This window comes from Rhizobium sp. BK049 (genome assembly GCF_014193135.1).
Lineage (GTDB): Bacteria > Pseudomonadota > Alphaproteobacteria > Rhizobiales > Rhizobiaceae > Rhizobium.
In genome coordinates this window covers 228,952-284,021 of the sequence record NZ_JACHYV010000004.1, presented here as the reverse complement: position 1 = coordinate 284,021, position 55,070 = coordinate 228,952, and the positions used below count along the sequence as shown (strand labels likewise).

General features: G+C 61.1%; 58 protein-coding genes (1 of these 58 running past the window's edge). 26 read left to right on the top strand and 32 right to left on the bottom strand.

Translation table 11 applies throughout. The features are described 5' to 3' along the window. Positions 1–22 precede the first annotated feature (22 nt). The 3 genes from FHT70_RS06585 to FHT70_RS06575 are packed head-to-tail and all read left to right on the top strand — an operon-like array spanning position 23 to position 3,974. Complete coding sequence (locus tag FHT70_RS06585; RefSeq protein ID WP_183699664.1) at positions 23–328, top strand: hypothetical protein; 306 nt, start codon at positions 23–25, stop codon at positions 326–328. Positions 329–369: 41 nt separating this feature from the next. Then, on the top strand, positions 370–2,514 hold the full coding sequence (locus FHT70_RS06580) for a peptidase domain-containing ABC transporter (protein WP_183699662.1): 2,145 nt from the start codon (positions 370–372) through the stop codon (positions 2,512–2,514). Beyond that, the gene (locus FHT70_RS06575; RefSeq protein ID WP_183699660.1) at positions 2,511–3,974 is read left to right on the top strand and encodes an HlyD family type I secretion periplasmic adaptor subunit; all 1,464 of its coding nucleotides are present in this window, start codon (positions 2,511–2,513) and stop codon (positions 3,972–3,974) included. Before FHT70_RS06580 ends, FHT70_RS06575 begins: the two co-directional genes overlap by 4 nt. Positions 3,975–4,107: 133 nt before the next feature. On the opposite strand, the gene FHT70_RS06570 is transcribed toward FHT70_RS06575, so the two are convergent. Both FHT70_RS06570 and FHT70_RS06565 read right to left on the bottom strand, forming a co-directional pair. Next, on the bottom strand, positions 4,108–5,001 hold the full coding sequence (locus FHT70_RS06570; RefSeq protein WP_183699658.1) for an alpha/beta hydrolase: 894 nt from the start codon (positions 4,999–5,001) through the stop codon (positions 4,108–4,110). A gap of 128 nt (positions 5,002–5,129) precedes the next feature. After that, complete coding sequence (locus tag FHT70_RS06565) at positions 5,130–7,205, bottom strand: lytic transglycosylase domain-containing protein (protein ID WP_183699656.1); 2,076 nt, start codon at positions 7,203–7,205, stop codon at positions 5,130–5,132. A gap of 214 nt (positions 7,206–7,419) precedes the next feature. On the opposite strand from FHT70_RS06565, the gene dapA reads away from it, so the two are divergent. Together dapA and smpB are read left to right on the top strand one after the other, a co-directional pair. After that, positions 7,420–8,304, top strand: coding sequence for a 4-hydroxy-tetrahydrodipicolinate synthase (gene dapA, locus FHT70_RS06560; protein ID WP_085777587.1), 885 nt, complete (start codon positions 7,420–7,422; stop codon positions 8,302–8,304). Between the two features lie 94 nt (positions 8,305–8,398). Further along, positions 8,399–8,878, top strand: coding sequence for an SsrA-binding protein SmpB (gene smpB, locus FHT70_RS06555; protein ID WP_004675044.1), 480 nt, complete (start codon positions 8,399–8,401; stop codon positions 8,876–8,878). A 38-nt stretch (positions 8,879–8,916) separates the two neighbouring features. On the opposite strand, the gene FHT70_RS06550 is transcribed toward smpB, so the two are convergent. Next, positions 8,917–9,498, bottom strand: coding sequence for an NYN domain-containing protein (locus tag FHT70_RS06550; RefSeq protein ID WP_085777588.1), 582 nt, complete (start codon positions 9,496–9,498; stop codon positions 8,917–8,919). A 298-nt stretch (positions 9,499–9,796) separates the two neighbouring features. Between FHT70_RS06550 and rpoZ the strand changes: the two genes are divergently transcribed. From rpoZ to FHT70_RS06490, 12 genes are all read left to right on the top strand, one after another. After that, the gene (gene rpoZ, locus FHT70_RS06545; RefSeq protein WP_011424719.1) at positions 9,797–10,201 is read left to right on the top strand and encodes a DNA-directed RNA polymerase subunit omega; all 405 of its coding nucleotides are present in this window, start codon (positions 9,797–9,799) and stop codon (positions 10,199–10,201) included. 142 nt (positions 10,202–10,343) lie between these two features. Then, positions 10,344–12,578, top strand: coding sequence for a bifunctional (p)ppGpp synthetase/guanosine-3',5'-bis(diphosphate) 3'-pyrophosphohydrolase (locus tag FHT70_RS06540; RefSeq protein WP_183699655.1), 2,235 nt, complete (start codon positions 10,344–10,346; stop codon positions 12,576–12,578). Positions 12,579–12,774: 196 nt separating this feature from the next. Beyond that, entirely contained in the window at positions 12,775–12,924 is a 150-nt protein-coding gene (locus tag FHT70_RS06535) for a DUF3563 family protein (RefSeq protein ID WP_064706756.1), read from the top strand. A 155-nt stretch (positions 12,925–13,079) separates the two neighbouring features. Next, entirely contained in the window at positions 13,080–13,670 is a 591-nt protein-coding gene (locus tag FHT70_RS06530; RefSeq protein ID WP_183699653.1) for a DUF2062 domain-containing protein, read from the top strand. Between the two features lie 37 nt (positions 13,671–13,707). After that, positions 13,708–14,112, top strand: a complete 405-nt coding sequence (gene acpS, locus FHT70_RS06525) for a holo-ACP synthase (RefSeq protein WP_183699651.1) — start codon at positions 13,708–13,710, stop codon at positions 14,110–14,112. A 181-nt stretch (positions 14,113–14,293) separates the two neighbouring features. After that, on the top strand, positions 14,294–15,037 hold the full coding sequence (gene lepB / locus FHT70_RS06520) for a signal peptidase I (protein ID WP_064801523.1): 744 nt from the start codon (positions 14,294–14,296) through the stop codon (positions 15,035–15,037). Next, positions 15,034–15,753: a ribonuclease III gene (gene rnc, locus FHT70_RS06515; RefSeq protein WP_085777592.1), complete on the top strand. Its 720-nt coding sequence runs from the start codon at positions 15,034–15,036 to the stop codon at positions 15,751–15,753. The genes lepB and rnc overlap by 4 nt, the downstream gene beginning before the upstream one ends. Before the next feature lie 7 nt (positions 15,754–15,760). Then, complete coding sequence (gene era / locus FHT70_RS06510; protein ID WP_085777593.1) at positions 15,761–16,702, top strand: GTPase Era; 942 nt, start codon at positions 15,761–15,763, stop codon at positions 16,700–16,702. A 145-nt stretch (positions 16,703–16,847) separates the two neighbouring features. Next, the gene (locus FHT70_RS06505; RefSeq protein WP_097598520.1) at positions 16,848–17,600 is read left to right on the top strand and encodes a Crp/Fnr family transcriptional regulator; all 753 of its coding nucleotides are present in this window, start codon (positions 16,848–16,850) and stop codon (positions 17,598–17,600) included. 102 nt (positions 17,601–17,702) lie between these two features. Beyond that, entirely contained in the window at positions 17,703–18,188 is a 486-nt protein-coding gene (locus tag FHT70_RS06500) for a hypothetical protein (RefSeq protein ID WP_183699649.1), read from the top strand. A 139-nt stretch (positions 18,189–18,327) separates the two neighbouring features. Continuing rightward, complete coding sequence (gene recO, locus FHT70_RS06495) at positions 18,328–19,098, top strand: DNA repair protein RecO (RefSeq protein ID WP_183699648.1); 771 nt, start codon at positions 18,328–18,330, stop codon at positions 19,096–19,098. A gap of 96 nt (positions 19,099–19,194) precedes the next feature. Continuing rightward, entirely contained in the window at positions 19,195–20,199 is a 1,005-nt protein-coding gene (locus FHT70_RS06490) for an aldo/keto reductase (RefSeq protein ID WP_183699646.1), read from the top strand. Positions 20,200–20,303: 104 nt separating this feature from the next. Here the strand turns inward: FHT70_RS06490 and FHT70_RS06485 are convergent, their stop codons facing one another. From FHT70_RS06485 to FHT70_RS06475, 3 genes are all read right to left on the bottom strand, one after another. After that, positions 20,304–21,161, bottom strand: coding sequence for an MOSC domain-containing protein (locus FHT70_RS06485; RefSeq protein WP_183699644.1), 858 nt, complete (start codon positions 21,159–21,161; stop codon positions 20,304–20,306). A gap of 24 nt (positions 21,162–21,185) precedes the next feature. Continuing rightward, complete coding sequence (locus tag FHT70_RS06480; RefSeq protein WP_183699642.1) at positions 21,186–21,830, bottom strand: HD domain-containing protein; 645 nt, start codon at positions 21,828–21,830, stop codon at positions 21,186–21,188. Between the two features lie 143 nt (positions 21,831–21,973). Then, positions 21,974–23,878 (bottom strand): EAL domain-containing protein, encoded by a 1,905-nt coding sequence (locus tag FHT70_RS06475; protein WP_183699640.1) that lies wholly within the window; start codon positions 23,876–23,878, stop codon positions 21,974–21,976. Positions 23,879–24,301: 423 nt separating this feature from the next. Between FHT70_RS06475 and FHT70_RS06470 the strand changes: the two genes are divergently transcribed. Both FHT70_RS06470 and FHT70_RS06465 read left to right on the top strand, forming a co-directional pair. Continuing rightward, the gene (locus FHT70_RS06470) at positions 24,302–24,643 is read left to right on the top strand and encodes a hypothetical protein (RefSeq protein ID WP_246721760.1); all 342 of its coding nucleotides are present in this window, start codon (positions 24,302–24,304) and stop codon (positions 24,641–24,643) included. 124 nt (positions 24,644–24,767) lie between these two features. Continuing rightward, on the top strand, positions 24,768–25,283 hold the full coding sequence (locus FHT70_RS06465) for a superoxide dismutase family protein (protein WP_183699636.1): 516 nt from the start codon (positions 24,768–24,770) through the stop codon (positions 25,281–25,283). Positions 25,284–25,311: 28 nt separating this feature from the next. On the opposite strand, the gene FHT70_RS06460 is transcribed toward FHT70_RS06465, so the two are convergent. From FHT70_RS06460 to FHT70_RS06425, 8 genes are all read right to left on the bottom strand, one after another. Further along, a complete protein-coding gene (locus FHT70_RS06460) occupies positions 25,312–26,193 on the bottom strand; it encodes a mechanosensitive ion channel domain-containing protein (protein ID WP_183699634.1) in 882 nt (293 codons plus the stop codon). Positions 26,194–26,251: 58 nt separating this feature from the next. After that, positions 26,252–26,782 carry a tyrosine phosphatase family protein gene (locus tag FHT70_RS06455; protein WP_183699632.1) on the bottom strand — a complete coding sequence of 177 codons (531 nt, stop codon included), beginning with the start codon at positions 26,780–26,782 and terminating at the stop codon, positions 26,252–26,254. Then, a complete protein-coding gene (locus tag FHT70_RS06450; RefSeq protein WP_085780026.1) occupies positions 26,779–27,351 on the bottom strand; it encodes an HD family hydrolase in 573 nt (190 codons plus the stop codon). Before FHT70_RS06450 ends, FHT70_RS06455 begins: the two co-directional genes overlap by 4 nt. Before the next feature lie 29 nt (positions 27,352–27,380). After that, positions 27,381–28,226 carry a folate-binding protein YgfZ gene (locus tag FHT70_RS06445; RefSeq protein WP_183699630.1) on the bottom strand — a complete coding sequence of 282 codons (846 nt, stop codon included), beginning with the start codon at positions 28,224–28,226 and terminating at the stop codon, positions 27,381–27,383. Positions 28,227–28,322: 96 nt separating this feature from the next. Further along, positions 28,323–29,078 carry a hypothetical protein gene (locus FHT70_RS06440; RefSeq protein WP_183699628.1) on the bottom strand — a complete coding sequence of 252 codons (756 nt, stop codon included), beginning with the start codon at positions 29,076–29,078 and terminating at the stop codon, positions 28,323–28,325. A 16-nt stretch (positions 29,079–29,094) separates the two neighbouring features. Continuing rightward, a complete protein-coding gene (locus FHT70_RS06435) occupies positions 29,095–29,352 on the bottom strand; it encodes a hypothetical protein (RefSeq protein WP_020920882.1) in 258 nt (85 codons plus the stop codon). Positions 29,353–29,455: 103 nt separating this feature from the next. Then, entirely contained in the window at positions 29,456–29,878 is a 423-nt protein-coding gene (locus tag FHT70_RS06430; protein ID WP_085777606.1) for a TIGR02301 family protein, read from the bottom strand. 58 nt (positions 29,879–29,936) lie between these two features. Further along, positions 29,937–30,353 carry an NUDIX domain-containing protein gene (locus FHT70_RS06425; protein WP_085859061.1) on the bottom strand — a complete coding sequence of 139 codons (417 nt, stop codon included), beginning with the start codon at positions 30,351–30,353 and terminating at the stop codon, positions 29,937–29,939. Positions 30,354–30,536: 183 nt separating this feature from the next. On the opposite strand from FHT70_RS06425, the gene FHT70_RS06420 reads away from it, so the two are divergent. Continuing rightward, the gene (locus FHT70_RS06420) at positions 30,537–30,857 is read left to right on the top strand and encodes a YnfA family protein (RefSeq protein WP_183699626.1); all 321 of its coding nucleotides are present in this window, start codon (positions 30,537–30,539) and stop codon (positions 30,855–30,857) included. A 64-nt stretch (positions 30,858–30,921) separates the two neighbouring features. After that, entirely contained in the window at positions 30,922–31,686 is a 765-nt protein-coding gene (locus FHT70_RS06415; protein WP_183699624.1) for an SOS response-associated peptidase, read from the top strand. A 140-nt stretch (positions 31,687–31,826) separates the two neighbouring features. Here the strand turns inward: FHT70_RS06415 and FHT70_RS06410 are convergent, their stop codons facing one another. From FHT70_RS06410 to FHT70_RS06390, 5 genes are all read right to left on the bottom strand, one after another. Then, positions 31,827–31,973, bottom strand: a complete 147-nt coding sequence (locus FHT70_RS06410) for a hypothetical protein (protein WP_176536258.1) — start codon at positions 31,971–31,973, stop codon at positions 31,827–31,829. 277 nt (positions 31,974–32,250) lie between these two features. Next, positions 32,251–33,096 (bottom strand): CDP-diacylglycerol--serine O-phosphatidyltransferase, encoded by an 846-nt coding sequence (pssA, locus tag FHT70_RS06405; RefSeq protein ID WP_085777610.1) that lies wholly within the window; start codon positions 33,094–33,096, stop codon positions 32,251–32,253. A 51-nt stretch (positions 33,097–33,147) separates the two neighbouring features. Continuing rightward, on the bottom strand, positions 33,148–33,846 hold the full coding sequence (locus tag FHT70_RS06400; protein ID WP_097598505.1) for a phosphatidylserine decarboxylase: 699 nt from the start codon (positions 33,844–33,846) through the stop codon (positions 33,148–33,150). Positions 33,847–33,982: 136 nt separating this feature from the next. Beyond that, positions 33,983–35,860, bottom strand: a complete 1,878-nt coding sequence (locus FHT70_RS06395; RefSeq protein ID WP_097598504.1) for an ABC transporter ATP-binding protein/permease — start codon at positions 35,858–35,860, stop codon at positions 33,983–33,985. 209 nt (positions 35,861–36,069) lie between these two features. Then, complete coding sequence (locus tag FHT70_RS06390) at positions 36,070–38,124, bottom strand: LysM peptidoglycan-binding domain-containing protein (protein WP_183699622.1); 2,055 nt, start codon at positions 38,122–38,124, stop codon at positions 36,070–36,072. A 154-nt stretch (positions 38,125–38,278) separates the two neighbouring features. Here FHT70_RS06390 and FHT70_RS06385 point away from each other — a divergent pair, with 154 nt between their 5' ends. Further along, entirely contained in the window at positions 38,279–38,902 is a 624-nt protein-coding gene (locus tag FHT70_RS06385) for a TIGR00730 family Rossman fold protein (RefSeq protein WP_097598502.1), read from the top strand. 38 nt (positions 38,903–38,940) lie between these two features. On the opposite strand, the gene FHT70_RS06380 is transcribed toward FHT70_RS06385, so the two are convergent. Then, a complete protein-coding gene (locus tag FHT70_RS06380; RefSeq protein WP_097598501.1) occupies positions 38,941–39,876 on the bottom strand; it encodes a LysR family transcriptional regulator in 936 nt (311 codons plus the stop codon). Positions 39,877–39,963: 87 nt separating this feature from the next. Here FHT70_RS06380 and FHT70_RS06375 point away from each other — a divergent pair, with 87 nt between their 5' ends. From FHT70_RS06375 to FHT70_RS06365, 3 genes are all read left to right on the top strand, one after another. Continuing rightward, positions 39,964–40,857 carry an MBL fold metallo-hydrolase gene (locus FHT70_RS06375; RefSeq protein ID WP_097598500.1) on the top strand — a complete coding sequence of 298 codons (894 nt, stop codon included), beginning with the start codon at positions 39,964–39,966 and terminating at the stop codon, positions 40,855–40,857. Then, a complete protein-coding gene (locus tag FHT70_RS06370) occupies positions 40,850–41,857 on the top strand; it encodes an alpha/beta fold hydrolase (protein ID WP_183699620.1) in 1,008 nt (335 codons plus the stop codon). The genes FHT70_RS06375 and FHT70_RS06370 overlap by 8 nt, the downstream gene beginning before the upstream one ends. Before the next feature lie 89 nt (positions 41,858–41,946). After that, on the top strand, positions 41,947–42,879 hold the full coding sequence (locus FHT70_RS06365) for a hypothetical protein (protein WP_183699618.1): 933 nt from the start codon (positions 41,947–41,949) through the stop codon (positions 42,877–42,879). Positions 42,880–42,913: 34 nt separating this feature from the next. On the opposite strand, the gene rarD is transcribed toward FHT70_RS06365, so the two are convergent. From rarD to cysS, 8 genes are all read right to left on the bottom strand, one after another. Then, positions 42,914–43,831, bottom strand: coding sequence for an EamA family transporter RarD (gene rarD / locus FHT70_RS06360; RefSeq protein WP_183699616.1), 918 nt, complete (start codon positions 43,829–43,831; stop codon positions 42,914–42,916). Positions 43,832–43,969: 138 nt separating this feature from the next. Next, positions 43,970–45,583: a citramalate synthase gene (cimA, locus tag FHT70_RS06355; protein ID WP_183699614.1), complete on the bottom strand. Its 1,614-nt coding sequence runs from the start codon at positions 45,581–45,583 to the stop codon at positions 43,970–43,972. 176 nt (positions 45,584–45,759) lie between these two features. Then, the gene (pip, locus tag FHT70_RS06350; RefSeq protein ID WP_183699613.1) at positions 45,760–46,722 is read right to left on the bottom strand and encodes a prolyl aminopeptidase; all 963 of its coding nucleotides are present in this window, start codon (positions 46,720–46,722) and stop codon (positions 45,760–45,762) included. Then, entirely contained in the window at positions 46,719–47,195 is a 477-nt protein-coding gene (locus tag FHT70_RS06345; RefSeq protein WP_097598494.1) for a GFA family protein, read from the bottom strand. The genes pip and FHT70_RS06345 overlap by 4 nt, the downstream gene beginning before the upstream one ends. After that, a complete protein-coding gene (locus FHT70_RS06340; RefSeq protein ID WP_183699611.1) occupies positions 47,192–47,677 on the bottom strand; it encodes a GFA family protein in 486 nt (161 codons plus the stop codon). The genes FHT70_RS06345 and FHT70_RS06340 overlap by 4 nt, the downstream gene beginning before the upstream one ends. Next, positions 47,674–48,150: a GFA family protein gene (locus FHT70_RS06335; protein WP_097598492.1), complete on the bottom strand. Its 477-nt coding sequence runs from the start codon at positions 48,148–48,150 to the stop codon at positions 47,674–47,676. The genes FHT70_RS06340 and FHT70_RS06335 overlap by 4 nt, the downstream gene beginning before the upstream one ends. Then, positions 48,147–48,515, bottom strand: coding sequence for an endonuclease domain-containing protein (locus FHT70_RS06330; RefSeq protein ID WP_097598491.1), 369 nt, complete (start codon positions 48,513–48,515; stop codon positions 48,147–48,149). The genes FHT70_RS06335 and FHT70_RS06330 overlap by 4 nt, the downstream gene beginning before the upstream one ends. A 49-nt stretch (positions 48,516–48,564) precedes the next feature. Then, on the bottom strand, positions 48,565–49,941 hold the full coding sequence (cysS, locus tag FHT70_RS06325) for a cysteine--tRNA ligase (RefSeq protein WP_097598490.1): 1,377 nt from the start codon (positions 49,939–49,941) through the stop codon (positions 48,565–48,567). Between the two features lie 319 nt (positions 49,942–50,260). Here cysS and FHT70_RS06320 point away from each other — a divergent pair, with 319 nt between their 5' ends. Further along, positions 50,261–51,010 carry a GH25 family lysozyme gene (locus FHT70_RS06320; protein WP_097598489.1) on the top strand — a complete coding sequence of 250 codons (750 nt, stop codon included), beginning with the start codon at positions 50,261–50,263 and terminating at the stop codon, positions 51,008–51,010. A gap of 9 nt (positions 51,011–51,019) precedes the next feature. On the opposite strand, the gene FHT70_RS06315 is transcribed toward FHT70_RS06320, so the two are convergent. The 4 genes from FHT70_RS06315 to radA all read right to left on the bottom strand — a co-directional run. Continuing rightward, positions 51,020–51,760 carry an SDR family NAD(P)-dependent oxidoreductase gene (locus FHT70_RS06315; RefSeq protein ID WP_097598488.1) on the bottom strand — a complete coding sequence of 247 codons (741 nt, stop codon included), beginning with the start codon at positions 51,758–51,760 and terminating at the stop codon, positions 51,020–51,022. Positions 51,761–51,838: 78 nt separating this feature from the next. Beyond that, positions 51,839–53,329, bottom strand: coding sequence for an amidophosphoribosyltransferase (gene purF, locus FHT70_RS06310; RefSeq protein ID WP_097598487.1), 1,491 nt, complete (start codon positions 53,327–53,329; stop codon positions 51,839–51,841). Positions 53,330–53,561: 232 nt separating this feature from the next. Continuing rightward, a complete protein-coding gene (locus tag FHT70_RS06305; RefSeq protein WP_085777628.1) occupies positions 53,562–54,176 on the bottom strand; it encodes a CvpA family protein in 615 nt (204 codons plus the stop codon). Between the two features lie 89 nt (positions 54,177–54,265). Further along, positions 54,266–55,070, bottom strand: the 3' portion of a protein-coding gene (gene radA, locus FHT70_RS06300) for a DNA repair protein RadA (protein ID WP_097598486.1). It continues 596 nt past the right edge of the window; the window shows 805 of its 1,401 coding nt (coding positions 597–1,401); the start codon falls outside the window, past its right edge — the gene reads right to left on this strand; the stop codon is at positions 54,266–54,268.

The window sequence follows — 55,070 nt, the reverse complement described above, 5'->3', positions numbered from 1 at the left end:
TTATCAACCAGAGGAGAGAACAATGAGCAGCGAACTTTATGCAGACGGTATCGGCGAAATCACCGTCACAGGAACGATCGTGCGCATCGACCTGATGTCGCTCTCGGCCACCGATCGTGACGCCAACAACAATCCGAAGCCGGTTTTCCGCCAGCGCATCATCATGCCTGTCGACGCCTTCGCAAATGCGGTTGATCTCATGCAGAAGGCGCTTGGCGGCTTGGTCGAGGCGGGCGCGGTCCGTCGCATCGGTGACATGTCGGCTGCAGCCGCCACCGATATCCAGTCGGTGCAGGGCGCTTCAAACGCCTCGCCGAATTTCAACTGACAACAGGGACAGCCTCGGTCTCGTAGTGTTTCGGGTGGGCCATGAGTGGTTTTCTGCATACCAACCTGCATTGTCTTGCGCTCGTCGCGCGTCACCACGGCGTCGACCTTTCTCCTGAGCGATTGCAGCACGATTATTGCGTCGGCAACGATCCGGTGGCGGTGCGGCAAATGCTCAGAATGGCCAAGGATGCCGGTCTGAGGGCCAGGCATCTGGCCCTCGACTGGCGAAGCCTGTTCCAACTCGGCGACGCTTTCCCGGTGCTTGCCGAACTTTCGAACGGCAACTGGGTGGTCATCGCTGGCGCTCTCGGGGAGGGCGAGGATGAGCGGATCCGCGTTCTCGACCCGCTCGCCAAGCGCCCCGAAGTCATGCTGCTGAGCGAGGAGCAATTCGCCAAGGCCTGGCTCGGATCGGTGGTTCTGCTGAAGCGCAACTACCGCATGTCGGATGAGGACCGGCCCTTCGGCTTCCGCTGGTTTGTCCCGGAAATCATCCGGCAGCGCAGCTTCTTCCGCGATGTGGCGCTCGCAGCCTTCGTGCTCTATGGGCTGGGTCTGACGACGCCGATGTTCTTCCAGCTCGTCATCGACAAGGTGCTCGTGCACCAGAGCTATGCGACGCTGACGGTTCTGACGGTCGGCATCGCGGTGGCGCTCGTCTTCGACGCGACCTTCAGCTTCCTGCGCCGCTATCTGCTGCTCTACGCCACCAACAGGATCGACATCCGGGTGGCGACGCGCACCTTCGGCCATCTGCTTAACCTGCCGATCGCGCTCTTCGAACAGGCCTCGGCCGGTGTTCTCGTCAAGCATATGCAGCAGACGGGGCGCATCCGCGAATTCCTGACCGGCCGGCTGTTCTTGACGCTGCTCGACGGCGTATCGCTCTTCGTCTTCGTGCCTATCCTGCTTCTCTACAGCGTCAAGCTGACCCTCGTGGTGCTGGGTTTTGCGGCGCTCGTCGGGCTTGTGGTGATGATGCTCGTCGGGCCGTTCCAGCGTCGCCTGCAGGCCCTCTATCAGGCCGAAGGCGACCGGCAGGCCCTGCTTGTCGAAACCGTGCATGGCATGCGCACCGTCAAGTCACTTGCGCTGGAGCCGCGCCAGCGCAAGGTGTGGGACGATTATTCGGCGCAGTCGATCTCGGTGCGCTTCCGGGTCGAAAAAATCTCCACCATCGCCCAATCGCTGACCGGGCTTCTGGAAAAGCTGATGAGCGTGGCGATCATCGGGCTCGGCGCGCTCGATGTCTTCAGCGGTTCCATGACGATTGGCGCGCTGGTCGCCTTCAACATGCTGGCCGGCCGCGTCTCGGGGCCGCTGGTGCAAATCGTCACCATGGTCCATGAATATCAGGAAGTGGCGCTTTCCGTGCGCATGCTCGGCGAGATCATGAACCAGCGGCCGGAACAGGCCGGACGCGGCCGAGGTGTGCGGCCGCATCTGCATGGCCGCATCGAATTCGACAGGGTCACCTTCCGCTATGCTCCCGATGCGGCGCCTGCGCTCGACAATGTGTCCTTCGCCATTCCGGCGGGCTGCGTCTTCGGCGTCGTCGGCAAGAGCGGCTCGGGCAAGACGACGATCACCCGACTCATCCAGGGCCTCTATCAGAGCCAGGAGGGGCTGGTGCGCATGGATGGCTACGACAGCCGCGAAATCGATCTCGTGCATCTGAGAACCAGCATCGGCGTCGTGCTGCAGGATAATTTCCTCTTCCGCGGCACGGTGCGCGACAATATCGCTGCCGCCAAACCCGATGCCAGCATCGAGGAAATCATGGAGGTCGCCCGCATCGCCGGCGCGGAAGAATTCATCGAACGCCTGCCGCGCGGCTTCGACACGATGCTGGAAGAAAACGCCGCCAACCTCTCCGGCGGCCAAAGGCAGCGGCTTGCAATTGCACGCGCGCTGATCACCGATCCGAAGCTCCTGATCTTCGACGAGGCGACGAGCGCGCTCGACCCCGACAGCGAGGCGATCATCCGCGAGAATCTGAGCCGGATCGCCGCCGGGCGCACCGTCGTCATCGTGTCGCACCGGCTTTCGACGCTTGTGGATGCCGATGCCATTCTCGTCATCGATCGGGGCAAGGTCGCCGATATCGGCCGGCACGACCAACTGGTGTCGCGCTGCATGACTTATCGCCACCTGTGGGCGCAGCAAATGAGGCAGGTCGCATGAACGCGCGTGTCAGAAAATCCAGCGAGAACCTGCCAATTTCATCAGACAAGGGCGCCTCGGACCATGGCCTCTCGAATAAGGGGCCAGACGGAAGGACCGGGTTACTCGTCGCCCGCCCGCCGCTGCCGCCTGTTATCGCGGAATTTCAGTCCGATGCCGTCGAGCTCGAGGAACGTGCTCCGCCGCGCGTTGCGCGCATGACGCTCTATTGCGTGACGGCGCTGATCGCTGCGACCATCATCTGGGCCTCCGTCTCTGAGATCGACGAGGTGGTGATCGCGCCCGGCAAACTCGTCACCACGCAACCGACCATCGTCGTCCAGCCGCTGGAAACCTCGATCATTCGCACGATCGATGTGAAGGCCGGCGAGGTGGTGCGTGCCGGACAAACGCTCGCAACGCTCGACGCCACTTTCAGCCAGGCCGATGTCGACCAGCAGCAGGCGAAGTTCTCCGCACTCGACGCCCAAGTGAAGCGTATCGAGGCGGAACTTGCCGGCGATGACTACACAATGATGGCCGGATCGACGCCCGACGAGATGCTGCAGTTGCAGCTCTTCGGCCAGCGGCGGGCCTTCTACACGGCGCAGCTGCAGAATTTCGAGCAGCAGATCGCCGGCCAGTCGGCAGCGCTTGCCGCGGCCAAGAACCAGGAAGCCGTGCTCATCGACCGACGCGACACGCTCTCGCAGATCGAAGGCGCGCGCGAGCGGCTCTTCAACACGCAGAGCGGCTCTCTGATCACCATGCTCGGCTCGCGCGACGCCCGCCTCGACGTCGAGTCCGATCTGACGGCCGTGCGCGGCAAGGCCGACGAAGCCGCGCATACCTTTGCCAAGCTGAAAGCCGACCGGCAGGCCTTTATCGAGGATTTCCGCCGCGCCGCGATGGAACAGCTGGTCGAGCTGCGCGGCCAGCGCGACATGGCGGATGAAGAGCTGAAGAAGATGGAGCTGCGCCGCAACATGGTGTCGCTGACCGCACCTGCCGACGCCGTCGTGCTCGACCTCGCCCAGCGCTCCATCGGCTCCGTGGTACGCGAAGCCGAACCGATCGTCACACTGGTGCCGATCAACGTGCCGCTCGAAGCCGAAGTCTCGATCAACACCCGCGACATCGGCCGCATCGCCGTGGGTAAGGAGGCCCGCATCAAGCTGGACGCCTATCCCTTCCAGAAATACGGCACCGCGTCGGGCGAGGTTCGCACGATCAGTCAGGACACGTTCATGACCGGCCAGCAGCAGGAACAGACCGCCACCCCGGGCCAGCCGGCGGCGCCCTTCTTCAAGGCTCGCATCCTGCTTGCCGATACGAGGCTGAACGTCTCGGACGTGCCGGTCAGGCTGCTGCCGGGCATGACCGTCTCCACAGAGATCAAGGTGGGCAACAGAACGGTGATCTCCTATTTCCTCTATCCGCTGCTGCGCGGCCTGGATGATGCCATCCGGGAACCGAACTGAGGGGGCCGCAGACGAGGTGTGGGCGAGGGGCGTCCTACACACGCCGGGGATGGAGGTGGCGCCAGGCCTCCAGGCGGCCGCCCCCAAAAGCGTCTGTGTATCAGCGGAAGCCGCATCCGTTTGCAGATACAGCCTACCGGCAAGTGGCCAGAAAAGCGCGAATTGCTGCAGAGATATTGCCGAGATGGAGGAGGGGCGCATGTCCTTGCCCTCCGGCGGTATGAAGGACCAATCCGGGATGCAGTCGGGCCATTTCGTTCACTGTTTCCTGCGACAGCAGCGGTGAATTTTCACCGCGGATCAACATCAGCGGAAAGCGGCTCAGGCTTTCGAATTGTGCCCACAGATCGGGCAGCGGCTGGCTGAAATCGATCGATCTCAGTGCCTCGGCGATAGCCGGATCGAAGTCGGCGACCGGCCTTCCGCCGACGTCGCGATATAGCGCAAGCGCCATTTCGCGCCAGTCCTCGCCCGTAAGCGCAGTAAACGAGGCGCCATGATTCACCTGCAATATATCGGCCGCCTCTTTCCAGTCGGCCGGCTTCCTGCCGTTGAGGTAGTCGCGAATGAGCGCCAGCCCTCCTGCCTCGATCGCCGGTCCGATATCGTTCAGGACCACGGCTTCGAGAAGATCCGGCCGTGCCGCCGCGATCAAGTGCAGGATCAGGCCGCCGCGCGACGTGCCGATGAAAACCGCCCGCTCGATGCCGAATGCCGTGCAGGCGGCGATGATGTCGCCGGTCTCGACAGCGAGATTGTAATTGGCCTTGTTCTCATCCCATGCGGAATTTCCGCGCCCGCGCGAATCGAGGGCGATCACTCTACGCGGGCCAGTTCTGTCGCGGCTGAGAAGCAGCGCAAGCGGATGAAAGTCCCGGGCATTGCGGCTCAGGCCGGGCAGGCAGATCACCGGCAGCCTTTCGGCGGCTGCGGCCCCGGGGGGCTGGTAGTCGCGGGCATAAAGCGTCAGCCCATCGCAAGAATGGTAAAATCGTTCCTGGAAACCGCCTGCATCCACGTCCGGCATCGCATTCCTCGAGACCTGTCTGATCTGGAAGGTGTAGAGCATGTGTCGCAAAAGTGTGCAGCGGTTTTGCGATAAAGACATGCGGAAAAACAAAGACCAGCCTGCTTTTCAAGCCGCGCCAAACGACTTCAGGAGGCGCCGCGTCCGCCGATCAGGTCGCGCTCGATATCCGTCGGCTGGCCGAGGCGGGCCTTGTAGACTTCATAATTCTCCATCACCCGCTGTACGTAATTGCGCGTCTCGGGGAAGGGGATGCGTTCGATCCAGTCGATGATTTCGTCGATCGGCCTGCCGCGTGGGTCGCCGTAGCGTCCGATCCATTCCGGCACGCGCTTCGGCCCGGCATTATAGGCGATGAAGGTGAGGATATAGGAGCCACCGAAGGCTTCGATCTGCTCGCCGAGATAATGCGCACCGAGGGTCGCATTGTAGCCCGCATCGGCCGTCAGCTTGTCCTTCGAAAAGGTGATGTTGTGGCGTTTGGCCACCGCCTGAGCTGTGCCGGGCAGAAGCTGCAGCAGGCCGCGTGCATTCGCTGCCGAAACGGCAGCCGGATTGAAGGCGCTTTCCTGCCGGGCAATGGCATAGGCGAGCGCCTTGCCGGAGCCGGAGATATTGGCATTCGGCGGGATTACGCCGACGGGAAAGGCGAGCGCGGCGACATCGATGCCTCGGCCATAGGCGATTTTGCCGACCTGCAGTGACAGATGATGATTGCCTGATTGCTCGGCCTGCGCCGCAAGGATCGCCAGTTCACCGGGACTTTGCAGCTGATCGGCGAGTGCGAGATAGAGGATGTCGGCCCGCCAACCGTGGCCGGCTGCCTCAAGCCGGGCGATTGCCTGCACGGCCTCGCGCGCCTGGAAACGCTGGCGGTCGGCTGCGCTCGGCGTGGGATAGCTGACGTTGAGCGTCTTGCGTCCAAGCCTTTCGGCAGCGAGCTGTCCATAGAAGGTGCCGGGAAAATTCGCGGCCTTGCCGTAGAATTCGCCGGAACTGCCGGGGCCGCCGGCCTCGGCTGCTCGCCCGAGCCAGTACCAGGCGCGCGACACCGAGATGGGACCGTTGGAAGTCGCCAGAATCTTGCGGAAATGCTTTTCCGCCGTTGTCGGGTCCTGCAGCCCGCGCAGCGCATACCATCCGGCATGGAATTCGGCCTCGACGATATCAGTCGGGCTGGTTGCCGCAGAGCTTGCGACGATGCGATAGGCCAGTCTGAATTGTCCCTGGTCGACGAGGCCGCGGCTGACGATCCGCTGCTCGTTCCACCATTCTCCGGAATTGACGAGTTCGCCCGGCTCGCGCGGCATCTTTTCCAGAAGCGCCGCCGCTTCGGCATATTTGTCCTGCCTGCGCAGATATTCGATGCGCGCGAACAGCAGGCCGGCATCGCCACGCCATTTCGCCTCGACGCTATTGAGCAGCGCGTCGGCATTGGCAGCTTTGGCGTCGACGGCGGCCCAGGCTTTGTAGAGGGACTGCGCCTCGCCCATGTCGCCGAAGCGCTTGGCCTGCGCCACCCGGCCACGATACATCAGATAGTCCATCCGCGCCTTGTGGTCGGCTGGCGTCAGCAGGGCGGAAAACTCGAGGAGGATCTTGTCTTCGCTCGCCTTGTCGAGCGCCTCGGTGCGCCAGACCGTGCGGATATATTTTGCTGCCTGCGCCTGCTTGCCTGTCGCAATCAGCGCCCGCCCGAGAATGATGGCGCCCTGCATCGTCTCCGGCGCGGTGTCGCCGAAGGCGGCGAGCACGGCTGACGGGTCGGGGTTTTCGTCGTAGAGCGCGCGTTCGGAATAGGCGCGCAGCCTGGAAAGGCCAGGCCATCCCTTGAGCTCCTGCGCAGCACTGGCGATTTGATAGGAGGGAACGCCCTTCAAGCCGGAGACGGCGATCGCCCAGGTGAGGATATGGCGATCGAGCGTATCCTCGCGCATGCTGTCGCGGATTGACAGAGCCAGTTGCGGGTTCTTGGCAGAAAGCGCGTCGAGTCCGGTTTTCAGATCATTGGCGACCGGCGCGACGGCCTGATTGCGCGGGATGGCGCCGGTTGTCAGCGCTTCCGGTATGGAGGTCTCTGGGACGAAGCCGATCGGCTTGACTTCAGGCGTCGGAATGCTTTCGCCGGGAAGCGGGGACGCAACGCTGCCCCACGCGGCGGCAACGAAGCCGAAGGCGGTCAGAATCAGGACAGCTTTCTTCATCCGGGATCTCGCAACGGAAAACACGCCCTGTTCATTTGGCTAGAGGCTTCTTAACGAAACCTTACCGTACCAGGTAAAATTCATTCACATCTGCTATCGGAATTTGCCCTAAACCGAACTCTCCGCGCTTGTCGCGATGATTTCAGCGCTTTATGGTGCGCAAAATATTCATGGAATGCGGCCGAAGCAAGGATTTGGTCGTGAGGAGCTTTGCATGTTCAATGGGTCCATTCCCGCCCTCGTCACCCCCTTCACCGATGCCGGACTGATCGACGAAGCGAGCTTCGCTGCCCATGTCGACTGGCAGATCAAGGAAGGCAGCAGCGGTCTCGTTCCGGTGGGAACGACCGGCGAATCGCCGACGCTGTCGCATGCCGAGCACAAGCAGGTCGTGGAACTCTGCATCGAAGTGGCGGCAAAACGCGTTCCGGTCATGGCCGGCGCCGGTTCGAACAATACGCGTGAGGCGGTCGAACTCGCCCAGCACGCCGAAAAGGTCGGCGCCGACGCCGTGCTCGTCGTCACGCCCTATTACAACAAGCCGACGCAGAAGGGGCTGATTGCGCATTTTTCTGCGATTGCCGAGGCCGTTGCCCTGCCGATCTATATCTACAATATTCCGGGCCGTTCGGTGATCGATATGACGCCCGAAACGATGGGTGCTCTCGTCAAGGCACATAGCAATATCGTCGGCGTCAAGGACGCGACGGGCAAGATCGAGCGTGTTTCCGAGCAGCGCATCACCTGCGGCAAGGATTTCAGGCAATTGTCCGGCGAGGACGCGACAGCCCTCGGTTTCAACGCCCATGGCGGCGTCGGCTGCATCTCGGTGACGGCCAATGTCGCCCCGCGCCTCTGCGCCGATTTTCAGGCCGCGACGTTGGCCGGTGAATACGCCCGCGCGCTCGAATATCAGGACCGCCTGATGCCGCTGCACAAGGCGATTTTCCTTGAGCCGGGTCTCTGCGGCGCCAAATACGGTCTCTCCAAGCTCGGCCGCATGAGCCGTAACGTCCGCTCGCCGCTGCTTTCGACGCTGGAGCCGGCAACCGAAGCAGCGATCGATGCCGCCATGCGTCATGCAGGATTGCTGAACTGAGGAGACCGGCCGCCTTCACAAGGCCGGCTCGTTCCCTTACATAAGGGGTAAGCAATGAGGGCGCGGCTTTTCGCGCCCCGAAGGGAATATCGTCATGGCCCCCAAAGGCAGCCAGCGCGTGGTGAACAAGGTCGTGGCCGAAAACCGCAAGGCCCGCTTCAACTACGAGATCATCGATACTTATGAGGCAGGTCTGGTGCTGAAGGGCACGGAGGTCAAGTCGTTGCGCGAAGGCAAGGCCAATATCGCCGAATCCTACGCGTCGGATGAGGACGGCGAGATCTGGCTGATCAATTCCTACCTGCCGGAATACCTGCAGGCGAACCGTTTCAATCACGAGCCGCGCCGGCGCCGCAAGCTGCTGCTGTCGGGCCGTGAAATCCATCGCCTGCGCTCCGCCGTCAACCGCGAAGGCATGACGCTGGTCCCGCTGAAGATCTATTTCAACGATCGGGGTCGGGCGAAGATGGAGCTGGCGCTCGCCAAGGGCAAAAAATTGCACGATAAGCGCGAATCCGAGAAGGAGCGCGACTGGAACCGGCAGAAGAGCCGCTTATTGAAGGATAACGGCTAACCCATCACGCCGCAGCCGATCGGCTCGCGACGCTTCGATTAGTCCCCGAAATCGCTGGCTGGGGCGACTTCGACCGGGCGCGGCGCCCGTTCCGCGGGATCGCGACCGATCTCAGCCTTCAGCGACAAGAGATCAATGAAATGGTCGGCCTGTCGGCGCAGATCGTCGGCGATCATCGGCGGCTGCGTCGCCATGGTCGAGATCACCGAGACTTTGCGACCTCTGCGTTGCAGCGCTTCGACGAGGTTCGTGAAGTCGCCGTCGCCGGAGAAGATGACGAGATGGTCGACGGTTTCCGACTGCTCCATGGCGTCGATCGCCAGCTCGATGTCCATGTTGCCCTTGATCTTCCGCCGGCCCATGGAGTCGGTGAATTCCTTGGCGGGCTTGGTGACGACTTTGTAGCCGTTATAGTCGAGCCAGTCGATCAGAGGACGGATCGATGAATATTCCTGGTCCTCGATCAACGCCGTATAATAGTAGGCGCGCAGGAGGTAGCCGCGTTTCTGGAATGCCTTCAAGAGCTTGCGGTAATCTATGTCGAAACCGAGGCTCTTGGATGCAGCGTAGAGGTTGGCGCCGTCAATGAAGAGTGCAATTTTTTCGCGTGGGTCAAACATCGCTTATCAATTCCAATGAGAGAAATCGAAATTCGCAGGGCATCAAATTGCAATAAATACAATGGCTTATTGTGATCCTTGATCTGATGCTTACTTTACCATCTATTCATATAAGAGAGATTTAGGGCACGATTCCGCATATTCCAAGCAACCTTTGGTGGAATTGTCACATTCTCCATGGAAATTTAGCTCGGCACCGGATAAAGACGAGGGGAGCCGGAACGAAAAACTTGTATTTGCCCGGTTTTAATTGTATCGGGCGTGCTAATCCCGAAATGACGACCATAAAGGACAGGCAATGGCCCGTGTCACAGTTGAAGATTGCATCGACAAGGTGGAGAACCGCTTCGAGCTGGTTCTGCTCGCCAGCCACCGCGCCCGGCTGATTTCCCAGGGTGCCTCGATCACCATCGATCGCGACAACGACAAGAATCCTGTCGTGGCGCTGCGCGAAATCGCCGACGAGACGCTTTCCCCCGATGATCTCAAGGAAGATCTGATCCATTCGCTGCAGAAGCATGTCGAAGTCGACGAGCCCGAGCCCGATCCGGCCAGCATGATCGCCGCCGGCGGCGCTGCTGCCGCCGATAGCGAGGAGCAGGATGACCTGCCGGAGACGATCACTTTCGACCAGATGTCGGAAGAAGAGCTGCTTGCCGGTATCGAGGGCCTCGTGCCGCCGGAAAAGAGCGACGATTATTAAGCGTCTCGACCGGATCTGAACCGGAAAAGAGCGACGATTACCAATCGTCAATCTTGCGCCTTTATTGCTTAGGCATATTATTGCCCATGTGTGCGCCAATCGTTGATTGGCGCGCTTTTATTTTTGTCGGAGTGGCTTTGGAATGATGCGGCAGTACGAGCTCGTGGAACGGGTTCAGCAATACAAGCCCGATGCCAATGAAGCACTGCTGAACAAGGCCTATGTTTACGCCATGCAGAAACATGGCCAACAGAAACGCGCGAGCGGCGACCCGTATATTTCCCATCCGCTCGAGGTCGCTGCCATCCTGACCGATATGCATCTCGATGAATCGACGATCGCGGTCGCCCTTCTGCACGACACGATCGAGGATACGACGGCGACGCGCGCCGAAATCGACGAACTCTTCGGTGAGGACATCGGCCGCCTGGTCGAGGGGCTGACGAAGATCAAGAAGCTCGATCTCGTCACCAAGAAGGCCAAGCAGGCGGAGAACCTGCGCAAGCTGCTGCTCGCCATATCAGATGACGTGCGGGTGCTGCTCGTCAAGCTCGCCGACCGCCTGCACAATATGCGTACCCTCGATCACATGTCGGCCGACAAGCGTGCCCGCATCTCCGAGGAGACGATGGAAATCTATGCGCCGCTCGCCGGCCGCATGGGCATGCAGGATATGCGCGAGGAACTCGAGGAGCTTTCCTTCCGGCACATGAACCCGGAGGCCTACGAGACCGTCACGAAAAGGCTGGAAGAGCTCTCCAAGCGCAACGAAGGCATCGTCAAGAAGATCGAGGCCGAATTGCGCGACCTGCTGGTCGCAAGCGGCCTGACGAGTGCCTATGTCAAGGGCCGGCAGAAGAAGCCCTATTCGGTCTTTCGCAAAATGCAGTCGAAGTCGCTCTCCTTCGAACAGCTTTCCGATGTCTACGGCTTCCGTCTGATCGTCGAGGACATTCCATCCTGTTACCGGGCGCTCGGCATCGTCCATACGCGCTGGCGCGTCGTGCCCGGCCGGTTCAAGGATTATATCTCGACGCCGAAGCAGAACGATTACCGTTCGCTCCACACCACCATCGTCGGCCCCTCCAGCCAGCGCATCGAGTTGCAGATCCGCACGAAGCGCATGCACGAAATCGCCGAGTTCGGCATCGCCGCCCACACGCTCTACAAGGATGGCGCCGCCAATGCCGATGGCGACATTCTTTCGCGCGAATCCAATGCCTATTCCTGGCTGCGCCATACGATCGAGGCGCTCGCCGAAGGTGACAGCCCGGAGGAATTCCTTGAGCACACCAAACTCGAACTCTTTCAGGATCAGGTCTTCTGCTTCACGCCGAAGGGCAAGCTGATTGCCCTGCCGCGTGGTGCCACCCCGATCGATTTCGCCTATGCGGTGCACACCAATATCGGTGACACGACGGTGGGCGCCAAGATCAACGGCCGCATCATGCCGCTGGTGACGCGGCTGGCGAATGGCGACGAGGTCGAGATTATCCGCTCCGGCGTGCAGGTTCCGCCGGCGGCGTGGGAAGAAATCGTCGTCACCGGCAAGGCGCGGGCTGCCATCCGCCGCGCCACCCGCATGGCGATCCGCAAGCAATATGCAGGCCTTGGCCACCGCATTCTCGAGCGCACCTTCAACCGGGCCGGCAAGATTTTCTCGCGCGAGGCGATGAAGCCGGCGCTGCACCGTCTGGGCCAGAAGGATGTCGAGGATGCAATCGCCGCCGTCGGTCGCGGCGAGATGTCCTCGCTCGACGTGCTGCGCGCCGTCTATCCTGATCACCAGGACGAGCGCGTCACCGTCAAGCCTTCCGGCGATGACGGCTGGTTCAACGTCCGCAGCGCCGCGGGCATGATCTTCAAGATTCCCGGAAAGGCTAAAACAGGGGCCGAAGGCGGCCATTCGGAACTTGATGCCGATGTCGATGTCGGCCCGATCCGCGGCCTGTCCGGCAATGTCGACGTCAAGTTCGCCTCGACCGGCGCCGTGCCCGGCGACCGCATCGTCGGCATCATGGATCAGAGCAAGGGCATTACCATCTATCCGATCCAGTCGCCGAGCCTGCAGCGTTTCGACGATCAACCCGATCGCTGGATCGACGTGCGCTGGGATCTCGACGAGGCCAACAAGTCGCGTTTCATGGCGCGTATCATGGTGAATGCATTGAATGAGCCCGGCACGCTTGCCAAGGTCGCCCAGACCGTGGCCGGGCTCGACGTCAATATTCGCATGCTGAACACGGTGCGCGTGGCAGCCGATTTCACCGAGATGATGCTCGAAGTCGAGGTGTGGGACCTGCGGCAGCTCAACCAGTTGCTCGCCCAGATGAAGGACCTGGATTGCATCGCCACGGTCCGGCGGCTCTATGAGTAGGCTTTTGTTAGGCCTGCCATGGAGCTGATCGACCAAAATGCACATTTTATGATCGGTCTGTACTCGCGACGGCGCAGCAATAAGGCAAGGAATGCATTGAGCGCATAGCTGTGTCCATGTTGCGGCGGTGGTAATTAACCTTTGCCGGGACTATCTTCTGGTCATCGGAAACGTAAACAGAAGATGAGACAAGGTAATGTTTGATCCTATCAGGAAAATCGCTCGCGCCTTTCGCGCGCCGACCACGCAGGAACGTGAAATGGCCTATCTGAACGGCTCGCTGGATCGTATCGATCTCGAGTTTCGTCAGCGTCAGGTCGATCGCGGTCTGTTCCGCAATCGCTGACACCGCCCTTATACTTTGTCGAGTGAGGGACGTTACGTATAATGAGCGCCCCTCGGCATGAAGATGCTCCTTTGCAAGAAAGATAAGGGGGCTGTTTCGGGCGGTACCATTTGCCGCTCTTGTCATGGTCCGGTGCACTGCACTAAATAGCGGCCATGTTGTTTCGCCGTCGCAAGCCTGCGGGTTTCAAGGAAAAGATGCGGGAGCTTCTATGGCCCCGAAAAGGTTTCCTTCGCCCGATCCGTTACCTGACAATGCGCATTCTGCGCCTGAGCGCTTCGCCGCATGCGGTTGCGGCCGGTGTTGCCGCCGGCGTCTTTGTCTCGTGGACGCCGTTCATTGGCGTGCATTTCGTCATGGCTTTCGTCATCACCTATTTCCTCTCCGGCAATATGGTGGCCGCGGCTCTCGGCTGCGCGGCCTTCGGCAATCCGCTGACCTATCCTTTCATCTGGGGTATCACCTGGGAAATCGGCCATCTGCTGCTCAGCCGTGAGGATCATCTGGCCGGTCAGGCGGTGGATCTCGCCGCGCTCTTTCACAAGCTGAACTTCACCGAATTGTGGAAGCCCGTGCTGGAGCCGATGTTGATCGGCGCCATCCCACCGGGAATCGTAACCGCCGTTGCGCTCTATGCGCTGACGTTCTACACCGTCAAAGGTTTTCAGGCCCGCCGCCGCACGCGACTGCTGGAGCGGGCACGTCTGCGCCTGGCGGGTACGGCCAGCGACATGCCGAGCGTATGAACCGGTACAGAATTCTTGAGCGACGGAAGGTTCCGGCATGATCATCGGCATTGGCAGCGATCTGATCGACATTCGTCGTGTCGAGAGATCGATCGAGCGCTTCGGCGAGCGCTTCACTCATCGCTGCTTCACCGAGATCGAGCGCGCCCGTTCCGACCGCCGGGCAAACCGCGCCGCATCCTATGCCAAGCGTTTCGCCGCCAAGGAGGCCTGCTCGAAGGCGCTCGGCACCGGCATAGCCCAGGGCGTCTTCTGGAAGGACATGGGCGTCGTCAACCTGCCGAGCGGCAAGCCGACCATGCAACTGACCGGTACCGCCGCCGCGCTCCTGGAAGCGATGCTGCCCGCGGGCCATAGACCCGCCATTCATTTGACAATAACCGATGATTATCCCTTGGCGCAGGCCTTCGTTATCATCGAGGCGTTGCCCGAAAGGCCATGATGGCGACCCCGGGGAGCGTTTCAACGGGACCCCGGGAGGGTTTGGTAGCGACCGCAGAAGCGTTTCAACGCGACCTCTCGTCGCTTTTCATGTTGTCGCCATTGCCGCAACCGGCCGAAGCCGCTAGAGAGAACGGCAGAAAGAATTGCGCCTTTACGGCGTCTTGAAGGAATAAGACTGCGTGTCCGAAAAAGTCGATACCAAGCCGAACGCCCTCTGGGAAAACATCAAGGTCATCATTCAGGCGCTGATTTTGGCGATGGTGATCAGAACCGTGCTGTTCCAGCCCTTTACCATTCCGTCCGGTTCAATGATGCCGACGCTGCTCGTCGGCGATTATATCTTCGTCAATAAGTTCGCTTACGGCTATTCGAAGTATTCGCTGCCCTTCTCGCCTGATCTCTTCAGCGGCCGCATCTTCGGCTCCGATCCGAAGCGCGGCGATATCGTCGTCTTCCGCTTCCCGCCGAATCCCGATGTCGATTATATCAAGCGCTGCATCGGCCTGCCCGGCGACCATATCCAGGTCACCGACGGTGTCCTCTACGTCAACGGCAAGCCGGTTCCGAAGGTGGCGGATGGCAGTTTCACTTCGGACTACAAGCTCGATCCGGGCGAGGACGTACCGGTCTTCCGCGAAACCCTGGATAACGGCAAGACTTACGACACGCTCGACCAGTCGCCGGTCTCGCGCGGCGACAACACCCGTGAGTTCATCGTGCCGGAAGGCCATTATTTCATGATGGGCGACAACCGCGACAACTCGCTCGACAGCCGCTTCGACGTCGGCTTCGTGCCGGCTGAAAATCTTGTCGGTCGCGCCAGCGTCATCTTCTTCTCGCTCGGCAACGACACGTCTTTCCGCGAAATCTGGAAGTGGCCGACCAACATGCGCTGGGACCGCCTTTTCAAGGTCGTTGAATGAGTAAGGCGCAGACGCTTTCTGCGGCGGACCGCGCAAAGCTCGAAAGCCTGATCGGCCATGACTTCGCCGAAAAGGCACGCCTGGACCGGGCACTGACCCATGCCAGCGCCCGTACCGAAAAGGGCGGCAACTACGAACGGCTGGAGTTTCTCGGCGACAGGGTCCTCGGGCTCTGCATCGCCGAGCTTCTGTTCCGCACCTTCGGCACGGCCGGGGAAGGCGAGCTCTCGGTTCGCCTCAACCAGCTCGTCAGCGCCGAAACCTGTGCAGCGGTCGCCGACGAACTCAATCTCCACCTTTATATCCGCACCGGCGCCGATGTGAAGAAATTGACCGGCAAGCGCATGATGAATGTGCGCGCCGATGTCGTCGAGAGCCTGATCGCCGCGATCTATCTCGATGGCGGTCTCGAAGTCGCCCGCCGGTTCATCCTGCGCTATTGGCAGGGCAGGGCGGTCAGGGCCGACGGCGCCAAGCGCGACGCCAAGACCGAGCTGCAGGAATGGTCACACGCGAAATTCGGCGTCACACCGATCTATCGGGTTGATGAACGCAGCGGACCGGATCATGATCCGCGCTTCAAGGTGACGGTAGAAGTTGCTGGCATAAAGCCGGAAACCGGCGTAGAGCGGTCGAAGCGTGCCGCCGAACAGGTTGCGGCGACCAAGATGCTCGAGCGTGAAGGCATTTGGCAGCAATCGTCTGCCGGAAACTGACGGGACAATGACACAAGAAGAAGATATCGCGGCCGAAGCTGCCGTAGAAGCCAATGGTCCGACACATTCGGGTTTCGTTGCGCTGATCGGGCCAACTAATGCCGGCAAGTCGACGCTGGTGAACCGCCTCGTCGGCGCCAAGGTGTCGATCGTCAGTCACAAGGTGCAGACGACGCGCGCGATCGTCCGCGGCATTGCCATTCATGACAATGCCCAGATCGTCTTCATGGATACGCCCGGCATATTCAAGCCGCGCCGTCGGCTCGACCGAGCCATGGTGACTTCTGCCTGGGGCGGCGCCAAGGATGCCGATCTGATCATGCTGCTGATCGACAGCGAGCGCGGTTTGCGCGGCGACGCCGAAGCCATCCTCGAGGGCCTGAAGGAAGTCCAGCAGCCGAAGATCCTGGTGCTCAACAAGATCGACCGCGTCAACCGCGAGGATCTGCTGGCGCTGGCCGCCGCCGCCAATGAGAAGATTGCTTTCGATCGCACTTTCATGATCTCGGCCGAAACCGGTTCCGGTTGCGACGATGTCATGGACTATTTGGCCACCACCTTGCCGGAGGGGCCGTGGTACTATCCGGAAGACCAGATCTCCGATCTCCCCATGCGTCAGCTCGCCGCGGAGATTACCCGCGAAAAGCTGTTCCTGCGCCTGCACCAGGAGCTTCCCTATTCCTCGCATGTCGAAACGGAAAAGTGGGAAGAGCGTAAGGACGGCTCAGTGCGGATCGAGCAGGTGATCTATGTCGAGCGTGACAGCCAGAAGAAGATCGCCCTCGGCAAAGGTGGCGAAACCATCAAGGCGATCTCGACCGCCTCCCGCAAGGAATTGTCGGAAATATTAGAGCAGCCGGTCCATCTCTTCCTCTTCGTCAAGGTCCGCGAGAACTGGGGCGATGACCCCGAGCGGTTCCGCGAAATGGGCCTCGAATTCCCTAAATAAGGACGGCAACGATTTTATCGAGCAGCCTTCAGCCCCTTGTTTCTTAGGAAAAAATCCGTCTCGTTGCGGAACGAATCCGAGCTTTGCGCATTCCTCGGTCAACGGCGGCCAGACGGGCCGTCGTTTGCGCGACCGCGGGGCAGGCATGGCGACGTCGAGACGCATCCATTCATTCAAGACCCCTTGCGAATTATGTCCATTGCGGCCTCTGCCGCATTTCAGGGAGTTCAGCCGAGACGAGCTGGAATTCGTTTCACGTTTCAAACGCGGCGAGCTTGCCGTCGATGCCGGCTCCACCATTCTTGTCGAAGGCGCCCACAGCGCTCATCTTTTCACCGTGCTGTCCGGTTGGGGCTTCCGCTACAAGATGCTTGAGGACGGGCGCCGCCAGATTCTGAATTACATCATGCCGGGCGACCTGATCGGTCTTCAGGGAACGATCGCCGGCGAAATGCAGCATTCCATCGAAGCGCTGTCGCCCGTTTCCCTTTGCGTCTTCGAGCGCGACCGGCTGATGACGCTCTACAACAAACATGCTTCGCTCGCCTTCGACATCACCTGGATTGCAGCGCGCGAAGAGCGGATTTTGGATGAGCATCTCCTCTCCATCGGCCGCCGCACCGCCTTGGAAAGAGCGGCCTATCTGATCGCTTTCCTGTATGAACGCGGCCGGAAGCTCGATCTCTTCAACGGCCGCAAATTCATCCCCATCACTCAACAGCACATCGCCGACACTCTCGGTCTTTCCATCGTTCACACTAACAAGACGCTGAGAAAGCTTGGAGAACGCGGTTTGATCCGCTGGCAGGAACGCGGCTGCGAAGTTCAAAACGGTGAGGAGTTAATGGCGATCGCCGGTTGGGAAGGACTTGGAGAGGGCAAGCGTCCCTTCATTTAGCCCGATGGCCTATGTCTTTTTTAAATGCAGTTAAGCTTTTCGGAAAATAAGGTCGGTCGTCATCTTTCCTCCGATTTTGATTCTTATCGACCGGGCAGAAAAATGGTTTATTCAGAACTGGTGGCGCAATTCACCGATAGCGTGCCATGCGGGGCACCGGAGGGCAATGATGTTGGCGAAAGGGCCAGGGCGCTGCGAAAAGCGCCCGACGAGGGGCGCGGAAGCATGAACGCACTCCGTGTTTTGGTTCTCGAGGACAGTCTGATCATCGCGATGGAGGCGGAGGATATCCTGCGCATGGCCGGTGTCGAGAGCATCGATATTGTCGGCAGTCTCGATCAGGCAAGAGCCGCCATCGCTGCGGAGACGTATGATTTCGCTCTTCTCGACGTCAACCTCGGCGAGGGCATGAGTTTCGGATTTGCCCGCCATCTTCTCGATGCCGGCATCCCCTTCGGTTTTGTCAGTGGCTATTCCGATATACGTGACTTCCCGTGCGACCTTCAGCACATACCGCTGCTGGTGAAGCCGTTCGACGAAAAGGCGATGCGCGAATTCCTGCAGAGGCTTCTGCCGGCTGCGGCCTAACGTAGTCCGTGACGGACGCGGGATCTGCTTGAGAGCGCCTGATGCTATCACTTTGAAACTGCGGGCAATCCTTCGGGAAATCGATTCCGGTTACCCGATTTATGCGCTACGATAAGGTAATCGGTCGCAGGAACTTCTTATGCAGTGGCAGGACCAGGCAATCATTCTGGGTGTCAAACGCCACGGCGAGACGAGCGTCATCGCCGAGGTTATGACGCGTGGTCGCGGCCGTCACCTCGGCCTGGTGCGTTCCGGCCGTTCGCGCGCCATGCAGCCGGTGCTGCAGCCGGGCAATGCCGTCGAGGTCGTCTGGCGCGCCCGGCTCGACGAACATCTCGGCGAATTCCGCCTCGAGCCTGTGACGCTGCGCGCCGCCCGTCTGATGGAAACGGCGACCGCCGTCTACGGGGTCCAGGCGATGGGCGCTCTGCTGCGGCTGCTGCCGGAGCGAGACCCGCATCCGCATCTCTTCGACGCGCTGGAGGTGATCCTCGATCATCTGCACAACCCGGCCGACGCCGGTGAGCTTTTCGTACGTTTCGAGCTGGCGGTGCTGAACGATCTCGGCTTCGGGCTCGATCTTGCCGAATGCGCGGCGACCGGCGCCCGCTCTGATCTCGTCTATGTCTCGCCGAAGTCCGGCCGCGCCGTGAGCCGAAGCGCCGGGGCGCCGTGGGCCGACAAGATGCTGGTCCTGCCGCCCTTCCTCGGTGTCGAAGGCAATCACGCGGCGAACTTCGACAGCCTTGCTGCCGCGTTCCGTCTGACCGGGTTCTTCCTGCACCGCCATGTTTACGAGCCGCGCGGCATCGAGGCTGCGGCAGCCCGTGACGGTTTCGTGCGGGCCGCGCTCAGGGCGCTTGATCCAGCCTCGCGGACGCTTTCCGATCCGAACGGCGTCCCCGCCTGACCTGATTTTTTACTGCTGCAAAATATCCTCCGGATTTGGCGGTTTACCCGCTGATCGGTGGCTCCTATCTCTTGATTGCCAATGAAGGAGGATTCCATGCTGACCAAGACCGCATCACCGACGACGATCACGCTCTGGAACGGTCGCGAAATCCCGCGCCTCGGCATGGGGTGCTGGGCAATCGGCGGCCCTTTCTTCGCTGGTGACACGCCGCTTGGTTGGGGCGAAGTCGACGACAATGAATCCGTCGAAGCGATCGATCGCGCCATCGCGCTCGGCATCCGCTTCTTCGATACTGCCTCGAACTACGGCGCCGGCCACTCGGAAGAGGTGCTCGGCCGGGCGGTCGGCAATCGTGACGACATCATCGTCGCCACCAAATTCGGCTTCGCGACCGATCCGGAGACGAAGCAGGCAATTGGCGCCTTCGCCGATGAGGCGTTCATTCGCAGCTCGGTCGAGACATCGCTGCGCCGTCTCAAGCGCGATCGCCTTGATCTGCTACAGTTTCATATCAATGATTTTCCGCTGGAACAGTCGGATGCTGTCTTCGATACGCTGGAGGCGCTGCGAGCCGAAGGCAAGATCGACGCATTCGGCTGGAGCACCGATTTTCCCGATCGCGCCGCCCGCCATGCCGGCCGCGCCGGCTTTGTCTCGGTCCAGCATACGATGAACGTCTTCGATCCGGTGCCGGAGATGATCGCTGTGATCGAAGGGAAGGGCCTGATTTCCATCAATCGCGGTCCGCTGGCCATGGGGCTGCTCACCGGCAAGTTCACCTCCGACAAGGTAGTGGGCGCCAAGGATGTCCGCGGTGCGGCACTCCCCTGGATGGTCTATTTCAAGGACGGGCGCATGGCTCCGGAATTTGCCGCAAGGCTCGATGCCGTCCGCGATCTCCTGACGTCAGGCGGCCGCACGCTGACACAGGGCGCGCTCGCCTGGCTCCTGGCGAGGTCGCCGCGCACTTTCCCCATTCCGGGCTTCCGCACAATCAGCCAGGTGGAGGAAAATGCCGGCGCACTGGAAAAGGGACCGCTGTCGGCTGACGTCATGGCGGCTATCGACGCCGCACTCGGCATGGGTGAGAGACGGTGAAACTCTCCCCACGCTCCCTCATTCCTGTGCCTGTCACAGCAATGAGGGAGAATGTTGTGATGTATAAGGGACAAAAAGCGCCCTCAGCCCTTCCGCAATTCAACCTACTCTCGTGCGCGAACCTTCATCGCCCAGCCCTCCGGGCGCGCCTCGATGATCTTCACCTCGTCGCCGATGGCGATTCGTCCGCTGCCGCGAGGCGTGACGTTCCAGCCAAAGAGCGGCCCTGGCACACGCCGGTCGGCAGACATGCGGATGCGACCCATGGCCGGCATCGGGTTCGGCCCCTCGCGTGAACCGGTCAACTGGTTCTGCGTCGTCATGATGCAGCGGGAGCAAGGTTTGACGAGATCGAAACGAACGCCTGATATTTCGATCGCCGCCCAGCGATCCTCCGGCCATGCCTCGTCGATGTCTATGACGATGTTCGGACGGAAACGTTCCATTCCGACGCTGCCTTCGCCATGCGCGGCGAGATCGGCATTCAGCGCCTTCAGTGAGCCCGTCGTCGTCACCAGGATCTGGTATCCGTCGGTAAAGGTGACGGGCGAGCCTTCGCCGGCCCATTCGGCGTTCGCCGTCCGCCGTGCCTGCCCGTCGAAGAAGACCAGCCGCACCTCGCGGCCGAGCCATTCGGAAAGCTGCCTGTTGCTGTCGGGATCGGCGACCGCGGCGCTGACGGTCGATTTCCATACGGTCACATCCATGCGGACTTCAGGCCGAGGCGGAGGCACCGCTAGCTCAGACTTTCCCTGCATCAGCAGCCGAAAGGCGCCGGGTTCCGGACGGATCTCGATGCGCGCGAGGTCCGGCAGTTCGCGCTGGGTGATGAAGTGACCGTTCAAATCGGTAATCATCGCCCGCCGGTCGCCGGCAAGCCCCTCGGCGCCAATATCGGCGGCGGGCAGCGCAATGGCGCGAGCGCTCTTGAGCGGGTATATGAAGAGGTCGCTTATGCGCATGCCGTTCTCCCTGGATATAGTTCTCTAGATTTCATCCATGAACGCCGCGAGAAAATCGCGTAGGCTCTTGTCGCGCGCGGCCGCAATCCGGCGGCCGGTCTCGGTCTGGAATCCCTCCGCCAGTTTGAACAGCTTCGTCTGGAAGTGGTCAATGGCATAACGCTTGTCGTCGAAGGGCCGGTTCGTTGCCGCGGGGTCGAAGGGATCGTAGAGTCCCGATCCCATTCGTCCGCCGATATAGAAGCAGCGTGCGACGCCGACCATGCCGATCGCGTCCAGCCGGTCGGCATCCCGCAGGATCTTCGCCTCGAGCGTCTGCGGCGCCACCCCGGCGGAAAAACTATGAGCGGTGATGGCGTGGGCCGCGGCTTCGATATCCGCTTCGCTCCAGCCGAGTTCGGAAAGGATCACTGAAGCCTTTTCCGCCGCCAAGGCCGATGCTTTTGCCCGCAAGGGTGAGTTCTTCTCGACGGCGACGCAGTCGTGCAGCAGCACGGCGGCGGCAAGGATGCGCCCATCTCCGCCTTCTCCCGCATGGATGCGCATGGCGTTCCTGAAGACGCGCAAGATATGGGCAAGATCGTGTGAGCCGTCGTCGCCTTCGGCGGCGTGTGCGATCAGCGCCGCTGCGAGCGTTTCATGAGGGGAGAAGGCTTCGGCCTCGAACATTGTGCCACCTCTTGTCGGAAGAAAAACGTCGAGGAGCGCCGGCCGAAAGCAAAGGGAGCTTCACAGGAAGACGCCGCTACGAAAAACGGAGATATCGAAGCCGGTTTGTAGCGGCTCAACGTGCGAGTCGCAATCGAGGGAGGTCAGCGCTCGAGCGTCTGAAAAGCTGGCGCGCCGCTGCTCTTCGGCGGCGGGGAGAGAAGATGGGGCACGTCACGGACCGGGCGCGGCGGACTGATGTGATAGCCCTGGATCTCGTCGCATTCCTCGCTTTCGAGCAGCGTCAGCTGGGCCGCCGTCTCGACGCCTTCGACGGTGACGCGCATGCCGAGAGCATCGCCGAGCAGGATGATTGCGCGCATGATTGCATGCGCTTCCTTGCTGTCGACGATGTCGTTCACGAAGGATTTGTCGATCTTGATCTTGTCGAAGGGAAAGCTGGAGAGATAGCTCAGCGAGGAATATCCGGTGCCGAAATCGTCCATCGAGATGCGGATGTCGCGGTCCTTCAGGGCATGCAGGATCGGCAGCACCTCGCTGAGGTTTTCCATCAGCACGCTCTCGGTGATTTCCAGTTCGAGCCGCGATGGCGAGAGCCCGGCGGCGGCAAGCGCTTCGCTGACGTCCTGCGTCAGGTTGCCGCTGCGGAACTGGATCGCCGAAACATTGACTGCGACCTTGATGTTTTCCGGCCATTGGGCCGCATCCCTGCAGGCCTGGCGTAAAACCCAGCGGCCGATATCAACGACGAGGCCGACCTCCTCGGCAAGCGGAATGAAATCCATCGGCGGCACTCGGCCTCGGAACGGATGGTTCCAGCGGATCAACGCTTCGAAACCGCAGATCCGCCGCTCGGCAAGATCGTAAAGCGGCTGGTAATGCAACTCGAATTCCCCGTTCTCGACGGCGGCTCGAAGATCTGCCTCCAGCGCATGGCGCAACTGCATTTGCGCTTCCATTTCGCCGGTGAAGAAGCGCTCGCGCTTGCGTCCGTCCGCCTTGGCATGCGACAGCGCCACGCCGGCATTTTTCAGCAGGATATCGGTTTCCCCGCCGTTCTCAGGAGCGATTGCAATACCCATGGAGACGCTGAGCGTCACCTGTTTCTCGCCATTCAGGAATGGCTCGGAAAGCGCGCGGCGGATTTGGTCGGCCAGCACCGTCACGTTTTTAGGCTGCTGCTTACCCGTCTGCAGGATGGCGAATTCGTCCGAACCGAGGCGCGCCAGCGTGTTTTCCGATCCAGCCGAAGCTCGGATGCGCTCCGCAACCTGCTGCAGGATCTTGTCGCCGACCGATACGCCGATCGTGTTGTTGATCGATTTGAAGCGGTCGAGATTGAGATGGACGAGGGCGATCTGCTCGTGCGGCTTGCGCTCGGCGAGCGTCGCATCGACCTGCTCGCGGAAATACATCCGATTGGGAAGACCCGTCAGGGGATCGTGATGGGCGAGATAGGTGATGCGCTGGGCGGCCTTTCGATCCTCGGTGATATCGGCATGAATGGCGATGCTGCTGCCGTCGGAGAGGATGGTCACCACGCTTTGAATGATGCGGCCATCATGCATCTGCCATTCGCGTCGGCGGATGCTGCTGCTTTCTGCCTTGGCGAGGGAAGGTCGCGCTGTCCGCCGGACGCTTTTGGAGGCGGTGCTTTCGTTGCCGCGCATTTTGCCGATGAGTTCGGCAATCGTCGCGCCCGCGGCGATATCTTCCGGCGTCAGTCCGAAGAGCTGAGGGAAGCGGATATTGTAAAGCGTCAGCCGCTGGCCGGCGTCGAAAACGCTGAGGCCGAGCGGCAGGTTGTTCAGGACGATCTCGAAGAGTTTTTTCTGTCCGTCGAACGCTTGACTGAGCGCCGATAGATTCCCTCTCAGCGTCTGGTTTTCCTTTTGAAGGGTTTCCGCACTTCTCTCGATTGCATCATAGTCGCTTTCATGGCCGCGGTAGGTTGCGATCACCAGCTCCATCAGACGCTGCGCGTCAATTGATCCGTCGGCCATGACAGCCTCTGTGCATTGCCGCCAGAAGAGCGCTTCAGCCTTCATGGGAAAGCATCTTGGCTGACGGCAATAGCAAGAGCCGTCCGCGTCTGATGGACGTGCCTCAAAATACCGGACATGAAAACCTTTCTCAGAGAAACCATTGAAATCAATTTTTATGAGTGACGTACGGGTAATGCCTGATGACTATTTTGGAGCGGGCGGATTAATATTCGGTTGCAGTGCAGCAGAAGTGCACGTCGTCAGACAGGTTGCTTTCCATATTGGAAATTACTGGAATACCGGGGCGGGCAGCAGCGGAAACCCGGTTCGAGCGCGCTCCATTAATTTCTGTCAACCATTGTTAACGAGTAGTTAACAACTTATTGACGCACTGCGCAAATCAGTTTAACCACCGAGTCAACAGTGATTTCCCACCTCGTATTGCGTACAAACACCACCGGCAAAAGGCGGTGAATGGAGGTTTGTATGACCCGCACCACATCCGTTTCAGGCACGTCATATGCGTATCTTGCGACACTTTCACGGCTAGATCTAAACGGCGACGGCGTATTGAGCCGCGGCGAACGTGCCGCCGATGAGAAGCCAGGCATCATCAAGGAACTCCTGGAGGAAGACATGGGCAGCGAGACTCAGCCCAAATTTTCCGGCAGTCTGATTGCGCTGATGATGGATACCCACGACAGCGGCACGACAAGCAGCATCGCCGTGCCCTATCCGCTGCAGCAGAGCGCGTCTGCGACCGGCAGCCAATCCGACGATCTCTACCGCAACACCTACGGCCAGTTCGATTTCGACGCCGTCGCCTGACGATAGCATCGTTCACGTGATCTGAAGCCGGCCCGTTGGTCGGCTTTTCTCATTGGATGCTCCGCAGAGGAACACCTTCCGGGCTGAGACGTTCAGAAGGACATCCGGACGGAAGGAGATCTCCATGAAAGCCATGCGCATCATCGCCGCCCTGAGCCTGCTGGCCCTTGCCTTGCCGGCAAGTGCCCAGGACAAGCAGACGGCGGTCGCCAATTTCGTCGGCGAGGACGGCAAGGAAAATGGTCGGGCCCAATTGACGGCCGCCGCCAATGGCGGCGTTCTAATCGAAGTGGAGATATCGGGGCTGCCGGCGAATAAATGGGTGGCCTTTCATGTTCACGAAACCGGCCGCTGCGACGCGGCAAGCCATTACGAATCGGCAGGCGGTCATTTCAACCCGGGCTCTGCCGAACACGGCATTCTCGCCGCCAAGGGGCCGCATGCCGGCGACATGCCCAACCAGTATGTTGGACAGGATGGCGTGCTCAGAGCTCAGATCTTCGATGGCATGGTCACGCTCGATGGCAAGAAAGATGGCATTCGCGGCCGCGCATTGATGGTGCACGCCAATTCCGACGATTATCGCAGTCAGCCTTCCGGTGGCGCCGGGGAAAGACTTGCTTGCGGCGTGGTCGAATAGGCCGACGATCGCCCCGCGCTGCAATGTTTCACTGCCGTGTTGGCTCTTCCGCCGCCGTGCCGTTAGACCTTTTTCCCAGCGCGGAATTTCCACCGTCCCGCACAGCGGCCGGATCGCCCTTTTCGTCAAAGGCAAGTTTTACCCGCTTCACCATGTCGCGGCTGACCTGCCACCAGTCACCGGTCTTTGCCCAGTAGCGTAGCGTTAGCGATATCGTGCTGTCACCGAGCGCGTCGATGAAAACGCTGGGTGCCGGTGACGGCAGCACCCTTGGGTTGCCTTTGGCAATGCCCATCAAGGTCTCCATCGCCTGATCGAGGTCGTCTTCACGAGAAATGTTGATTTTCAAGTCGTTCTGCCGCGTAGGCTCACGGCTGAAGTTGGTTATCGGCGTGTTCCACAGCGTTGAATTCGGCGCCAGCCGATAGAGCCCGTCGCCGGTTCTGAGTTCAGTCGCAAACAATCCGACCTCGCGCACCGTGCCGGCCACGCTGCTGGTTTCGATATATTCGCCGACCCGAAACGGCCTGAGGATCAGGAGCATGATGCCGGCCGCGATATTCTGTAGTGTCCCTTGCAGCGCCAGCCCGATCGCCAGGCCGGCTGCGCCGAGGGCGGCGATGATCGAGGCGGTCTGGACGCCGAATTGGCCGAGCACGGTGATGAACACCAGAATCAGAAGCGCATAACGCACCACATTGGTGAAGAATCGCGCCAGTGTCTCGTCGATGCCATGGATGCGTGACAGGCCCTCATAGGCCCAGCGGCTGACAAAGCCGGCCAGCGCCCAACCGATGACGAGCAGGATCAACGCCCCGAGAATGGAGAAGGAATATTGGACTGCAAGTGCGCTTGCCTGGCTAAGTGCCGTGCGGGTGGCGAGAAGGACATCGGCTGCTTGTTGTTCCATGATCTGGCCCTGTGGAGATTGCGAGGTCGAGGCCAAGATGGAGCAGACGCCAGCAGCGTCAACCGCAGACAGGGTTCCGGATCGCCAGCAGGAAGGGCGCATTGCCGTCCGCATCGGCGCCACGCCCGATCGCCCTTACCGCCGCAACCAGCCGGCCGCCGCGGCTAAGCAAGGTGTCACCGATCTCGACCAGCCGGGTGTTCGGAGTTGCGAAAGGTGAAGCGGCGCGCAGCCGACGGACAAGCTCTTCCTCGTCCTGATCCGGCGCGATCGACAGAGCGGCGATGAGTGCCGCGGCCGGTGATCGCGACACGCCCATCCAGCAATGGATGAGCAGCGGGGTCTCCTGCCGCCACGATGCGGCAAACTCGATGATCGCCTGTACATGCGTTTCGTCAGGCGCCACGAGACCGCCCGTGCCCTTGAAGGTGATGTCGTTCATCGAAAGCGTCAGGTGACGATCGGGCGCGATCACACCCGGCCGATGAAAGGCCTGTTCTTTGGCGATCAGGCTGATCATGTCACGCGCCTTGTGGCGCACCGCCATTTCGGCGATGCGCGAGAGCGGCGAGACGACGATCAAGCTCACGATACCATCCCCCGCTCGGCCTCGATCGCCGCAAAGCGCTCGCAGAACAGCCGCTGGGCTTCCAGCGCCGGCAAAGGTTCGATCAGCAACATCTCCTTGCTGATGCCGCGCGGCTGGCCGAAGAATTTCTGCGCCTCGGCGGGCGTGAAGCCGGCAAGTACCGTCGCCTCGAAATAAGCCGCGATCGTGTCGGCCTTCTTGATCCGGTCCTTGAGATCGCGCGATGGGTGAGGCGGCAGGCCGAAGCGCAGGTGCACGGCGGCCTCCAGCCGCATTTCCACCGCCTTGTAGCCGCCACCGACCACGGATTTGAACGGCGAGATCATGTCGCCGATCACATATTCAGGCGCGTCATGGAGCAGCGCCATCAGACATTCCTCCGGCCGCGCATTGTTGAAACGGCGGAAAATATCTTCGACGACGAGGCTGTGCTGCGCCACCGAAAAGGCATGATCGCCCGATGTCTGGCCGTTCCAGCGTGCTACGCGCGCGAGACCATGGGCGATATCGGCGAGTTCGACATCGAGCGGCGAGGGGTCGAGCAGGTCGAGCCTGCGCCCGGACAGCATGCGTTGCCAGGCACGCGGAGCTTTGGCCGTCACGCGCTGGCCTCGTCTGCGCTGGTGGGAAAGACAAGTCCGGACCATTGCGGCAGGGCGAGAGAAACCGGCGTTTGGCCGGCCAGCAGCGGCGTGCCTTCCGCCATTGCAGCACCGGCGCGGTCGATTCGCACGATCGCAAGCCCGCTGCCTCCCTCGACCGAACCGAGTGTCCCCACCGGCTTGCCGGCGGCGGTGATCTCCGTGCCCGCTAGAGGCAAGGCCGTAGCGGCGGACACGGTGACAACTCGCCGGCGCGCAGTGCCGCGGTGCTGCATGCGCGAGACGACCTCCTGGCCGACATAGCAGCCTTTCTTGAAGGAGAGGCCGCCGTTCAGGTCCATCAGCACGTCATGCGGGAAGGCGTCCTGCAGGGCAAAGTCGGATCCCGAGGTGACGATACCGTGGCGGATGCGCAAGCTCTCATAGAGTGACAGCGCATCATCGCCATGCTTTCCTGCCCGGCGGCGCAGCGGGACACCTGCCTTGGCGAAGCGGCTGTCTCGGGCACCTCCGATGCGATCAGCATCCTCGCCCCAGCAAACGGTAATGCCATTCTCAGGCTGAGGCGTAAGCGTAACGGCGGCCCGCAGCCTGTACATCGTCAGCCGCTTCGCCAGCCCTTCGAGCTGGGCCGCATCCGTTTCAATCATGTAGCCGTCGCAGTCCCGCCAGACCATGAAATCGAACAGGATCTTCCCCTGCGGCGTCAGCAGTGCTCCAGGCCGCGCCTCATCGGGCGCAAGCGAAACAATATCGGTGGTGATCAGGTTCTGCAGGAAGGATTGGGCGTCCGCGCCGCCGACGGAGAGCAGTGGGCGGTCTTTCAGGAATACGGCTGGCATGGCGGAACCTGTCGCGTTGGTCATCGCTCAGAGGTATGACTTCGTGGAGTGGATCGCAAGGTCATGCGACATGCGGAAGGCGCATGCGAGGCGGCGTCAGTCGCCCGCTGTGAAGAACTTCCACTTGCCGTCAGGCGTAATGCCGAGGCGGTAGAAATTATAGCCACCGAATTCCTGCATGTCGGAAAGGTCGCCGGCGGTCACGATGCGCAACAGCTCGACTCGCTCCGGCGGTGTCAGCGACTTCAGATCCTTCTCGGCAAAATAGGGCCAGACATACATATCGTCGGCTGTGCCTTGGCCGACATGAACGAAACCGGTCGAGACGATATCGAGCATGATGGCTAGAATTTCATCTCCGTCGGGATCGCCGGAGAGATCTTTCAGCGTGCCGATCGGGTCGTCGGTTGCTTCACCCACCGTCACCTGCGTCTGGTCTTTGCCGGTGCCCATCAGCGGTCGCAACCGTTCGAGATCGCCGGAAGCGGCGGCCTCGACAATCTGTTGGCGCATTTTGCGAACCGGCTCGGGCGCCTTGTTGATGTCGTAAATTACCTCGACCGGCTTGGATGCGTCCTGGGCGCCCGGCGTCTTGTCGACGCCCTCACTGTTCTGGCTGTTGACCAGCGGCTCGGCCATGGGAACGCCGGGGGTGGTGCCCTGGGGCTGGTTCTCCCCCTCAGCACTTCCCTGTGCGGGCGGCGCCTCGTTGGGGGCTTGGCCGGGGATCTTATGGAGTTCGGAAAGCGCATAGGCCGAGGGCGCGAGGAAGGCATTGCCGGCGGCAAGGCTGAACGCAAGCAACACCGGCGCGAGCCGAATTCGCGAAACTTTCTCTTTACCGATGGGCATCGAACTCTCTGAATAATTATTGCAGGGTGCGGTTGGCGGAGAATTCGCCGGCAAGCATACGGTCGCGCAGCGAATCGAGCAGAGCTTCGGCGCTGTTTTCCCCGTGCAATCGGATGGTTTCGCGCAGGGCATGCGCGATGGCGGCATCAGCTATGATCTCCGGCTCGATCCCATCGGCCATGCCGTCGGCCCAAGCCTCGTTCTGGTACTCCAGAGCCGCCTGCATCTTTTCGTGGACGATCATGTCGTCGATGTCGTTGAGGCTTGCTTCCATTGTCTTTTCCTCAGAACTTCTCATGTCTTACTGCACCGTTAATAACACTAACAGCCTTTTCCCAAAACGACACGTCCGCATGCGAAAACAGGTTAATTAAATGTCAATTTCCAAAGCGCGAAGTAATTTCTGTGGCGAGTGTTGCACCTTCGTTACGGTAGCGCTCTTCTGCCACGATGGCCGCCGGGGTGCAATCCGTATAGACGGAGGCGAAGGCGCGATACCCGCGATTGAAGGCCGCAGTCAACCTTTCCTTGCGCTGCGGCTCGTTACCCGTCTCCGAATCGAGCAACTGCTTCATGCCTTCCCGCCACTCATCGCCGCCCGCCGCCTTGCAGAGCGTTCTCAGATAATGCACCGAACCCAGCACTTCGGCGAGCCGCGCCAGCTTGTCGTCATAGGGCACGGGCACGGCCGCGACCGGCGGCGCAATCTCCTCCTGCGCAGGCGCCGTATTCTTACCCTGAGCCATGGTGGGCCCGGCAAGCACGAGCAGGGACAGGACAACGCGTCGAACGGGAATCATGCTTCCACTTGATACGTTGAGCGTGACGGCAACAAGGCGCGTCTGAAAGTTTCCACTTCTATTCACCGCCCGCCAGCCGTTCCGCGCATTCGAGCACGCTTTGCGGCACAGGCAGTCGCCGGATCTCCTCTACCGTATACCAGCCGAGCGCCGCCGCATCGTCGGCGGCTTCCGCCACCATTTCCCGGTCGGCGTCGACGCAAAAGACTGACAGGAAGAAATGGCTCCTGATGCTGCCATCCGGCCCATGCGTCTTGAGGTCATAGGTAGAGAACAGCCGCGGATTGTGCGCCGAGATGCCGGTTTCCTCGCGGAACTCGCGCAGCGCGGTCTGCTCCGGCGTTTCGCCCGGCTCGGCGCGGCCGCCGGGAAAGGCATACATGTCGGCAGAGGGCGGGTTGCGTCGCAATACCAGAAGGAATCGCCCGTCGCGTTCGAGAATGGCGGAGGAGGCGGCTTTAGCGGTGGAGGTCATGGCTGCTCTTGCTGTGACGGCCTATTCGATCTGACGGGCTGATGATTGCGGATCGCGGCTGCGGGCCGGCCCGATTTTCCTGTGGGATAGCTCCCAAGACAAGCCCCAAAAAATTGCGCAGCGGTTCGCGAAATAACGACATCTGTGCAACAAGGAGGCAAAAAATATTCGAAAGGGCTTTGCGTGACCTATATCATTTACGCGTTTGCCGCCGTTTTCGAGATCGCCGGCTGCTTCACCTTCTGGGCATGGCTCAAGCTTGAGAAACCGATCTGGTGGCTGGCGCCGGGCATGATCTCGCTTGCGCTTTTCGCCTGGCTTCTGACGCTGGTGCCGAGCGATGCCGCCGGTCGAACCTTCGCAGCCTATGGCGGCATCTACATTCTTGCTTCGCTCTCCTGGCTGTGGCTGATCGAAGGCCGGGTGCCCGATCGTTTTGATATCGGCGGCGGACTGATCTGCCTTGCCGGGGCGAGCGTCATCCTCTTTGCGCCGCGCGCCTGAAACCGTCACGCAAAAGCATGCAACGCGCCTTGACCGGACTCGGGCCGGCTGCAAAGACAGGACGATGTGTGGACGTTTCGCCCTGACAAGTTCCAGCGCCGACCTGCGCGACTTCTTCTCCGGTCTCGATCTCGAGGACTTCCCGGCGCGCTACAACATCGCCCCGACGCAGCCGATCCTCGTGGTCATGGCAGGCGAGGGCCGGGAGCGGGGCAGCAATCTGCCCGATCGTCGCGCCGTTCTCGTGCGATGGGGCTTCACGCCAGGTTGGGTCAAGGATCCGAGGGATTTCCCGCTGCTGATCAACGCGCGCGCCGAGACCGCGATCGGCAAGGCCTCGTTTCGAGCGGCGATGCGTCATCGCCGCGTGCTTATTCCGGCCTCAGGTTTTTACGAATGGCATCGCCCCTCCAGGGAGAGCGGCGGCAAGTCGCAGGCCTATTGGATCAGGCCGCGCCGGGGCGGGGTTGTCGCCTTTGCCGGGCTGATGGAGACATGGTCCTCGGCCGATGGCTCGGAGGTCGATACCGGTGCGATCCTGACGACGTCAGCCAATGCGGACATCTCCGCGATCCACGATCGCATGCCTGTCGTCATCAAACCGGAGGACTTCTCGCGCTGGCTCGATTGCAAGACGCAGGAACCGCGCGAGGTGGTCGACCTGATGCAGCCTGCTCAGGGCGATTTCTTCGAGGCTATCCCGGTTTCCGACAAGGTCAACAAGGTTGCCAATATGGGGCCGGACCTGCAAGAGCCGGTTGTCGTCGAAAGACCGCCTGAGGCGCCTGCGAAACAAAAGCCGGATCACGGCCAGCTGAGTTTTCTCTAAAACGGCGCAGCGCTTCCGGCACCGCGGCCTGCTCGGCTTACCCGCAATGCCGGAGGCACGTCACCAAGCATGCCGCAGTCTTGGGATGACGGCATGCCGCAAAACGTGAAGCGCGGATGTGCCGTTCGAAGCTCGGCACCTCAAGCGGATTTCTTGACGCCGTCCGGCTTGTTCTTTGTCATCAATGATGCCGCGGCAACGGCCTTCAAGCCGACCGGGCGATAGTTGGCGGCGAGGTCTGGCTTGGCCGCCTGTTGTTCGCCGGCACTGCTCTTCTTCGAAGTCACGATACTCTCCTTGCGTGTTGCTTCCCTGAGTATTTTTGTATTTTGCTATTTGGTCAGAAATAGCGACAAAACGGCGGCGTCGCCTATCAGGATTTGTGAACGGCCACCATAATTCGCGAGGCTTAACTGAAGCCTACGTTGGTTAATACTTACTGAAGGGAGCGGTTCCAAAAAACCGCAAAGCGGTTTTCCCCAGGCAACGCGCAGCGTATATCCGGGGCCACAACATGGAGAGAAGCATTTCGGTGATGCGGGAGAATTCGGAAGCGCGCGGAGGTCAGATGTGCCGGCCAATATCGTCGTCGCCGACGCCGGGTTCCTCGATCGTCAGGGTCCCATATTTCCGCCGCCATCTGCGTGCGCCGAAGGGGAGCGATATGAGATAGGCGGCAACGGTAAAGACCATCACCTCCCACGTGTAGCTCATCAGCAGAGCCACATAGAGCACGACGCCGAGCATCATCGGCAGCACCAGATCGCGCCGCAAGCGGTTGCCTTCCGATTTGCCCGACCAGACCGGCAGCCGGCTGATCAGCAGGAAGGCGATGGCGACGGTATAGATCGACGAGAGATAGGCGAAGGTGCGGTCCGTCGCCAGACCGAGGAAGCCAAGATAGACTGGCAGCAGCACCAGCATGGCGCCGGCCGGCGCGGGCACTCCGACAAAATATTCCGATTGCCAGCTCGCCTTGTTTTCGCGCTCGGCCATGACATTGAAGCGGGCAAGGCGAAGCCCGGCGGCAATCGCATAGATCAAGGCGGCAATCCAGCCGAGCGAACGAGCCTGATCGAGAGCAAAAACGTAAACGACGAGCGCGGGCGCGACGCCGAAATTGACGATATCGGCAAGCGAATCCATCTGCGCGCCGAACTTCGAAGTCGCCTTCATCAGCCGCGCCACGCGCCCGTCGATGCCGTCGAGGAAGGCGGCGAGCAGCACCATCGCGACGGCGAGCTCGTAACGGTTCTCGAAAGCGAGCCGGATGCCCGTCAACCCGGCGCAGATCGCCAGAATGGTGATGAGGTTCGGAAAGACGAGGCGAAGCGGAATCTCTCGCAGGCGCGGACCCCGGGCGGAATCATCCGGCCCGTTTGGCTCGAAAGGCGGAAAGGGTGTTTCCATGTCGCGTTCCAATCGTTCCTTGAGCAATTCCGGCAAAGGCGCGGCAGCGCTTTAGCTTCGGCGGCTGATCACCGGACCCTTGGCCGAGGCAAATTCGGCAATCACGGTTTCCCCGGCAATCGCCGTCTGGCCGAGCGAGACGCGTGGCGCCGCACCGGCGGGCAGGAACACGTCGAGCCGCGAGCCGAAACGGATCAGCCCGAAACGTTCGCCGGCGTCCAGCGGCTCGTTGGTGTTTGCCCAGCAAAGGATACGCCGCGCCACGAGGCCGGCGATCTGCACGACGCCGATCTGGCCGTGCCGGGTTTCGATCACCAGCCCGTTGCGCTCGTTGTCCTCGCTCGCCTTGTCGAGCTCGGCATTGACGAAGCTGCCGGAGCGGTAGTTGATGCTGACGATACGCCCGCGCATCGGCGCCCGGTTCACATGGCAGTTGAAAACGTTCATGAAGACCGAGATGCGCAGCATCGGCTCGGAGCCGAGGTTGAGCTCTGCCGGCGGGGTAACCATCTGGATCGCCGAGACCTTGCCGTCGGCGGGAGAGATCACGAGATCGTCGTCCTGCGGGGTCACCCGCTCGGGATCACGGAAGAAATAGGCGCACCAGAGCGTAAAGATCATGCCGATCCAGAAGAGCGGCTTGAAGATCCAGCCCAGCACCAGAGATGCAACGAAGAAGGCGGCGACGAAGGGGTAGCCTTCCTTATGCACGGGCACGATCGTGTTGCGAACCGTGTTGAACAGGCTCATGGCTGCCGGTCTCCTTGCGTTGTCATTTTTTGCTGGTTAGCGAAAAACCAGCTCCTGAGCAATGCTCCGGCCCTGGCCTCGGTTCCGCCGCCGCAGTTCTGAACAATAAAAGCCGGCGCCGCTATCGGTGTTCGCTTCAGCTTGCCGGGGCAAGCCGCGTGATGACGCCCATCTCGTCGCTTTCGCGCACCTGCTTCAGATGCTCCTCCGCCTGTGTCGCCTCGCGCTGGCGGTTCCACATCGAGGCATAGAGGCCGTTCCTTTCGAGGAGGGCGGCGTGCGTGCCGCGCTCGGCGATCTCACCGCTTTTGAGCACGATGATCTCATCGGCGCCGATGACGGTCGAGAGCCGGTGGGCGATGACCAAGGTCGTCCTATTCTTCGAAACCACGTCCAGGGCTGTCTGGATTTCTCGTTCCGTGGTGGTGTCGAGCGCTGAAGTTGCCTCGTCGAGGATCAGGATCGGCGGCGCCTTGAGGATGGTGCGGGCGATCGCCACACGCTGTTTCTCGCCGCCGGAAAGCTTGAGCCCGCGCTCGCCGACCTTGGTCTCGAAGCCTTCGGGCAGCGCCTCGATGAAATGGGCGATCTGCGCCACCTCGGCCGCTGCAAACACCTCGCCATCGCTCGCCGATGTGCGGCCGTAGCGGATATTGTAGGCGACCGTGTCGTTGAACAGCACGGTATCCTGCGGCACCATGCCGATCGCCGATCGCAGGCTTTTCTGCGTCACCGTGCGGATATCCTCGCCATCGATGGTGATCGCGCCGCTCTGGATATCGTAGAAACGATAGAGCAGGCGCGACAGCGTCGATTTGCCGGCGCCCGACGGCCCGACGACGGCGACCGTCTTGCCGGCCGGCACATCGAAAGAAATGCCTTTCAGAATCGGACGGGCCGGATCGTAAGCGAAGTGCACATCCTTGAAGGAGATCGCGCCCTGGCGGATTCGAAGCTCGGCAGCGTCGGGGGCGTCCTTGACCTCGGCCTTCACCTCGAGCAAATCGAACATCTGCTCGATATCTGTCAGACCCTGCCGGATTTCCCGGTAGACGAAACCGATGAAATTGAGCGGCACGGAAAGCTGCAGCAGCATCGAATTGACGAAGACGAAATCGCCGACCGTCTGATCGCCGCGTTGCACCGCCAGCGCCGACAGCACCAGCATGATGGTCGTGCCGATGCCGAAAATGACGCCCTGGCCGAAGTTCAGCCAGCCGAGCGAGGTCCAGACATCGGTCGCCGCTTTCTCGTAGCGCTCCATCGACTTGTCGAAGCGTTTGGCCTCCATTTCCTCATTGCCGAAATATTTGACGGTTTCGAAATTGAGGAGAGAGTCGATCGCCTTGGTGTTGGCGTCGGTGTCGCTGTCGTTCATCGAGCGGCGGATGGCGATGCGCCAGTCGGATGCACGGATCGTGAACCAGATATAGGCCCAGACGGTGAAGGCGGTGACCGCAAGATAGGAAAAGCCGTAGCCCCACCAGAAGATAACCGCCGTCAGCAGGAATTCGATCACGGTCGGAACGGAATTGAGGATCGTGAAGCGCACGATCGTCTCGATGCCCTTGGTGCCGCGCTCGATGATGCGTGACAGGCCGCCGGTCTTTCGCTCCAGATGGAAGCGCAGCGACAGCTCGTGCATGTGCACGAAGGTCTTGTAGGCGAGCTGGCGCACCGCATGTTGCCCGACGCTGGCAAAGAGCGCGTCGCGCAACTGGTTGAGGCCGAGCTGGATCAACCGGGTGACGTTATAGGCAATGACAAGGGCTACGGCGCCGGCAAGCAGCGGCGGTACCGTGCCGGCAAGGTCCATCCTGCCGTTCAGCGCATCGGTGGACCATTTGAAGAAGTAGGGGACGAGCAGCAGGACGAACTTGGAAATCAGCAGATAGACCGACGCCCAGACGACCCGCATCTTGAGGTCAGTTCGCCCGGCCGGCCACATATAGGGCCAGAGGTTGAAAAGCGTCCGCAGCAGGTGGGATTCCGAGACTGTCTTGCCGTTTGCCATGCCGTGTCTCCAGTCCGGATGATTTTCTTCGATGTCCGGCAAGGCGGGGGCAGGGGCGCACCTGAAGCGCTTACCTGAATCCCGAACCGCCACCGGCAGATAGGGCGTCGGGCCGAGGAATACAACACGTGCGGGGGCCGGGAAAAGTGAGGCCGGGCGTTTCTCCTGCCCGGCTTCATCAACTCGCGTTGCGCTTAAGGAGCGGCCTTTCAGAGGTGCTGCTTGGAGAGCCGCTTGCGGTGCAGCTCCTCGGCGTTCGGCAGCGCGTCCTTCGGCAGGCCGAAAATCTGCCCGGGACGGATACGATCCGGGTCGATGATCTTGTCCTCATTGGCGATGTAGATCGTCGTATAACGCACGCCGAGCCCATAGGTCCGGCGGGAGATCTGCCACAACGTATCGCCGCGGCGGATGATGACCGCCGCATTGTTTGCCGTCAGCGGTGCCTGCTCGATCGTCTTCGGCTGATTGCTCACAACATCGTTTGCGGCGGGCGCGGCCGGTGCGGGCGTGTCGGTCAATTCACCGATGATTGCACCCAGCCCGTCGAGCCCGGCGCCGACCGATTTTGCGTCCTTCGGCAGATCCTGCAGCAGTTTCAGCGCCTTGGCGGCGGTCTGCGAGGAGGCGCCTGAGGCTTGCTTGAAGCTGTCGGACGCATCCGCCGCCGGGCGGAAGTCTGCGACAGAGCGCAGCGCGAATTCCGTTGCTGAGCGCGCCGCCGCCAGCTGTTCGGCGCCGGGCAGCTGGCCATCGGCAAACAGCCCCTTCAAGAGCCCGAACGCCTTGCCGGCTTCGGCCTTGAGCTTGCCGAGTTCACCCTCGTCGAGCGGCACCATCGAGGCAGCACCATTTGCATCGGCGGGGCCGGCTTGAGCGGCAACCCGCACCTGGTCGCCCGCCGGGCGATTGAAGTTCACTGCGGCCCGCACGATCACCTTGCCCGCGGAATCGACGACGTCGACGCGAATCTTATGATCGCCGACCGAAAGCGCCGCGACGCCATCGATGACGAAATGGCCGTCGGGACCGGCCGTGTCCTGGCCGACAAGGCTGTCGTCGGCATAGCCGAGGACCTTTGCGTTGGCGCGCGCCGTGCCGGCAATGAAGATCTTGTTGCCCTCGATCTCGACGGCGTTGACCATCACATCGGGCGCGGTGGCCTTGTCGGTTTCGCCAGCACCTGGAACGGCCGGTGTCGCATCTGTGCCGGCAGCGGAGGCGTCGGGCAGACGAGGCGTCTGCAGCGCCAGCTCACCGGTCGGCGCTACTGTTGCGGCAGGCGCGTCGGCTGCAGCGGACCCGCCAGTTGCCGGCTTGTCCGCAGCCGGCGCCAACGGATTGGAGGCGTCGGCGACTTCGGTGTCCCCTGTCGGCGCAGTGATGATGCGGCTCGCCGCGCCGGGCTTGGAGACCATGGCGAGCAGATTGGCGGCATTGCCGTCCTTCGGCACGGAAACGGTGGCGACTTCTTCGGAAAGCGCGGTCTTGCCATCCTTGTCCGTTACCTTGAGCACGAGCTGGTGGTCGCCGGCCGGAAGCGGATCGTCGAGGACGGCCGCGAAATCGCCGCTCGGACCGACGTTGGCCGTCGTCACCACCTTTTCGCCGTCGAGCACTTCGAGCTTGCCGTTCGGCTCGGCGGAGCCGGCGATGACGGTCGATCCATCAGGCTCGACACGCAGGACGTCGAAGGCCGGAAGTTTAGGGCCGGTATTTGCGGCCGCCGGGGTCGCGGCAGAGGCTGGTTCGGGCGCACCGGTCAGCGCAGCTTCGGCCCTGGAAATCGCGGCAGGCGCATCCGCCATATTTTCCGGCAGCGACTGCACGATGGCGAGCGCCTTGGCGCCGCCTTCCTTGGCCTTGGCGGCAATGGCTTGTGTTGCGGGATCGATGCCCTCGGGAACGGTGAAGCCGACAAGTGCGGTGAGCGCATTGACGGCCTTGGTCTTGGCGGCGGTGAAGACATCAATGGCCGGGCCTTTGCCGTCGGCAAACAGCGCCTTCAGCTCGCCGAGCGCCACGCCGGCATCGGCCGAGAGGCGTCTGACCTGATCGGCGACCCCAGTCGAGTCGGCCACGGCAGAGCGTGATGTCTTTGCCGCTTCGTTAACCGTGTTCTTGAGCTCCGTGCCCGCCTGGTTGATGGCGTCGCCGACTTTGGATGCATCGCTGCCGATGCGCGGCATGACGAAGAATACCATCAGTAGGATTGCGATTACGAGCACTGCAAGGGCCAGCAAGCCGGCACGGTTCTTCATCATTATGTCTCCCAAGGCGGCAATTTGCCGTAGTAACCGAAATTGCTAGCGATTTCCGATGCTTTTCACAAGCATTCAACGCAATTTCGCAAGCTAGGCAGGCTGCTTTTCAGTCAATTTTCTTGACTGCATTGAAATGGAATAGTTGTTTTGCCCTATGACCGAACAATCTGTATCGATTCGATCCATCTGCGTTTACTGCGGCTCAAGGCCGGGACGCGATCCTTCCCACATGGCGGCCGGGCGGGCTCTCGGAAGAGAGATCGCCGAATACGGCCTGCGCCTCGTCTATGGCGGAGGTACCAAAGGCATCATGGGCGCGGTTGCGAGCGGAGTGCTTTCAGGCGGCGGTCAGGTCACGGGCATCATCCCGGAATTCCTGATCGATATGGAAGCGACTCGCCATTCGCTCGGTCAGCTCAACGAACTTATTGTAACCCCTGACATGCACGCGCGCAAACATACGATGTTCGAGCGTTCCGATGCCTTCGTCGCGCTGCCCGGCGGCATCGGCACGCTGGAGGAGATCGTCGAGATCATGACCTGGGCGCAGCTCGGCCGTCATGAAAAGCCGATGGTCTTTGCCAATATCAACGGCTTTTGGGATCCGATGATGGAGCTGATGCGTCATATGACCGACGAAGGCTTCCTGCACACCGCCCACCGGGTGCAGCCGCTCGTTGTCGACGATGTCGCCGGCATCATTCCGGCGATCATGGCTCAGGCAGCCCAGCTTGCCGCCGATCGCGACGGCGAGGACGAGGTGATCTCCAAAATGTAGGCAGGGCAGGAGCCTGGCACCGACCAGCCTCTCTCTATTCAGCTATAGGCGGAAACAAGCTCCGTCACCTGAGATCGCATCCATCGGTTGGCGGGATCATTGTCGCTTGCCGCCGACCAGACCATCGATATCGGGCTTACCGTTAGATCGAGGGGAACCTCGGTGATCGCCAAGCCGAACAGGCCCGCATACCGCTTCACGATTCTGGTCGGCAGGGTCGCGATCAGAGGCGCTTCGAGGACAGCGGTAAGCACAGTCAGGAATTCCGGCGCAGCCACCGACACGTCGAGTCGCACGCTGATCCGCTTCAAGGCTTCATCGATGCATCCTTCGATGGCGTCCTTCTGTGAAACCAGGGCATGCTTGAGCCCGACATAGCTGTCGCGGTCCAAAGTTTCGGGAAGATCGAGAAGCTTCGGATTGTAGCAACACATCAGCGATTGTTCGAACAGCAGGCTCCGCCGATGTCTGTTGTTGCCGTCATCATAGCAGCCGACGCCGAGGTCGATGATGTTGTCGTCCAGAAGCTTGTGGACAAGCTCGGGGCCGACCGCTCGCGCAAGCACTTTGATACCGGGGGCTATCTCGTTCAACACAGCGGCGAGACGCGGCACAAGCAGCACCTCAAGCTCACTGGAAAAGCCGATGCGAAATATCTGCTCGGCTTGTCCTGGCTCGAAGGACGCAGGCGTTACGATTGCCTGCTGGGTGCGGCTGAGTATCTGCTCCACCGCTTCGGCGAAACGCAGCGCCCGGTGGGTCGGCTGCATGACCTGGCCGACACGCACGAACAGCTCGTCCTGAAGCAATGTACGGAGAGTGCCGAGATTGTGGCTCATGGCAGGCTGCTGGATTTTCAGGCGAACAGCAGCTTTCGTAACGCTCCGCTCCTTCATGAGCGCGTCGAAGGCCACGAGCAGGTTGAGGTCGAAAGACCATAAATTGAAATGATCGATGGAGACAATTTCGTTCATCGATTTGATCGATGCATGAATCTTCCCTACTGTCCATAGGCATCACAGCGCTGTCCCCGTTCCAAACTTAACTCGAAAGGAAGTTCCATGAGCGATCTTGGAAAGGAATATCGTATTGCCGGCGCGACAGTGAGAAAAGTGCAGGAGCAGTATCTGCACAACGTCTCGCCCTCGTTTCTCTACCCGACTGCCGGATCTGAAGAGATCAAGGCTGTCGAGCCGCGGCTTTCCGCCGTCGATATGGAAGAGGGCCGCGATGCCCTTGTGGTGAGCATTCACAGCTGGCTTGTCATGACGCCCGACCACGTCATCCTCATCGACACGGGTTCGGGTAACGACAAGGAAAGACCGCGCAATCCCGGCTTCCATCATCAGACCATTCCGTTTCTCGACAGGCTGCGTCAGGCGGGTGTAGAGCCAGAAGATGTCGACTTCGTCATAAATACCCATCTTCACGTTGATCATTCCGGCTGGAATACCGTGCTCGAGGACGGACGATGGATCCCCACTTTCAAAAATGCGCGTTACGTCTTCCCGCGCGCCGAGCAGGAATATTACGCGTCGACGGCTAGCCACAACGACGTCAACATTCCGAGTGCCGGCGTCTATGAAGACAGCGTGCGGCCTGTGATCGAGGCGGGGCTTGCCGATGTCATCGACGGCGCAGGTGGTCCTTTCCTGGATCGATTTACCTTCCTGCCGACGCCTGGCCACAGCATCGGCCATATGTCCGTTCTGCTCGAAGCGGACAATCAAGCGGCAATCTTCGCGGGAGATGTCACGCACCATCCGATCCAGGTGGAGCGGCCCGACCTCAACACGGTCTTCTGCGAATTCCTGGATCAGGCTGCCCAGTCGAGACGCCGCGTCCTCGAACTGGCAGCCGATAATCGCGCCCTGTACTTCTCCACCCATTTCCCCGGTTCGTCTGCCGGATATGTCACCCGCGACGGCGAAAAATTCAGGTGGTCCTATGTCTAAGAACAATCTTGCATCTTCAGCTTTTGACCGCGGCGAGATCGTATTCGAGGAGCATTACATCGACAGCGGAACCGAAGGCATCAAGCTCTATCTCCGCAATAAGCGAAAGAAGGGGCACGAAGACTTTCTCGCGGAGAAAACAATCGTGATGGTGCATGGGGCGACCTTCTCGTCCGGAAGTCTCTACGACGTACCCTTCAACGGGATGTCCTTCATCGACTTCCTCGCTCATCGGGGCTTCGATGTCTTTGCGGTCGATGTCCGGGGCTATGGAAAATCAACCCGCCCGCCGGAAATGCAGGCGAACCCCGATCTCAACCTGCCGCTTGTCGCCACCGACACCGGCGTCGCCGATTTCGCAACGGCTGTCGATTTCGTTCTCCGGCTTCGCGGCCTGAGGGCAGTCAACGTCTTCGCAATGTCGTGGGGCGGTACCGTTGCCGGCGCATATGCTGCGCGCAACCCAGACAAGGTCGTCAAGCTGGCACTGCTCGCGCCGCAATGGCTGAGTGACGTTCCCATCCCCATCGATCAGGGTGGCGCCCTCGGCTCCTACAGGCTTGTTCCGGTCCATGCGGCGCTGGCGCGCTGGCTGGGCACCGCACCCGAATACGCGCGTGAACGTCTTGTGCCCGAGGGCTGGTTCGACCTCTGGGCCGAATTGACCCTCTCGGAGGAGACGTCGCAGGCCGACAGGGAGCTAGGCAGACTGCGAGCCACCAACGGGCCGATCCAGGACATCCGAACCTATTGGAGAGCTGGAAACCCCTATTATCGGCCGAGCGAGATTCGCGCGCCGGTGCTGCTGTTGCACGGCGAATGGGACATCGATGTTCCGCTTGACCTGGCACGGGCCTATTTCGAGCAACTGACCGGCGCCTCCTACAGGCGATGGGTAGAAATCGGGGAGGCAACGCATCTCGCCCTCATGGAGAGCCACCGCATGCAGGCCTATTCCGAGATCGCCCACTTCTTCGATGAAGCATTCAAACCGGAATAGAGTCTGAACGACAGGGCTCCGGGAGTGCATCCGGAGCCCACTTCCTCCCTCAAGCCGGCCGCGTTCACGGCCATCAACCAGTCGTTCCCATGACAATTCTGATCACCGCCATTTTGGATGCCGGACGAAGTGCCGTCGACATCGCGATTTTCACCTTTTTGCCGCTCATGATCGTGACGTTTTCGCTGATGCGCTACCTCGAGGGCGTAAGTGCACTGCGATCGATCGCCGACAAGGCCAACCCGCTCTTCAGACTTTTCGGTCTGGACGGTTTCGGGGCCCTAGCAATCATCCAGCTCAGCCTCGTCAGTTCGGCTGCCCCGATCGCCGCCCTGTCGCTGATGGCGCACAAAAGAAGATCGGAGAAATTTATTGCCGCAGCCTTTGCCGCGGTGCTTGCGGCCGCGCCGGCGAATGCCAGTTTTCCGCTCGCAAGCCTCGGGGTCGATCCGGGTTGGATCATCGTAAACGGCATTTGCGGAGCGCTCGTTGCGTCCACTCTCGCCTGTTGGATCGTTGGACGCCGTTCCTTGCCCGGAAAGATCTGTTCCTGCGACAGGGCGGATGACCACGACGTCGCAAGGCGCGATCTGCTGGCTGCGATCAATCGCGGCGGCGCGGATGCCATTGGCGTCATTTCTGCGATCCTGCCGATGCTCGTGATCTCACTTGCTCTGGTAAGGCTTACCCAGAGCACAGGCGCACTTTCGGCCGTCACGTCGGCTGCGCAGCCATTGCTTCAGCTGCTCGGCGCCTCGCAGCAGGATGTCCTGTTCATCCTCACAAAGTGTCTGGCAGGATCGAGCGCAGCGGTCACGCTGTTAATCGACGCCGACAAGCAACTGAGCCTTCCGCCTGAGAAAATCATTCGCGGATCCGCATTTCTGCTAAACCCTCTCGACCTTCCCGGCCTCTCCATCCTTGTCGCTTCGGTGCCGGCGCTCCGCTCGGTCGCAGGCGTCGCCGTCTTCAGCGCATTGGCCGGAATCCTCGCCCGCACTGCGCTGCTATCCTGGCTTTGAGTCAAGGCGCTCGGGCGTGCGATGAGCGTAACGGCTACATCCTTCCGCGGCTTCCCTTCAGCATCGACCAACTATAGAGGAACAGCCCCGCCCAGATCAGCGGGAAGGCGATCATCCGCGCCGTGCCGAGCGGCTCGCGAAAGACGAAGACGGCGATCAGGAAGATCATCGTCGGCGCGATATACTGCATGATGCCGATCGTCGAGAGCTTCAGGAGCTTGGCGCCGTTGGCATAGATCATCAGCGGCACGGCGGTGATGACACCGCAGCCGAGAAGTAGGGTCGTATCGGCAAGGCCGGTACGGTAGAAATGGCCGAGTCCGTTGCCGTATTCGAGATAGAGGATGTAGACGAGGGCGGGGCCGCTGAGGATCAGAACCTCGAGGAAGAAGCCCTGATTGGGTCCGAGCGGCAGCGTCTTGCGCAGCAAGGCATAAAAACCCCAGCTGACCGCAAGCGTCAGCGCCACCCAGGGGATGCCACCACTGTCCAGGGCCAGAATGGCGACGGCAAGTGCCGCAAGCGCGATCGCTGCCATCTGCGGCGGCTGCAGCTTTTCCTTGAGCAGCACCGCACCGAGGAAAATGCTGAACAGCGGATTGATGAAATAGCCTAGTGCTGCATCAAGCGAATGGCCGGCGCCGATCGCCCAGACATAAGTGCCCCAGTTGACGGTGATCAGCGATGCGGTCAAGGCGCCCATCGCCAGCATGCGCGGCGAGCGCAATGCTGCGCGGATGTCCGCCGTGCGTCCGAGCACGACCAACACGATGCCGGCCAGCGGCAGCGACCAGACGATGCGGTGGGCAATGACTTCGGCCGGCGGAATATGTGCCACCGCCTTCATGTAGAAGGGCAGGAAGCCCCAGAGCAGATATGCGGTCAGTGCGAAAGCGAAACCGCGCGGACTATCTTCGTTCTTGGCCAGTGGAACGGTTGCATCGGTCGACATCGGGTGTTTCCATCTTTGTTCTTCTTCTGATCCGGCCTAGCTTAAGCGCCGTGAATAGGCCAATTCATTTCGTTGAACGAAGGCTGAGAGGATTTGAAGCGAAAACCCGAGCGGTGGACGAATCCCGGCGGCAGAGACTTATTCCGCCGCGATCTTCCCCGCCAGCTGCCGGTTCTTCATCAGCTTGTAGATGACGGAATCCATCAGCGCCTGGAACGAAGCGTCGATGATGTTCTCGGAGACGCCGACCGTCCACCAGCGCACACCGTCGCTGTCGGTGGATTCGATCAGAACCCGGGTGATTGCCGCCGTGCCGCCATTGAGGATGCGCACCTTGAAATCCGCGAGCACCAGATCGTCGATCTCGTGCTGGTACTTTCCGAAATCCTTGCGTAGCGCCAGGTCGAGCGCGTTGACCGGACCCTCGGCGTCGGCGACCGACATCAGCGTCTGGCCATCGATGGTGATCTTGACCACCGCCTCCGAGACGATCTTCACACGGCCAAGACTGTCGAAGCGGCGCTCGATCATCACGCGGAAGCCTTCGATGGTGAAAAATTCCGGGATCGTGCCGAGCGTGCGGTGCGCCAAAAGTTCGAAGCTCGCATCCGCGCCCTCATAGGCATAGCCGATCGATTCACGATCCTTGACGATCGAGATCAGGAGATCGAGCTTCGGATCGTCCTTGGCGACGATAATGCCGCGCCGCTTCAGCGCATTGATGAAGTTCGCCTTGCCACCCTGGTCCGAGACCATGACCTTGCGGAAATTGCCCACGCTTTCCGGCGGCACGTGTTCGTAGGTGCGAGGATCTTTCAGCAGAGCGGAAGCATGAATGCCGGCCTTGGTGGCGAAGGCAGAGGCGCCGACATAAGGCATCTGGTGATCCGGCGAGCGGTTGAGGAGCTCATCGAAGGCGTGCGAGAGCCGGGTGAGGTTGAGCAGCCTCTCCTCGTCGATCGCCGTTTCGAAGCGGGTGTTGTAGGCGCTTTTCAGCGCCAGGGTCGGGATCAGCGTCACCAGATTCGCGTTGCCGCAGCGCTCGCCGATGCCATTCAAGGTGCCCTGGATCTGCCGGACGCCGGCTTCAACGGCAGCAAGCGAATTAGCAACGGCCTGGCCGGTATCGTTGTGAGCGTGAATGCCGAGACAGCGGCCGGGCACGCCGGCCGCGATCACCGCCTCGACAATGGCACGCACCTCCGGCGGCTGCGTCCCACCATTGGTGTCGCAGAGCACGACCCAGCGGGCGCCGCTTTCATAGGCCGTCTTCGCGCAGGCGATCGCATAGGCCGGATTGGCCTTGAAGCCGTCGAAGAAATGTTCGCAGTCGACGATCGCCTCCTTGCCTGCGCCGACCGCCGCCTTGACGCTTTCGGCGATGGATTCGAGATTTTCCTCGTTGGTGCAGCCGAGCGCCACGGCGACATGATAGTCCCAGCTCTTGGCGACGAAACAGATGGCGTCGCTTTTGGCCTGCAGCAGCCCGGCGATGCCGGGATCGTTCGAGACCGAAACGCCTGCCCGCTTCGTCATGCCGAAGGCGACGAAGGTTGCCTGACGGGTGCGCTTCTCGCTGAAGAAGGCGGTGTCCGTCGGGTTGGCGCCGGGATATCCGCCTTCGACGTAATCGAGGCCGAACTCGTCGAGCATGGCGGCGATCGCAATCTTGTCCTCGACGGAAAAGTCGATCCCGGGCGTCTGCTGCCCGTCCCTGAGGGTCGTGTCGAAGAGGTAGATGCGTTCTTTCATGTCGTTTCCTCCCGACGGGCGGGTGTTGTTGTACTGCGGATGCTGCCCCTCATCCGGCTGCCGCCACCTTCTCCCCGTTCTGACGGGGAGAAGGGGAATGCCGCACCGTATCGCGGGGCACGTCCCCTCTCCCCGCGAGCGGGGAAAGGGCTAGGGTGAGGGGCTGCCCCAAATGATCAGTCCGGCTTCCCGGCGAACTTATCCGTCGCCCGAATCAGCCGATCGAGAATTCCCGGCTCCGAATAGGCATGGCCCGCACCTTCGATCAGATGGAACTCCGCCTTCGGCCAGGCCTTGTGCAGCAGCCAGGCATATTTGGCAGGGCAGGGCATGTCGTAGCGCCCATGCACGATCACGCCCGGGATATCCCTGAGCCTGCCGGCATCGCGGATCAGTTGTCCCTCGTCCATCCAGCCGGCATTGACGAAGAAATGGTTCTCGATGCGGGCGAATGCATAAGCGAATTCCGGCTCTTCGAATTTGCCGCTGGTGGAAGGCTCCGGCAGCAGCGTGATCGTTTCGCCTTCCCAGATGCTCCAGGCCTGCGCGGCCTGAAGGCGCACGTTCCTGTCCTCGTGAGTCAGACGGCGATGATAGGCATGCATCATCTCATGCCGCTCTTCCGGGGGAATGGGAGCGACGAAACGCTCCCACTTGTCGGGGAACATTTCCGACACGCCGAACTGGTAGTACCAGTCGAGCTCCGCTTTGGTCAGCGTGTAGATGCCGCGCAGGATGAGTTCGGACACGCGCTCGGGATGGGTCTCGGCATAGGCGAGCGCCAGCGTCGAGCCCCAGGAGCCGCCGAACACCTGCCATTTCTCGACGCCGGCCATTTCGCGCAGGCGCTCGATATCGGCGACGAGATGCCAGGTGGTGTTAGCATTCAGTTCGGCATGCGGTGTCGACTTGCCGCAGCCGCGTTGGTCGAACAGTATGACATCGTAGAGAGCGGGATCGAAAAGCCGGCGGTGGGCGGGCGAGAAGCCGCCGCCCGGGCCGCCATGCAGGAAGACGGCGGGCTTGGCGCCGGGCGTTCCCGACCTTTCCCAGTAGATCACATGGCCGTCGCCGACATCGAGATGGCCGGAGGCATAGGCTTCGATTTCGGGATAGAGCGTGCGCAGGATCTCGGTCATATTTTCACGCCTTTTGCGGGCCAGGCCTGGGTGTCGTGGTCGGGATGCTGAAAGGAGATGATCGCCTCCTGTCGGGCATAGAAATCCGGGTCCTTGTGCGCGGGCGCATCGAAGATCGTCTCCACCCATGGCAGCCGGGCGTCATAATTCACCTGGATCTGCGGCGCGAGATCGCTGCGGTCGTCGAAGGTGCCAATCGCAAGCTCCAGCCCGCCTGGATGGCGATAGGTCATCGGCGTGCCGCAATTGCTGCAGAAGCCGCGGTCGATATTGACCGAGGATTGAAAATAGCTCGGCTCGCCGCGCGTCCATTCCATGCCTTCTTCGGGTGCGGTGACGAGTGCAGAGAAGAAGCCGCCGAACTGCTTTTGGCACATGCGGCAATGGCAGATCGAGGGCCGTCCCAACTGGCCTGATATGCGGAAGCGCACGGCGCCGCACTGGCATCCGCCTGTTTTGATCTTATCCGTCATGGAATTCTCCGTGGCCAATGGGAAGTGTCGTGATCCGGGTGCTGATGATTGCTTGCGGCGATCGCGTTCTCGCGGTCGTGCGTATCTGGCTCGGCCTCCACCGGCAGCCCGTCGATGGCGTGGAACCAGGACATCTTGCGGCCAGTGTTGGATTGCATTACGGGCCTGACCGCATCGGGATCATCAAGCGAGCCGAGTGCGATGTTGATGAAATCCTCTTCGGGAATATCGTAGAACAGCGGTGTGCCGCAATCGCCGCAGAAGCCGCGCCGGACGAGATCGGAGGAGCGGAACCACTTGGGATCGCCGCGCGTCAGTTCGAAATGCTGGCGCTTGGCCGCCGCAAGCGGCAGGAAATAATTGCCGGCCGCCTTCTGGCACATGCGGCAGTGGCAGATATGGGGATAACCGAGTTCGCCCAGCGCGCGATAACGAACCGCGCCGCACTGGCATCCGCCGGTCTGTCTCGTCTCGTGCGTCAAGTGCGCTCCTCCGGCGGCCAGACCGGCGTGTCGTGGTCGGGGTGCTGATAGGAAATCAGTTCGTGCAGGAAGGAGCCCGCCGTCAGATCCGCCTCGGTCCGTTCTCCCGGCAGTTCGTGCAGATGATCGACGAAGTCGATCTTGCCTTCCAAACCCCATTGAACGGTCGGCGGCAGCTGCGACGGATCGTCGAACGCGCCCGCCGCAATCGCCATCCCATCCGGGGCTTCATAGGTCAGTGGCGTGCCGCAATCGCCGCAGAAACCACGCTCGACGAAATTCGACGAGCGAAACCTTTTGCGCTCCCCCCGCGTCCATTCGAAATCGGCGCCGCGCACCGAGACCAGCGGTGCATAATAGGCTCCGAACGCCTTCTGGCACATGCGGCAATGACAGATCGACGAATCCTTGAGGTCGCCGCTGACGCGAAAGCGGATGGCGCCGCACTGGCATCCGCCCGTATAGGTGGTCATGGCAGGTCCTTTCCGATGGTGCGGATGATATGGCTGCATACATTGTCCAGATCCCGGAGAATATCGTCATTCCAGAAGCGCAGGACGGTCCAGCCATCTGCCTTTAGGCGCTCAGTCCTGATGTCGTCGTAGAAGGCATTTTCGGCAATGGCATGCTGCGAGCCGTCTACCTCCACGATAAGCCGATGGCTGGGGCATGCGAAATCGACGATATAGCCCGCAATCGGCAACTGCCTGCGAAAGCCAAGACCCATTAGGCGATGGGCGCGAAGTTCGTTCCAGAGCTTTAATTCGGCATCAGTCATAGCCTTGCGCATACGCTTGGAATTCGCCCGCCGCTGCGGCGGAACTGGTGTATGCGACATATTTAGCCACTCGCTCTGGGCTACACCCCCCTCTGCCACCCAATCCATTCTACCGCTTGACCTCCCACGTCGTCACCCGCTCGCCGGTCGCCGGATCCTTGCCGTCCTTCAACTGGATGCCTTTCGCGGTCAATTCGTCGCGAACTTTGTCGGCCTCGGCGAAGTTCTTCGCTTTCAGCATTTCGAGGCGCATGGCGACTAGCGCATCGACTGCCGCTGCGAAGGCTTCGTCAAGCTCCACTTTCTTCGGCAGCACTCCGAGGAGCGCCGCACTTGCGGCGAAGACGGTATCGTTGTCGGATTGCGCCAGCGCATGCAGCGCCTGCACGGCGGCGACGGTATTGAGGTCATCGGCCAGCGCGTTCAGCACGCTGTCATCGGCTGCGGCATCGCCGGCCTCCGAGGTCGGCCATTTGGCGAGCAGGCGTTCGGCCTCTTCCAACCGCTTGATCGAGAAATCGATCGGTTCGCGGTAGTGCGTCATCAGCATGGCAAGGCGCAGCACCTCGCCCGGCCATCTGCGGCCGCCGAAGGTTTCCGTGTGGAGCAGATCGTGGATGGTGACGAAATTGCCCTCCGACTTCGACATCTTGCGGCCTTCGACCTGAACGAAGCCGTTGTGCATCCAGACATTCGCCATCACCTCGGTCCCATGGGCGCAGCGCGATTGGGCGATCTCGTTTTCATGATGCGGAAAGATCAGGTCCAGTCCACCGCCGTGAATGTCGAAGACATCGCCGAGATAACGCCTGCTCATCGCGGAGCACTCGATATGCCAGCCCGGCCGGCCGCGGCCCCAGGGGCTCTCCCAGCCGGGCTCGTTATGACTCGAGAGCTTCCAGAGCACGAAATCGCCCGGATTCTTCTTGTGCGCATCGACGGCGACGCGGGCGCCGGCCTGCTGCTCGTCGAGCGGCCGCTTCGAAAGCTGACCGTAATCGGCCATGGATTTGGTGTCGAACAGCACTTCGCCTGCCGCCACATAGGCATGCCCGTTGCCGATCAGCTTGTCGATGATTTGGATCATCTCTGCGATATTATCGGTGGCGCGCGGCTCGACATTCGGCTCCAGGCAGCCGAGTTCGGCGACATCGGCGTGAAACTGCGTCTCGGTCTTTTCGGTGACCGCGCGGATCGCATCGTTGAGCGGCAGGCCGGGATGATCTCTCAGCGCCCGCGCATTGATCTTGTCGTCGACGTCGGTGATGTTGCGGGCATAGGTGACTCGATCTTCGCCATAGAGATGGCGCAGCAGCCGGAACAGCACGTCGAAGACGATGACCGGGCGGGCATTGCCGATATGGGCGAAATCATAGACCGTCGGGCCGCACACATACATGCGGACGTTCTCGGCATCGATCGGCTTGAAGACCGATTTCTCCCGCGTCAGCGTGTTGTACAGCTTCAGTTCCGGCGTGCCGCCCATTTCACTCTCCCAAATGCACGATCAGAAAAATCGCGACCGGCAGGCCGGGGCGTTTCGCATCTTGACAATTGGGGAGACGAAAACGGCCAGGCCAGCGCGTGCGCTAGCGAATAATCTTTCCGCAGATAATGCAGATAACCGTTTTCATGCCGCGTTTTATGGCGCGGGAATGGCGTTTGGTCAAGAGGGGGAGGGGAGGATCGGTGGCAACTCGAGCGACCTATCCGATGCGCTGCATCCCCTGAGGCTCGTCTGCCATTTTCGTGGCGCAAATCGCGTATAGCCGGTTCGGAAGCTGCTGAAAATACGGGAGGAATGATTGGGAAGCGTTGTTCGATGGACGATCGGTGCGGCTGCAATTCTGGTGGTCGCATTGGCCGCATATTTCGCATACGATTTCGGCATGCTTCGCTTCAACAATCCGACCTTGTCGCGTTATCCGATCCAAGGCATCGATGTCAGCCATCACCAGGGCGACATCGATTGGAAGACGGTGGCCGCCCAGCCGAACGTGCGTTTCGCAATCATGAAGGCGACCGAAGGCGGCGATCACAAGGATTCCAGGTTCGCCGAGAACTGGCAACGTGCCGGAGATGCAGGGCTGGTGAGAGGCGCCTACCATTTCTTTACCTTCTGCCGCCCGGGCAAGGATCAGGCGCAGAATGTCCTGGCCACCGTGCCGAAGGCGCCGCGAACCCTGCCGATCGCCATCGATCTGGAATTTGTCGGTAATTGCAACAAGGTCCCGACGGTCGAAGAAATGGCAACGGAGGTCAATGCCTTCGTCACCGAGCTGAAAGGCATCTTCCCGGAAAAGCCGATCTTCTACGTCACGCAGGAATTTTTCGATCAGTATCTGAAAGGCAACGAGGCTCGCTTCCCCGAGCATTACCTTTGGCTTCGAAGCGTGTTCAAGGAGCCAACGCAGGTAGGCTGCAGTCGTTGGTCGGTCTGGCAATTTGCCGACAACGGCGCTGTGAACGGCATCCGAGGACCAGTGGACCTCAATGTCCTATGCCCCGCCGAAACAGGTGTCGCGCATCTGTTCCCGGCCATTGCCGCGAACTGAAACGTCCGTTTATTCCGGCAGGCGGTAGTCGACGAGCTTATTCTCGCGCACGATGAACAGCTTGCCCGTCTCTGTCACACCGGGACCGACCAGCGGCAGGATCGCCTTCGCCACTTCGGTGGGATGCGGGAGCGTCTGCGGATCTTCGCCGGGCACCGCCTGCGCCCTCATCGCCGTTCGGGTTGCGCCCGGATCGACGCTGGTGATGCGCAGCGGCGTCGATTGGCTCTCGCCGGCCCAGGTGCGCGCCAGCGCCTCGACGGCGGCCTTTGATGCGGAATAGGCGCCCCAGAAGGGACGGCATTTGTGGGCGGCGCCTGAAGACAGAATTACGGCGCGGCCGGCATCCGAGCGGGCGAGCAGCGGATCGACCGACCGGATCAGCCGCCATGTCGCCGTCACGTTGATCGTCATCACCTTCTCGAACACCTTCGCCTCGATATGGCCAATCGGCGAAATGACGCCGAGCACGCCGGCATTGGCAACGAGGATATCGAGCTTGCCCCAGCGCTCGAAGATCGAGCCGCCGAGTGCGTCGATCGCATTCATATCGGCAAGGTCGAAGGGCACGAGGGTCGCACTGCCGCCGACGGCTTTGATGGCATCGTCGAGATCCTCGAGTCCGCCGACCGTGCGTGCGCAGGCGATCACATGGGCGCCGGCCTTGGCAAGTTCAAGGGCTGTGAAGTAGCCGATGCCGCGCGACGCACCGGTGACGAGTGCGATCCTGCCCTCAAGATTGATGTTCATCTGTCCGGTTCCGGATTTGCTTGCAAAGGTGAGGGGCGCAATAGGCCCCTCGGAAGCGAAAGTCAAAGCGGCAGCGGCTCAGCCGTTGCTGGCAAGCATCGAAAGCTTGTTGCCCATGGACTCGCCGTTCTTGTCGAGCAGGCGGGTCGGATAGTCACCGGTGAAGTAGTGGTCGGTGAACTGCGGGCGGGCCGGATTGCGGTCCTCGCCGCCGACGGCGCGGTAAAGTCCGTTGATCGACAGGAAGGCAAGCGAATCCGCTCCGATATATTTGGCCATGGCTTTGACATCGGCATATTGGTTGGCGAGCAGCTTGTCGGCGTCGGGCGTATCGATCCCATAGAAATCCGGGAAGAAGATCATCGGGCTTGCGACGCGGATATGGACTTCGCGCGCACCGGCCTCGCGGATCATCTGCACGATCTTCAGCGACGTCGTGCCGCGCACGATGGAATCATCGACCAGCACCACGCGCTTGCCTTCGATCATCGCCCGGTTGGCGGAATGCTTCAGCTTGACTCCAAAGGCGCGGATCTGCTGCGTTGGCTCAATGAAGGTACGGCCGACATAGTGGTTGCGGATGATGCCGTATTCGAAGGGGATGCCGCTTTCCTGCGCATAGCCGAGAGCCGCGGGCGTGCCGCCATCCGGTACCGGCACGATGACATCGGCATCGACGGGCGATTCCTTGGCAAGGTTCATGCCCATGTTCTTGCGCGTCGTATAGACGTTGCGGCCGCCGACGACCGAATCCGGACGGGCGAAATAGACATATTCGAACAGGCAGAGACGCTCCGGCTGTGGCTTGCTCGGCTTGCGGGCATCGATGCTGATCGAGCCGTCAGGCTGGATTTCGCAGATGATGACCTCGCCGTTTTCGACATCGCGGATGAACTTGGCGCCGATGATGTCGAGCGCGCAGGTTTCCGAACAGAAGATCGGCTTGCCGTCGAGTTCACCCATGACAAGCGGGCGAATGCCGGTGGGATCGCGCGCGGCAATCAGTTTCGTGCGGGTCATGGCGAGCATCGAATAGCCGCCTTCCATCTGGCGGATGGCGTCGATGAAGCGGTCGGATGTGGAAGCATGGCGCGAGCGGGCGATGAGATGCAGGACGACTTCGGTATCGGATGTCGACTGACAGATGGCGCCGGTGGCGATGATCTGGCGGCGCAGCGTCAGGCCATTGGTGAAATTGCCGTTATGGGCGATGGCGATGCCGCCTTCTTCCAGTTCGGCAAACAGCGGCTGCACGTTGCGCATCGCTACTTCGCCTGTCGTGGAATAGCGTGTGTGGCCGATCGCTATGCTGCCGGGCAGGCGGGCCAGCGTCATTGGATTGGTATAGTGGTCTCCCACCAGCCCCATATGGCGTTCCTGATAGAAGCGCTTGCCATCGAAGGAGACGATGCCGGCTGCCTCCTGTCCGCGGTGCTGCAGGGCGTGCAGCCCGAGAGCCGTGAGAGCCGCGGCATCGGGATGTCCCAGAATTCCGAAAACGCCGCATTCCTCATGCAGCGTATCTCCGTCGAGCGGATCGTCGATTGGGAAGGAATGGGACTGGTTCATTTCTGCGGGCCTCTGCTCTCACAAGAATGGATCGGCATTACCAATAGCACGATACCGGAAATCTCGCAGGTTTCCGAGAGCTTCGTGCTGAACGACATCTGCTTCAAAGCCCGTTCAGCGGGCTCAGAAACGGCTTAGGTCCGGCGGAGCTGGAATGCCCGGCCGGACCCTTATTTCACGTCCCGCTCAAATGGCAATTGCCGCGAGGCGAGTCAAGCTGCTGAACACTGTGTCAATTCGCCGGCTGCTGCGCGCCACCTGCGGGCGCGTCGTCCGCCGGCGCTTGATCGGCCGCCGGCGGCGTGGCGCCTTCGCTGCCCTGTGCCGGCTGCATCTTATCACGGAAGCTTGCCTGTATCATCTGGGCAAACTGCTCCGGCAGCACCGCCTTCAGCTTCACGACCATCGAATCCAGAAAGGGTTTCGATTTGGCCTCGTTGACCCAGGCCGGCCGGTGGTCGACATCGACCAGCCAGTTCCAGAACGCGACGGCAACGACCATCAGCAGCAGCCCGCGGGCCGCGCCGAACAGGAAACCGAGGGTGCGGTCGAGAGCGCCGATGCGGCTGTCGATGATGAAATCGGCAATCTTCATGGTGATGAAGGAAATGACGATGAGCGCGATCAGGAAGACGACCGCCGCCGAACCGGCGATCGCGATGCGATCGTCATCGGTGTACTTCTTCGCATAGGGCAGCAGGTACGGATAGAGGTAGTAGGCGGCGGCGGCCGAACCGCCCCAGCTCGCGATCGAAAGGATCTCGCGCGAGAAACCGCGGACCATTGCCAGCACGGCGGAGAAGAGCACGACGCCGATGACAATACCGTCGAAAATCGTAATGGGCATGAAAATTCAACTCCAGGACTGCCGCTCGGCGGCCGTGTCGGCCTTATCGTGTGCCTCCTATAACATTACCATTCGCGGCAATGAAAGGATCAAACCTCGTCTTCCACACGCAGCGCTCCCTTGGACCCGGCGATGCGCGCAACCAGATCCGGCAGGCTTTCGACCTCGCTCCATCGCCCGCCGGAACCCTTCGGCAGCTCGGCGGAGGCGGAAGGAAGCAGCGCAGCGGAAAAGCCCAGCTTCTCGGCTTCCTTGAGGCGCTGGGCGGTGTGCGCAACCGGCCGGATGGCGCCCGACAGGCTGACTTCGCCGAAATAGACGCAATCGGCGGGAAGGGCAATACCGGCAAGCGACGAAACCAGCGCCGAGGCGACGGCGAGATCGGCCGCCGGTTCGGAGATGCGGTAGCCGCCCGCGATGTTCAGATAGACGTCGTGCTGGCCGAGCCTGACGCCGCAATGGGCCTCCAGCACCGCCAGGATCATCGACAGCCGGGCTGAATCCCAGCCGACCACGGCGCGCCGCGGCGTGCCAAGCGATGTCGGCGCCACCAGCGCCTGCACTTCAACGAGCACCGGGCGGGTGCCCTCCATGCCCGCGAAGACGGCCGCGCCAGGTGATTTCTCATTGCGCTCGCCGAGGAAGAGTTCGGAGGGGTTGGCGACCTCGCGTAGCCCTCTGTCGGACATTTCGAAGACGCCGATCTCGTCGGTGGGGCCGAAGCGGTTCTTGACCGTGCGTAGGATTCGGTAGTGATGGCCGCGGTCGCCTTCGAAATAAAGCACGGCATCGACCATGTGTTCGACGACGCGTGGCCCGGCGATCTGCCCGTCCTTGGTCACATGCCCGACGAGCACCATGGCCGCACCCGTCTGCTTGGCGAAGCGGATCATC

What these genes read in the sequence shown, in the direction of transcription:
- FHT70_RS06425 (WP_085859061.1), bottom strand. Translation starts at nt 30,353, where the DNA reads ATGACCTCCACCGCTAAAGCCGCCTCCTCCGCCATTCTCGAACGCGAC.
- FHT70_RS06570 (WP_183699658.1), bottom strand. Translation starts at nt 5,001, where the DNA reads ATGCCGGACGTGGATGCAGGCGGTTTCCAGGAACGATTTTACCATTCT.
- FHT70_RS06465 (WP_183699636.1), top strand. Translation starts at nt 24,768, where the DNA reads ATGAAAGCCATGCGCATCATCGCCGCCCTGAGCCTGCTGGCCCTTGCC.
- FHT70_RS06460 (WP_183699634.1), bottom strand. Translation starts at nt 26,193, where the DNA reads ATGGAACAACAAGCAGCCGATGTCCTTCTCGCCACCCGCACGGCACTT.
- FHT70_RS06415 (WP_183699624.1), top strand. Translation starts at nt 30,922, where the DNA reads ATGTGTGGACGTTTCGCCCTGACAAGTTCCAGCGCCGACCTGCGCGAC.
- FHT70_RS06575 (WP_183699660.1), top strand. Translation starts at nt 2,511, where the DNA reads ATGAACGCGCGTGTCAGAAAATCCAGCGAGAACCTGCCAATTTCATCA.
- era (WP_085777593.1), top strand. Translation starts at nt 15,761, where the DNA reads ATGACACAAGAAGAAGATATCGCGGCCGAAGCTGCCGTAGAAGCCAAT.
- FHT70_RS06530 (WP_183699653.1), top strand. Translation starts at nt 13,080, where the DNA reads ATGTTGTTTCGCCGTCGCAAGCCTGCGGGTTTCAAGGAAAAGATGCGG.
- rpoZ (WP_011424719.1), top strand. Translation starts at nt 9,797, where the DNA reads ATGGCCCGTGTCACAGTTGAAGATTGCATCGACAAGGTGGAGAACCGC.
- FHT70_RS06505 (WP_097598520.1), top strand. Translation starts at nt 16,848, where the DNA reads ATGGCGACGTCGAGACGCATCCATTCATTCAAGACCCCTTGCGAATTA.
- FHT70_RS06450 (WP_085780026.1), bottom strand. Translation starts at nt 27,351, where the DNA reads ATGCTGTCCGGGCGCAGGCTCGACCTGCTCGACCCCTCGCCGCTCGAT.
- FHT70_RS06335 (WP_097598492.1), bottom strand. Translation starts at nt 48,150, where the DNA reads ATGACCACCTATACGGGCGGATGCCAGTGCGGCGCCATCCGCTTTCGC.
- FHT70_RS06400 (WP_097598505.1), bottom strand. Translation starts at nt 33,846, where the DNA reads ATGAGCCTGTTCAACACGGTTCGCAACACGATCGTGCCCGTGCATAAG.
- FHT70_RS06385 (WP_097598502.1), top strand. Translation starts at nt 38,279, where the DNA reads ATGACCGAACAATCTGTATCGATTCGATCCATCTGCGTTTACTGCGGC.
- pssA (WP_085777610.1), bottom strand. Translation starts at nt 33,096, where the DNA reads ATGGAAACACCCTTTCCGCCTTTCGAGCCAAACGGGCCGGATGATTCC.
- FHT70_RS06435 (WP_020920882.1), bottom strand. Translation starts at nt 29,352, where the DNA reads ATGGAAGCAAGCCTCAACGACATCGACGACATGATCGTCCACGAAAAG.
- dapA (WP_085777587.1), top strand. Translation starts at nt 7,420, where the DNA reads ATGTTCAATGGGTCCATTCCCGCCCTCGTCACCCCCTTCACCGATGCC.
- FHT70_RS06380 (WP_097598501.1), bottom strand. Translation starts at nt 39,876, where the DNA reads ATGAACGAAATTGTCTCCATCGATCATTTCAATTTATGGTCTTTCGAC.
- FHT70_RS06305 (WP_085777628.1), bottom strand. Translation starts at nt 54,176, where the DNA reads ATGCCCATTACGATTTTCGACGGTATTGTCATCGGCGTCGTGCTCTTC.
- FHT70_RS06490 (WP_183699646.1), top strand. Translation starts at nt 19,195, where the DNA reads ATGCTGACCAAGACCGCATCACCGACGACGATCACGCTCTGGAACGGT.
- FHT70_RS06440 (WP_183699628.1), bottom strand. Translation starts at nt 29,078, where the DNA reads ATGCCCATCGGTAAAGAGAAAGTTTCGCGAATTCGGCTCGCGCCGGTG.
- FHT70_RS06395 (WP_097598504.1), bottom strand. Translation starts at nt 35,860, where the DNA reads ATGGCAAACGGCAAGACAGTCTCGGAATCCCACCTGCTGCGGACGCTT.
- FHT70_RS06345 (WP_097598494.1), bottom strand. Translation starts at nt 47,195, where the DNA reads ATGACGGATAAGATCAAAACAGGCGGATGCCAGTGCGGCGCCGTGCGC.
- FHT70_RS06430 (WP_085777606.1), bottom strand. Translation starts at nt 29,878, where the DNA reads ATGATTCCCGTTCGACGCGTTGTCCTGTCCCTGCTCGTGCTTGCCGGG.
- rnc (WP_085777592.1), top strand. Translation starts at nt 15,034, where the DNA reads ATGAGTAAGGCGCAGACGCTTTCTGCGGCGGACCGCGCAAAGCTCGAA.
- FHT70_RS06550 (WP_085777588.1), bottom strand. Translation starts at nt 9,498, where the DNA reads ATGTTTGACCCACGCGAAAAAATTGCACTCTTCATTGACGGCGCCAAC.
- FHT70_RS06485 (WP_183699644.1), bottom strand. Translation starts at nt 21,161, where the DNA reads ATGCGCATAAGCGACCTCTTCATATACCCGCTCAAGAGCGCTCGCGCC.
- FHT70_RS06330 (WP_097598491.1), bottom strand. Translation starts at nt 48,515, where the DNA reads ATGTCGCATACACCAGTTCCGCCGCAGCGGCGGGCGAATTCCAAGCGT.
- FHT70_RS06445 (WP_183699630.1), bottom strand. Translation starts at nt 28,226, where the DNA reads ATGCCAGCCGTATTCCTGAAAGACCGCCCACTGCTCTCCGTCGGCGGC.
- FHT70_RS06480 (WP_183699642.1), bottom strand. Translation starts at nt 21,830, where the DNA reads ATGTTCGAGGCCGAAGCCTTCTCCCCTCATGAAACGCTCGCAGCGGCG.
- FHT70_RS06365 (WP_183699618.1), top strand. Translation starts at nt 41,947, where the DNA reads ATGACAATTCTGATCACCGCCATTTTGGATGCCGGACGAAGTGCCGTC.
- recO (WP_183699648.1), top strand. Translation starts at nt 18,328, where the DNA reads ATGCAGTGGCAGGACCAGGCAATCATTCTGGGTGTCAAACGCCACGGC.
- FHT70_RS06315 (WP_097598488.1), bottom strand. Translation starts at nt 51,760, where the DNA reads ATGAACATCAATCTTGAGGGCAGGATCGCACTCGTCACCGGTGCGTCG.
- pip (WP_183699613.1), bottom strand. Translation starts at nt 46,722, where the DNA reads ATGACCGAGATCCTGCGCACGCTCTATCCCGAAATCGAAGCCTATGCC.
- cysS (WP_097598490.1), bottom strand. Translation starts at nt 49,941, where the DNA reads ATGGGCGGCACGCCGGAACTGAAGCTGTACAACACGCTGACGCGGGAG.
- acpS (WP_183699651.1), top strand. Translation starts at nt 13,708, where the DNA reads ATGATCATCGGCATTGGCAGCGATCTGATCGACATTCGTCGTGTCGAG.
- FHT70_RS06585 (WP_183699664.1), top strand. Translation starts at nt 23, where the DNA reads ATGAGCAGCGAACTTTATGCAGACGGTATCGGCGAAATCACCGTCACA.
- smpB (WP_004675044.1), top strand. Translation starts at nt 8,399, where the DNA reads ATGGCCCCCAAAGGCAGCCAGCGCGTGGTGAACAAGGTCGTGGCCGAA.
- FHT70_RS06390 (WP_183699622.1), bottom strand. Translation starts at nt 38,124, where the DNA reads ATGATGAAGAACCGTGCCGGCTTGCTGGCCCTTGCAGTGCTCGTAATC.
- FHT70_RS06370 (WP_183699620.1), top strand. Translation starts at nt 40,850, where the DNA reads ATGTCTAAGAACAATCTTGCATCTTCAGCTTTTGACCGCGGCGAGATC.
- FHT70_RS06475 (WP_183699640.1), bottom strand. Translation starts at nt 23,878, where the DNA reads ATGAAGGCTGAAGCGCTCTTCTGGCGGCAATGCACAGAGGCTGTCATG.
- FHT70_RS06375 (WP_097598500.1), top strand. Translation starts at nt 39,964, where the DNA reads ATGAGCGATCTTGGAAAGGAATATCGTATTGCCGGCGCGACAGTGAGA.
- FHT70_RS06540 (WP_183699655.1), top strand. Translation starts at nt 10,344, where the DNA reads ATGATGCGGCAGTACGAGCTCGTGGAACGGGTTCAGCAATACAAGCCC.
- FHT70_RS06470 (WP_246721760.1), top strand. Translation starts at nt 24,302, where the DNA reads ATGACCCGCACCACATCCGTTTCAGGCACGTCATATGCGTATCTTGCG.
- FHT70_RS06535 (WP_064706756.1), top strand. Translation starts at nt 12,775, where the DNA reads ATGTTTGATCCTATCAGGAAAATCGCTCGCGCCTTTCGCGCGCCGACC.
- rarD (WP_183699616.1), bottom strand. Translation starts at nt 43,831, where the DNA reads ATGTCGACCGATGCAACCGTTCCACTGGCCAAGAACGAAGATAGTCCG.
- FHT70_RS06580 (WP_183699662.1), top strand. Translation starts at nt 370, where the DNA reads ATGAGTGGTTTTCTGCATACCAACCTGCATTGTCTTGCGCTCGTCGCG.
- cimA (WP_183699614.1), bottom strand. Translation starts at nt 45,583, where the DNA reads ATGAAAGAACGCATCTACCTCTTCGACACGACCCTCAGGGACGGGCAG.
- purF (WP_097598487.1), bottom strand. Translation starts at nt 53,329, where the DNA reads ATGAACCAGTCCCATTCCTTCCCAATCGACGATCCGCTCGACGGAGAT.
- FHT70_RS06500 (WP_183699649.1), top strand. Translation starts at nt 17,703, where the DNA reads ATGGTTTATTCAGAACTGGTGGCGCAATTCACCGATAGCGTGCCATGC.
- FHT70_RS06565 (WP_183699656.1), bottom strand. Translation starts at nt 7,205, where the DNA reads ATGAAGAAAGCTGTCCTGATTCTGACCGCCTTCGGCTTCGTTGCCGCC.